Below are 57,671 nucleotides of genomic sequence, written 5' to 3'. Positions count from 1 at the left end.
ACTACATGAACAATTGCAAATTATTCAGGGATCACAACTTGATAATCAAGCAGGTGTAGATAAAGCAGTGGGGGATTTACGGCGCATCGGCATGAAATTACCAGCCTATGCCAAAATAGTTAATTATTTCGGACAAGGAATCGGTTCGACAGGGATATTTTTAACGATCAACTCTGTTTACCAGTTGATTGATGAATTAGATAATCCTGCTCTATCAGAGCAAGAAAAAAGGGAGATACAGAAATACCTTGATTTGGCCTGTGCAAATGCATTTTTTAATTATGGGGATATGGTCTTGCAGCCCATTTTACTTAAGCTGGCTTACAAGCAATACGGGTCATTTAATGTATCATCAAAAATTACAGCTCGTATTACAATTATATTTAATTTAATTGGAATGGGATTAGATATTTATCAAGCTTGTGAAGCATTTGAACAACTAGACAGGGTTACAAATGATAAAGAGCGCCAAGACTTAATTGTGAATGGTTCTTTGTCAATTGCTAACATTATTGTGGGTGGTGTAACTATAATTGGTATAATCATTGGCTCATCGGTAATACCTGTCGTTGGTTTAATTGTTGCGGGTTCCTTATTAATTGGAGGGATGGTATATACAGGTATTCGCGCAGTAGAAAAAATTGAAGATGAGCTCGGTGAATCTCTATGCTGGGATGAAAAAGCCAGAGAAGGTATTCGTGCTGCACTTGGTTTCCCTCCTTCAGACAACATATTAAATCGATTTAGTTATAAACAGCATTTAGCACACTTCAAAAATATAAATTGGCAACAAGATTTAGATATGTTCAAGTCGTCATTTTTATATCAGGGTTTCGATGAACACTTGCAATTGGTTGGTAAACCGATCCTTGTTGAACATATCAAACATTATATTTATTATAGAAATAACTCAAAAATAATTAGTAGTGTAGAGTTTGTGGATGTGGATAGCCGTGGACCTCTTAGTCATATTGATAGTGATGAAATAGGGCCTTACTATACCATCGAACAAATTAATTTTATTCGGGAAAATTATCATTATGATTCTCAAGATAATCGTTGGATAAAAAGCTTTCAAACACAGAGAGTCAATGAACTGAATTTTAATTATCGTTTTAGACTGGTGAATAAAACGCCTCCTATCGCGTATAAGAATATTGGCGAGGAGGTTGCCAATGACATTCTTGTGCTTAATCCTGAATATGATAGTTTATTACTAAAACAATTTTTACATAAAAACGAGCTAACTACTTCTTATAACATAAAGAAAAAACAGTCAGTTGCTACACAACTAAGTTCCTTATCAGCATCAGAGCTACGGCTATTTCAGGCTAGAAATAATTATACCAATACGATCCATCCTGATATAAATAATGATATTAGAGTGAATAGACTAGGAGAAGAGTTTTTAAACCAGCCTATTGATATTGCAAGGGAATTATTAAGTGAAAATCCTAGGGTTATTTATGAAGGTATGCAAAATATTGGTTACCGATATGAAAATGAAGCCAAACAAAAAAACATTAGTTTTAACCCAGGGAATGGAATAGATGTTATCGTTGGGAAAAAAAATTCAAAAAATTTATTTAACATCAATGCAGGGAGTAAATTTCTAGTAGGCGGCGAAAAAGATGATATTACAAATTTATCATTATTATTTGATAATAACATTGAAGAAATTAACGAAATTTATTTTGATGGTAATGGAGGGAATAATAGTATAATCATTAAAGACTTTCCATCCAACAGTAAAATAGATATCGATTTGAACAAGGAAACGTCAGAGGTGGCCTTCATTAATCATAAAGTTAAGAAGATTCATTTGCACAATGTTAATGATGTGATGCTAATTGGAGATAGCTCTACGACAACAGAATTATTAGGTAATAAAGAATCCAACACATTAGATGCAGGGGCAATGATTGCATTTATTCAAGGTATGGAGGGGGATGACCATTTAATATTTGAATCAGGGATAGTCAATGGTGGAGAAGGCGATGATAACTATTTTCTACGTCGTGTTGACTGGCGCAATAATCAAGATGAATTAAATGATGATTTATTAGAATTATCAGCTGTAATTATTGAAAAAATACAAGGTCAAAGTCGAGTGAATTTAGGGTATATGTTAAGCGAAATAAAGGGGGCCAGTATTTCGGGTAATGATCTCATATTAACTATTGAAATGAAATTGGAAGAGCCAGAAACGAAAATTTTAACACTGAATGTTACTTTAAAAAACACGTATAGAATCGATAGTAATGGTAGGGGAATATTTCACAGGTATCAATTATATACAAGGGACGGATTTGTATTAAATACTAAGCTAAATAATTTGGATTTAAGTGCTTCACACATTATAAGTGAAAATATTTTCAATATTACTTATCAGGGTGGCGCTAGCTCTACAATGAGTATTGATGAGAGTGAAAAAACAATTTCAGTTGATAATGAAATATATGATCAACCTTTATGGGGGGATTTTAAATTTCATGGGTTAGCGAGTAAGTTAGAGTATAAAGGAGAGAATAACGATGGCCACCTTTTAATGGTCAGTAGAAACAGTTATATTACAGTTACTAAAGGAAGAGATGTTTATCAAGTTAACCCAGATCAGATTTTTCAAGGTAAAATCATTTTTGACTTTTCAAATATTAAACCAGAAATGGAAAATGAGTTTGATATGACCATTTTATTACCTTATGAGAATGGGTTTGATATCAAGGCATTGGGAAAATCAATATTTTTATATGATAAATTCAGTAATGAAAAAATTGAAATTAGCTTCATTAATTTATCATACCAAATAAGTAAAGAAATTCATATTAAAGACGGTCATGGAAATTTATTTAGGATAAAAATGGGGCAGGATTCTTATAACATTGAACCAATTGAATTTTTGGAATTACCAACAGTAAATAATGATTACATAAAAATCCCTAAGGGATATAATTTCCGTTATCCTATTTTAGATACAAACAATGGTGATGACCTAATTGATGACAACAGCATGATAGGGAATATCATAAATTCAGGAGATGGTAATGATATTATTATTTCAAATGGAGGAGGGAATGTTTTGTATGGAGGTAACGGTGATGATTATGTATATGGTGGTGAAAATAGTGATTTAATTCTATCTGACTTGGGTAATGACAAACTTGATGGACAAGGAGGAAATGACCACTATTTAATTGATGGAAGTAAAGGGGGCGGTAATACAGAAATATTAGATCAAGTGGGATTTAATAATATTCATTTATTTAATTTTAAAACACAGTATGAGGTCATAGACGAACGGGAAGAGACTTATCATATTTATACATCGCAATCTAATTTGCGTACAGTCAAAGTAAAAATGCCCAAAAATAATGAAAATAGCAATAATCAAGTCTGTCATCATCAGCGGTTACCCTCCCATATGCCCGCCCATATTCATAATGATGGAATGGCACATTTAGTTCGCTACCTTGCTGAACAGCGTCAATATAAAAAAGAATTAACGCCAGAACAGATTTGGCACCCTATGGATGAGTTTAAAAATTTTTCTAACGAGTTAAACTTTTCATCAATTATTGATACAAAGACAAAAAATATACATATTAGTGAAAATACGCCATTTAGGCGCTTGTTTATTCGAACAAAAGGACCAGAACAAAAAGTTTGGGATAGAAGTGGAGTCGGGCGGGTATTTAAAGCGCAAGCGGTAACTGGAGCCATTTCAATTCCAGATGGTATTTACGGAAATAATGTTCTTTATGCATCAATAAGTGATACCAATTTATATGGTGGTGAAGGGAATGATGTCTTCATTTCTAATGGTTCAAATGGGTTGTTAACAGATGCTAGCGGAAAAAATAGTTTTATTATCAATGGCGAAATTGTAGGCTGGAATTCGTTGTATAGCCTTGGCGGTGAAAACACGATTTACCTAATTAATTTTAATAAGGACGTTATTCGAGAGGAACCTGACCACCGAAGTAATGCAACTCGATATACTTATACTTCAGATCAGGGACGTAGTGTGAAAATATTTCAGTATCCGAATACGATAGCTCCCACTGTAGTTCATGTGCAGTCTTTAGAGGGGCAAAATGAGCATTCCACCCAACAAAAATTAAATCATTTAGTGGAGACGTTAGCGACACTACGCCTACAAGACGAAGAAAACTGTATTGGTATTCAGGATATTGAATATTTACAGAAGAATTGGGAGCCCACCAACCTTGTTGATAATTATATGAAAAAAGCAAGTTAGAAAGGAGACGTAAACCACAAGGCTCCAAAATACAGAGATTTTTGTGGTTTTTAAGTAATTATTTAGCCCAAATCATCTTTATCTACAGAGTGTTGTACTAAAATAGTGTGAAAATTAATGCTAGAATTTAACTATTAAATATAACAATTTTTAAATAAGTTATTTTTGTTGTAACGGGAGAGTGTAGAGCAATGAGACGTTTTATTAGTTTAGAGCTGCCTCCTGAACCCATAATTAACGGTCAGTGCGTAAGAAAACGCCTGAAAAATAGCATCTGTGATAATTGTGCCATCAGCTGCCCTGTTGGCGCTGTGTCATTTAGCCATATGGATGCAGAAATTAATAATGAATTGTGTTTTCAATGTGGTAATTGTTTATTTGCTTGCCCTGTCGATGCTATTGAAAATATCAAGCCTCACGAACGCAGCTATCAAGGGGAGTTTCTGATAGTAAAACATGACGAACCCATTGCGAATGCGGACGAACTGATTGTTTGGCACCGGCAATATGGCATTCGTGGTATGCAAATTGCTGAACCCTGGGTTGATAAATGGTTGCCAACGATTGCGGCATTAAATTTAAAACTCAAAATATTACAAGAACCTATTTGGCAATTACGTATTGTTCAGCCTGAACAAGTCGATAGCGGTCGTCGGATGATGCTATTTCGTCAAAAATTGGATTCAAAGCCGTTAGATAAGGGCCAGGTGAAAACAGGATTAAATGCAAGAAAACAATTTTACCCTGAAGATAGCTGGTTTAAGGTCGAATTAGACACAGAAAAATGCATTCTTTGTGGTGCTTGTGCCAAGATGTGTGATGAGCATGCGATAGAAATTGAAAATAACCAATTTTTGATAGATGAAAAACGTTGTACTGGTTGTATGAGTTGCCAAGTCGTTTGTTTTCCTAAATCTATCCATGTACAAGCATATACAGCCAAAAATAGCGTACCAAAAATTTTCCATTATTATGATGCGCAGTGTAATACCTGCCATTTACCTTTTTCTTCTTGGGAAGAAAATACCCATATTTGCCCAATTTGTGCGCAGCATAAGAAACAAGGGTGGTTATAATAGTAACTAAGGCTCATTTTCAGAGCCTTAGTACGCGAATTTATTAATTTAAATGATTAATTATCAGTTTAGCGATTTGTGGATTAATCATTGGTGGCGTTTCATGGCCCATACCTTCAATAACTTCCAATTTTGCATTCGGAATATTGTTAGCAATATCTTGCCCTGCGGCTAATGGGAAGAGCGGGTCGATTGAACCATGAATAACTAATGTGGGTACATTAATGTGCTGTATATAAGAACGCAAATCTCCGGTGACGGCAACAGCCACAATTTGGCGTTTAGTGCCTTCTGGTGAATGATTGCGTGCGAGTGATTGCAGTATATATTCACGATAATAATTTTCATCAAATGGGCCAAACGTTGAGCTGATCCGGCGATAAAACGCAAGCTGTCCTGACAAATATCCTTCTAAATCTTCTTTTGGGTTAGCACTTGGGCTCATCAGCATTTGCATAACATCGGGAGCACTTTGTGGCAAAGTCGGGTTCCCAGTCGATGACATGATTGCACAAAGAGATAATGTACGTTCAGGAAATTTCGCTGCCGCTATTTGGGCAATCATTCCGCCCATGGAACGACCAATAAAGTGGGCTTTATCAATAGATAACGTATTTAAGAGATGGATAATATCTTCAGCCATATCGAATAAGGTATAAGGAACAGCGAAAGGCTCACCTTGTTGCATTTTTTCAATCAATACCCCTAAATCAATAGGTGGGAACTCATTGATATGATGAGATAAACCCGCATCTCGGTTATCTATACGTAACAGGTAAAAACCAGCATCTGCAATTTCCTGACAAAAGTCTGACGTCCAACTAATGTTATGGCCACCTAAGCCAGGAATGAGGACTATAGTCGGGTTATCTGGTGTACCAAATGAATCATAAAAAAGTGGAACTGAATTGGTTTTGGTCATTTTTCTTCCGGTATCTTCATTAATAGTGCTATTTATATGCCGTAGTTTCGTTGCAATTACGAGCCATAAAAAATGGCAATGATTACCTATGATATAATCGAAGTTTATCATGGTAATCATTTTATTGATGAAGAATGTCAGATTAATGTGTTTTAAGGTGATAAATAGCGAGTGCCAGTAGCGCCGTTGTGAGTAATAGAACTGCGATGATGAGGTTAGCAGATAACCCATATAAGAAGACAACCATGCTGCCTAAAGCAGAACCCAAAGCAATGCCTGCATTAAAAAAAGCAATATAAAGTGAGCCCGTAATTTCAATATGTTGAAGACTGTGCGTAATCATCCATGTCATCAATGTGACGGAGACACCACCATAAGCCATTCCCCAAGCTATAATAGTTAGGCCGCCAATTAATGTTGTCAGGGGTAAAATAGCAAGCAAAAATAAGCAAGCAATAATGATTGTTATAATGATAAACAAGGATAAATTAAGCTTTTTCCCCGCCGTTAAGCCAAAGATAAAATTCCCCAAAATGCCCGCGATACCATAAAAAAATAGCATAATGCTAAGTTGTTCACCTGTTGCATGAATATTAGCGACTAATAGCGGTCTAATATAGGTAAACACCATGAAATGCCCTGATACCAAAAGTAAGGTAATGGCTAACCCAAGTAATATTGTTGGGCGTTTTAATTGTGCAATAAAAGCGTTAGCAGAAGGTGGTGTGACCGTCGGTAAAGAGGGTAAAAGAACTACCATTAACAATAATAAAATACATGATAAGGCACTCATTAAGAAAAATGCGCTGCGCCAATCCCACCATTCACCCATAAAAACGCCTAATGGAATCCCCACTACCGAGGCAGCAGCCACTCCACCAAAAATCATTGATGTTGCTAAATTAACATGTGCTGATGCCACTAAACGCGGTGCTATTCCACCTGCGATCGCCCATATAATGCCAATACATAAACCAATAAATAAGCGGCTAATTAATAGCAATGTAAAATGAGACGTGATTGCCGCAAACAAGTTACATACAACGAGCAGCAGTGCACCAAAAATCAGCAATTTTTTACGATCAATTTGTTCGGTAAATAAAATTACCAATGGTGAGCAAATTGCAGCCACGACAGCAGGTAAAGTCATAAGCAACCCGCTCAAACCGATAGAAATAGAAAACTGATTGGCAATAGGGGTTAATAGGCCGACGGGTAACATTTCAGTGGTCACAACAATAAAAGTGGCAAGGGTTAAGGTCAGTATTGCCCCCCATGAACGAAGTGTGCTGATGCTATTTGAATGTTTAATGCATTGTGAAAACATATTCTACCTAACTAAAAATAAACTTGTTGAAATAGCATATAGGGGACATGATAGGAGATAAATATATCAAATGTAGAAATATTGGGGATAAATCGTGTCTAATTCAGCTTCTCTAGTGATGGATAACCTACTTGATTTAAAAGTCTTTGTGGATGTTGTTGAAACACTGAGTTTCACGAAATCGGCCGAACGGCTAGCACTATCGCGTTCAGCGATTGGGAAATGTATTGGGCGACTAGAACATCGTCTACAAACTCGCTTGTTACATCGAACGACACGAAGTATTCATTTAAGTGATGAAGGTCAATTGGTGTATGAATCTGCCATTAACATATTACAAGAGATTGAAAGAGTTGAAAATATATTAAGCCAAGGCCAGCAACAACCAAAAGGATTATTAAGGATAACGGTACCTGTGGTATTTGGAAAACGTTTCATTTTACCTCTCGTTCAACGTTATCTAGCACAATGGGAACAGGTTGAGGTGGATGTAGATTTTAATGATGACTATTGTGATATTGTGCGCGATGGTTTTGATATTGCGATCCGTATTGGCGGAATGGATGATAACCGTTTAGTCCGTAAAGTCTTAGCCCCACATCGGTTAATCACGTGCGCATCCCCTGAATATCTCCAGCAGCGCGGTGAACCAGTAAACCCGCAAGCTTTACAGTATCACAGTATGCTGGTGTTTAGGCACCGAGGATATAATGTGTCGTGGAAGTATAAAATTAATGGGCATTTGCAAAATTATCCAGCTCAAGGGCGTTTAGTATTAAATGACACCGAGGCTATTCTCGCCGCAGCTATAGAAGGACAGGGAGTGTGCCAGTTAGGTGCATTTTTAGTGAGTGAGGAAATCAAAAAAGGCCGATTAGTGCCAGTGCTAACCGAGTTTTCCCTGCCTGAGTCACCTATTTGTGCGCTATACCCGACAAAACGTTATTTACCCCCTAAAGTTCGTGAGTTTTTAGCGCTAATTGATGAGTGTTGGGAAGGAAGGGCAATTTGGGAGTGATTATTACGCTAAATAAGTCTGTTTTCAGCTAATTCCGTAAAGCAATTAAAAATCATTGAGATATGATAAATAGTAAGCAAATGGTTTGCTTGAGTAGAATTATTATTAATATATTTTTAGGTTTTATATGATTTACTTTATTTCAGATACCCATTTTTGCCATTCAAATATTATTAACCTATGTGACCGACCGTTCAAGAGTATCAGTCACATGAATGATACGTTGATTCATAACTGGAATGCGTATGTTACTGAGCATGATGAGATTTACATACTCGGTGATTTTTTATACAAGGGGAATGGCGCGGATGCGAATAAAATATTACGTCGCTTAGCAGGGAAAAAATATTTGATTCGTGGCAATCATGATAAATTTTTAGACGACCCCGAATTCGACCAATCGTTGTTTGAATGGGTTAAAAGCTATTATGAGTTGGAATATCAAAAACAAAAATTAGTGTTATTCCATTACCCAATATTAGAATGGCAAGGCTTCTTTCGTGATGCGATTCATTTATATGGTCATGTTCATAATTCAGGGAAAGACCCAGAGCAGTTTAAGCGCTTAGCGGTGTTAGGGCCCCGAGCGATTAATGTCGGTGTGGATGTAAATGATTTTTTCCCCATCAGCATTAAACAGATATTAAAAAAGGCCAATCGTTAACTTTCTTTTTTTGCATACAAATAAACCGAGGCTCTTGATATCCCTAAGTGCTGAGCCACTGTTTCCATAGATTTTTTGATATCTAGCAGGCCTTCATTGCGTAGCACTTCAATTAAGTTTTTTCTTTCGTCTACTTTCAATGTGCGTGGTGTCGCAGCTAAGGTGGCAGCATATTGGTCAATACGCATGCGAATGGCTTCTGCACCATTAGGCTCAATATGCTCTTTTATTGGGCTATTACCCACGTCAATAAATTGCGATAACATACTTTGCATACTTCTAAATAATGTCATATCCAGATTTAAGCACAATGCGGCAATGTATTGTCCTGACTCATCTTTAATACCAATCGAAGTGCTTTTTACTGGGCGCCCATCAGAAAATTGGTTGGCATAATTAGCAATAATATTCGGAAAATCTGCAGATTCAATTCTTGCATGGCCGAGTTCGGTAGTAGGTTCACCAACTTCGCGACCAGATAAGTTATTATGAATAGAAAGGATGGAGTGTTCCGGATTTTTAAGGTCGTGTACCACCACTTCACAAAAAGGGGCAAATGTTTCACTAAGACCTTTCGCAATAATTTCAACTTGAGCCAGTATTGAATTATCTTTTTGATCTGACATGCTGTTTCCCTTCATCCATCAATTGCTAATCCCTAATTTTAACCTATTTTTAGTATTGCTAATAGATGAAGGGCGGTGTTCATTATGAAACTAATTACTTATAAAACTAATTGTGCAAAGTGCTGAATATCAACATTACCACCGCTGACAATGACCCCCACGCGCTTACCTTGGAATTGTTCTTTGTGGGCAAGGGCAGCAGCATAGGATAAGCAACCTGTCGGCTCAACGATAATTTTCATGCGTTCAGCATAAAATTTCATGCGATCAATAAGTTGCTCGTCGGTTACAGTGAAAATATCATCAACCTTGTTTTTGATAACAGCAAAGGTGTAGTTACCTAGATGTTGGGTTTGCGCACCGTCTGCGATGGTTTTTGGCGTATCAATGTGCACAATTTCCCCTCGATGAAATGATTGTTGCGCATCATTGCCGGCTAAAGGCTCAACCCCATAAATTTGGCAGTTAGGTGATAATTTTCTGGTGGCAATGGCACACCCTGAAAGTAGGCCTCCGCCACCTAAGCAAACAAATAGGGCATCCAATTCACCCACTTCTTCAATCAGTTCTTTGGCTGCGGTACCTTGGCCAGCGATGATATCAGGGTGGTCATAAGGAGGAATAATCGTTAACTCTTGTTGAGTAGCGAGTTGTTGGCAAAGCACTTCTCTGTCTTCTTTATAGCGATCAAAACGGATAACGGTGGCACCGTAACCTTGTGTAGCAGCCACTTTCACCGCAGGTGCGTCATTGGGCATAAGAATAGTGGCAGGAATATGCAAAAGTTGCGCTGCTAAAGCGATACCTTGTGCATGGTTACCGGAAGAAAATGCAATAACGCCCGCTTTTTTCTGCTCGGGGCTTAACAAACTCAACGCATTAAAGGCTCCTCGAAATTTAAACGCCCCCCATACGCTGAAAGTTTTCACATTTAAAAAACAGTTCGCCCCCAAATTCTTTATTTGCGGTGGTTGAGGTGAGAACAGGGGTTTTATGTGCAAAACCCGCAATACGTTGTGCTGCTGCTTCTACATCTTGATAAGTCGGTAATATTAATCCTGACATGATATAACCCCAATGAATAATAAGTAATTAAGCAGACATCGCAATCGCTTCAATTTCTAATGCTGCACCAAAATGAAGTTCAGCAACGCCTGCGACAGCACGGGCTGGGCGGTGATCGCCTATCCACTTAGCATAAATCTGGTTGAATAACGGCCAATTTTCCATATCTGTTATATAAACTCGAACTTGAACCAAATGCGCTTTGCTACAATTAACAGCATCTAAGCATGCTTGTAAATTAGCAAGCACAAGCGTGGCTTGCTCTTGGAATGCTACGTCAGTCATCGCATTGCCTAACTTATCAACGGGTAATTGCCCTGAGATAAAAACCAATCCATTAGCAGTAACACAGTGTGAATAATGCCCTTTTGGAGCAATGAGTGTCGGTGCATTCACACATTCAATAAGTTGACTCATATCTGCCTCACCATGCACAAAATACGTTGACTAGATTTTTAGTCTAATATTAGATTTAGTGTTTAGTCAACGTTTTCTTCGCGAATAAATTTGATGTAAATAGCAATAAACTGTTATCAGAATTATCGTCAACATAATAAAAAGAAAAATATAGGTATAAGGCAGTTAATTAAATAATTTATTGGGTAAAGTTTAATTATAAAGAGTAAACCTATAGCTATATCCCTATAGGCAGAATTTAAAATCGCAAGACGGGTTAAATGATATATCTTAATTAAAAACGATTAAGAATAATCAAATTGTGACGATATGATTAAAATGATAAGAAGTTGTTATATAAATACTTTTAGGGATGTCAGATGGCAAAGTTCACATTTAATCTTCTTTCAATTTTTGGGAAAAAAGAATCACCCGCTGCAGAACAATATTTACAAGAAGCGCTTTTACCTTTGTCTGTCTTAGATGAAGAACTACCTAAAACCGTTTTAGAGTATGTATTAGATGGAAAATCGCCAGAAGTATTGGTTCAATTAAGCCAATTGGATAACGAAAAAGCGGTTATTTTGCTCGATAAACCCGGTACCGTAGATTGGTGGTGGGGAGGAAATAGCTTTAATTCGAGCCAATATAATAAATTAATTCGCCAAGGGGCAAATGCAAGACATAAACTATATTCGAAAGTGGGCGATGGGATTACTTCATCGCAAATTGCCCGTTTTGCAAAAGTATTAGCGGCGGCGTGCCAAGATATTAACATCAAAGTATTAACACCTGAATTACCATCGTGGGTAAGTTATTTAATGGGCGATGCCTTTGCAAAAACCTATGATAATTCGCGGGATACTAAGTTAGAACACCGTAAACATTGGCATTTTGACCTACTAACTGAAATCATCGAACAAGAGACAGATAAACCGGCTAACACTATTTTATATATCATTTTCGATCGTCATCATTTATCTGATTACCATTATGATAACTTAAATCGGTTATTTGCCATTCCAGGATTCAAAGCGTATTTAATCGCAGAACAAGCATTTATTAAGCAGACGTTAGTGAATAATTTATCTGCTGCAGGGCAAATTCAGTTAATCAACACACTGAAGAAAGACGTTGAGCTTTATACGCTTTTTGCTGATGTATTAGTTTCTTTTGCTACTAGTTCGTTAAAAACAGTGCGTGCAGCCGCGGAACCCACAATGGCAATTTTACCTGCACAATCGGTTACGCAACACTTAACTCAAATTTTAACTGGAGGTACGCCAAAACAGCGTACCCAAGCAGCAGATTTGTTTGCCCGTATAGGCGAACACAGAGAGATATTAGCAGCGGCATTGACAACGGAAACCAATAAAACCGTACTGAAAAGTATTGAAAGTGCAATTTCGAGATTTTCAGTCATGGATACCGCCAGCCAAGTTGAAGAGACTGAGTTACCTGAGTTTATTGAATTAGAAGATACACCGCTGCCTGAAAGTGCAAAAGATATCTTAGTTAATAATTTCAATGAAATGCTGCAAAAAGCCAAGGAAAATGCAGAAAGTGAAATTGAAGAAAACAAAAAACAGAAGCACAGCTACAATTGGGCACAGCGACATTATAAAGAATTCCAAAAACTCAATGCGCAAGCCTGCTGTAAGGTGATTGATAAGCTGAATTCAGGTAAGGAAATTATTACTGACCATGAATATAGCGTGGTGAAATTTAAAGAACGTATTACTAACTTGCCCGAATATACCTTATTCCATGCATTACGTCTGATCAGCCATAACCGAACAAATGAGGAACATTTATCCCATTACCATCTTACACGGGAAGTTCCACCGCGAATTCTTGGGCAAATTGAATTGCGTCAGCTAGAAAAAACGTTAACACAATGTCATTTTAAAAACGCAACACGGTTGATTGCAGACCTTTGTTTACGCTCATATGCTAATGGGTTAGCAATTTTTAACCAGCCAGCACAAGTTTGGCCGTTTTTCATTCAATACCCAGATTTTATTGCAGAAGCATTAGGTTTAATTCCTCAACAAGAAACGCAGCGTTATTATCAAGAATATGATGCGGCGAGTGGAATTGATGTCCTTGCAATGTTACCGACCATTCCAGCACGTTTTATTCCACGTATTATGGAGTTGGCTCTTGGGGAAAATAAAACCCATCGTCTGAGCGCGCAAAAACTACTAGAGACATTACCGAATATTCACCTCAACGCGGCAGAAGGGTTAGATTCAGGCAAACAAGAAATTCGTGTCACCGCAATTGAATGGTTGGCACGTTTGAAAAATCCAGAGTCATTAAAACCACTCTATGCCTTATTAAAGAAAGAAAAACGGGAAGTTGTACGGGCTGCCTTATTAACTGCGCTGGAACAATTTGGCGAGGATATTTCAGGTTATCTTGCGCCTAAAGTGTTATTAGCTGAAGCGCAAAAAGGACTAAAAGCGAAAGCGCCTGCCAGTATGGCATGGTTTAATCTCGATTCTTTGCCGGCATTAACTTGGCAAAATAATAAACCCGTAGAAGCCGATATTATTCGCTGGTGGGTGGTTCTGGCCGTTAAATTAAAAATGCCAGCGGGTAATGGATTACTTCAACGTTATATTGGTTTACTTTCGATAGATAGCCAAAAGAAATTAGGTAGTTTTATTTTAAATAGTTTTATCGGGCAAGATATTGCTGGGCCGTCATTAGAAATGGCAATGGCAGAAGCAGAACGTGATGCCCCAAAACGCTTAGCTAATTATCAAGATTGGGTGAAACGCTGGCCTGAATATTATAGTCAGTATGAAAACTATACTTTCGAGCAGACGTTTAATGAGATAAAAAATGAAGTTCTGCGCCGCTATTTAGGCTCCGCTATTAGTGATAAAGGAATGTTAGCGCTGATTTGTGGTATTGAAGGGCACCTTGCCGTAACCACATTGCGCAACTATATGCGTGATCATTACCAACGTCGCGCACAAATTGAAGCCATGATTGATGCGGTGGCGACAAGCAATGACCCTCTGATTATTCAATTATTATTGTCACTTTCTCGCCGTTATCGTACCGCGTCAGTTCAAGAAAAAGCGCGCGGACTTGTTGCTCAAATTGCTGAACGTAATGGTTGGAGCGCGGATGAACTTGCAGATAGAACAATACCGACTGCCGGAATGGATGAAACAGGTATTTTGGCACTTGAATATGGTGACCGTACGTTTACTGCGAAGCTGGACGCACAGCAAAAATTAGTCTTATTTAATCCAGAAGGCAAAGAAATCAAAGCATTACCCGCTGCACGTAAAACCGATAACGAAGAATTGGCTAAAGAATCTAAAAAGCTATTCACTGCGAGTAAAAAAGAACTCAAGCAAGTCATTGAACTGCAAACGGCTCGTTTATATGAAGCGATGTGCGCAGAGCGCCTTTGGACAACCGCAGATTGGCAGGAATATATCCAAGCGCACCCGGTGATGCGTGGCCTTATCGAAAAATTAGTTTGGATAGAAACGAAAGAGAACAATATCCTGAATGTGTTTCGTCCATCGGATGATGGCAGTTTATTAAATTTAGATGATGACGAAGTGACGTTATCTGCTGACTCTTACATCAAATTAGCCCATGCTGCATTGGTCAGTGAAGATGAGCGAAAAGCGTGGATAACGCACTTTAAAGATTACAAAGTGAAATTTTTATTTTCACAAATGGAACATAAAATCCCTGCTCTGGATCTGAAATTAACTGAAATTGAAGATCGTAAAGGGTGGTTAACCGACACCTATACCTTGCGTGGCGTCTTGACAAAAATGGGTTACCAACGTGGGCAAGCAGAAGACGGTGGGAGTTTTACCCATTATGCAAAACACTTCGCCAGTTTAGGTTTTTATGTCTATATCGAATTTAGTGGCAGCTATGTGCCAGAGGAAAATATTCCAGCGGTCTTGTTTTCATTAAGCTTCGAAAAATCACAACAAAGCTCATGGAACCGCAGCTATATCGAGTTAAAAGATATCCCACCTATTTTATTAGCTGAAAGCTATGCGGATTATTTAAAAGTTGCGGATGCGTGTGCAGGTTTTGATCCTGAGTGGGAAAAGAAAACACCTTGGTAAGTGGGTTTAACGTAGGATTTTAGAATGACTAAAAGTAAAACAATAGAAGGGAATATTCTGCGTGAAAGCGCAGAAATTCGTTTTGCCGATGAATTGGCGCGTTTAACCGAAGCAGATAAACAGAACCCGAAACCACAAGGGTGGTTGCGCTCACCTCGTGCTGTTAGGCAATTTATCTTAGGTGATGAATCACTCAATATTTCTGCAAAATTTTTTGGTGATGATGCTTTAGTTGACCGTGCAATTGTGACGTTATTAGGTAAACAAGGGTTAATGTTAGTCGGGGAGCCTGGGACGGCAAAATCCATGTTATCGGAGTTATTAGCCGCTGCAATTAGTGGTGATTCAGGTTTAACCATTCAAGGAACCGCGGGCACAACTGAAGATCATATTAAATATTCATGGAATTATGCATTGCTATTAGCTGAAGGCCCAACAGAGAAAGCATTGGTTAGCTCGCCGTTATACCAAGGTATGCAAGAGGGGAAAATTGTTCGTTTTGAAGAGATCACGCGCTGTCCTCCTGAAATTCAAGATGTGCTGGTTAGCTTGATGTCAGAAAAGCAAATGATGATCCCTGAAATGAAAGACAATGCACGGATCAGCGCGAAGCAAGGGTTTAATTTAATTGGTACAGCAAACTTGCGTGATCGTGGCGTTCATGAAATGTCATCAGCGTTAAAACGTCGATTTAATTTTGAAACGGTACGGCCTATCCAAGATCCCGCATTTGAAATTAAGCTGATCAATAAGCAATTAACCGCAGAGTTAGCTGACCTCAATGGCCAAGTAACCATCCCAAGCAACGTGATCGAGCTGTTGGTCACCACGTTCCAAGAATTGCGTTCAGGAAATACCAAAGATGGGGGCAGCATTAAAACGCCAGACGCGGTGATGTCGACAGCTGAAGCCGTTAATATTGCTTATGCATGTGCACTTGAAGCCCATTACTTAGGTGATGGCATACTCAATGCAGGAGCAGTTGCACGCCAGCTTATTGGTGTGGTTTTAAAAGATAACGCAGATGATATCAAACGGATGCGTTATTACATTGACAATGTCGCGAGAGAAAGGGCGAAACATAGCCAAGAGTGGAAAGCTTTTTTTGATGCTTCGAGGGCATATTGGCAATAAAGTTTCATAACAAGGTAGAGCCACTATGGTTCTACTAACCCCTCGTCATGATGATTGAATTAGTACTAGGCCATTTAAGACGAATAACCCTTAGGGAAATCAGCGGTGAGCTTGCTATCTATACCTTTACCAAAACGCATTGAAAATGCATTACACAACAGGCAACAACTTGAATCAGCCGGTATCTACTTTGCACCTATTCGGCATCATAGCCCCGCATGTGCATACAGCACGTTGTCGTTGATTGAACAAATCGAACCTGACTATGTTTTAATCGAGGGACCCGATAGTTTTAATGGGCTACTGGCGAGCTTATTACATCATGATACCCAGCCACCTGTCGCTATTATGGCACAAACAGAAGTAAAACCCGCACAAGTAGGAGATAAAAGTGACGTTGTCACTCGATCTGCTTATTTTCCTTTCTGTGAATATTCCCCTGAATGGCAGGCTTTACAAATCGGCCAACAACACCAAGCCCAGTTGCGTTTCATTGACTTACCATGGACAGCGCAAGTTAATGAAGACGAAGCCAATGAGTTGCAATCTCAAAGTTTGCAGAAAGAACGCTACTTAGCCCATAGCCTATTTATTAGCCAGCTTGCGAAAAAAAGTGGTTGCCGTGACCATGATGAATTATGGGAGCAAATTTTTGAATTACGGGCGATTGAACAACTCGCGGATTGGCAGACATTTTTCATGGATAGCTTTATTTGGTGTGCATTGGCACGGCTTGATTATGAGCCCCAAGTCCTTGAAGCAGAAGGCTCTATACAGCGTGAGCGCTATATGCAAGCGCATATCCAGACCATTAAAGCCCAGCACCCACAAGCTAAAATTGTGGTGGTGACGGGAGGATTCCATACCCTTGCGCTTCTTGAAGGGTTAGAAGAGACTCGCAATCAACAATTTAAGCTTTCTGTAGCACAACAAAAAGCGTTTATTCAACAACAAAAATTGGGTGAACAAGACAAGGCTTGGTTTATTCGCTATAGCTATGACAAACTTGATGCATTAAATGGCTATGCATCCGGCATGCCTTCTCCTGCATTTTACCAACAATCATGGTTGTCATTATTGCAGCAACGCCAAGCACAGTTGACAGGCGATAACCAGCCTACGCAGGCTTATCGAAACCGTTTAGGTGTTGCCTATCTTTCTAAAGTTGCGAATATCTTACGTGAAAGGCAATTTGAAGCGGCTCCCGGGTTTTTATCGGTTAAACTGGCTGCAGAGCAAAGCATTCGCCTTGCCGTCTTTCGTGGGCATGCAGGCCCAGGGCGTTATGACCTGTTGGATGGGTTACAAAGCGTTTTTATCAAAGGTAGCTTAGATGAAAGCCAAGTTGAACTTTGGCAGGAAATAACAACCTGTTTTTCCGGCTTTTTACTCGGAAAAATTCCCAAAGGGACAGCAACACCTCCGTTAGTCACTGAAACTTATGAATTAGCAAAAAGCTTTCGTTTCAAACTTGATGATACCTTAAGTAAGGTGAGCCGCTTAGATGTTTATCGTAACCAACAACATCGTGCGCGCAGCCGATTTCTGCATTTACTAGCATTTCTTGATATCCATTTTGCTAAGCTGCTCTCTGGGCCAAACTTTTTGTCGGGTAACCAAATGGATTTATTATTTGAAGAATGGCAATACGCATGGACGCCTAATGTTGAGGGGGAATTGATTGCATTATCGGAAAAAGGAACGCAATTAAAAGCTATCGCGCTAGCCCGTTTGTTTGAAATGGAAAAAAACCTAGAACAACAAGGGGTTAGTCGCTCAAGCCAAAGTGCGGTTGCACTCCTTATGCAAGCCGCGTTAATTGGGTTACATCAACGGATGCCCGCATTATTTTCTTTGTTGGATGGTTATATTCAGCAGGATACAAAGTTTGAATCATTGATTGCTTGTGGTCATAAACTGGTTCATCTTTGGAGGGGGCGTCAATTCTTTGATATTGAAGATAATTTTGCTATCGAAGCGCGTTTAGATGCCTTATTACAACAAGCATTTTATTGTTTTGCTCAAATTACACAAGGGGATGAACAGCAGCAAGAGCCTCATTTTTCAGCATTACTTTCTTGCCGTGAATTAATCACTTTTATGCCTGAAATTAATAACAGCCATGACTACACCAATGATTTTTATCAGGCATTAGGCCGTTGTGAAGGTCAGTTAAATCAGACACCGCTTTTAAAAGGCGCAGTGGATGCTTTGCGTTACCTTGGGGCGAAAATTGATGAAACCGTCCTGACAGATGAAATTAGGCGCGCGTTCAGCACAGGCAGTGATCCTGAAATGGCAATTGGCTATTTTATCGGTGTGATGCGAACAGCACCAGAGTTAGTCTTACGCATACCATTATTAATTGATATGTTAAATCAGTTGCTTAGTGAATGGGATGAAGGGCGTTTTATTCAGGTGTTACCTGATTTACGGTTTGCGTTTAGCCAGTTAACGCCTAAACAAAATGCACAAATGGCACAATATGTGGCACAAGACTTGGCGATTGAGGCAAAAGAACTCACATTGCACCAGACAGAATTTAATGAACAACAGATGATGGAAGTGATTCAACTCGAACAACAATTACAGAGCCAGCTGATTGAACTAGGGTTACAGGATTGGTTTGCTCGTGCTCAGGATGACAAATAATGAGTCAGAAAAATACGACATTAACCCCTGAACAACTTCAATTGGCTAAGCGCTGGCGCTTAGTCCTCGGGCAATATGCCGATAACGCGCTGGGCCAAGCCACCTTTAGTGCTGAAGAGTTGAAAATAGAACGTTCTTTGGATTTTTTATATCGCCGAGAATACCAACGTCGAGGCTTAAAACAAGAAGCTGGACGCCACGGCTCCTTAGATGCTTCTCAATTAACGGCGGTTAACTGGTTAAATCAAGCACGTAAATTATTTCCTAATAGTACTTTTGAGCGGATGCAATCCCAAGCGTTAGAACGTTATGAGATCAGTAGCTTACTAAAGGATCCACAGGCGCTCAATGCCATGGAACCGACAAAATCCCTCGCTAAAGCCTTGTTAAGCTTACGCGGGAAAATGAATGAAGAAACCCGTGATGCCGTTAAAAATATTATACGTAAAGTAGTTGATGATATTTTAAGTCAAATGCGTAACCAATTTCGTCACGCATTAACAGGGCGGCGTAACCGTTTTCAACGTTCACTGATCCCAAACAGCCGTAATTTTGATTGGAGAGGGACTATCGCTGCCAATTTGAAGAATTACGATAAGCAAAATCAACGGTTAGTTATCAAAACACCCCATTTTAATTCTCGTCAGCAACAGCATTTACCATGGGATGTGATCTTGTGTGTGGACCAAAGCGGCTCGATGGCGAGCTCTATTATGTATGCCGCGGTGTGTGCGAGTATATTAGCGGCATTGCCGACAGTGCGTGTCTCTTTAGTGATTTTTGATACTCAAGTGGTAGATTTAAGCCATCTTGCGCATGATCCCGTTGAAGTGTTAATGACAGTGCAACTGGGCGGTGGAACAGATATCGCTAAAGCCATGCAATATTGCGAAAGCTTAATACGTAACCCAAAACGTACCGTGATTAGCTTAATTAGTGATTTTGAAGAGGGTGGCGCGCTGAATCATTTACTCAATTGCACACAGCGTTTACATAGCCAACAAGTGAAATTATTAGGTTTAGCTGCGTTGGATGACGAGGCACTCCCTGTTTATGACCCTGAAATTGCCCAAAAACTCGCAGATAGAGGGATGCATGTTGCAGCATTAACACCGGAGCATTTTGCGCAATGGTTAGCAGAGGTCATGCAATGAGTTGGAAAAACAGTTACCTACAGTATGACGACGACGCATTAGTCGTATTAGCGAATGTGGGGTTACTCAGGCGTGCACGCAAAGATGTTGAAAACCAAAAGGTTAATCCAACGGACTTAAACCTTGGGACATTCACGAGTGATGGGCAATGTGTCTCTTTAGATGCGCAAGGGATCCAAAAAGCCACTTGCGATTGCCCAGCAACGGGATGCTGTAAACACATTTTGGCAGCAGTTTTATGGATTCAATCGAATACAGCCGCAGAAATGACTTCAGCAGAGCCGGTAGCTAGTGAAACGGTGCTAAGTGAATTATTAGCATTATTACCAGAAAGCTTAATTAAACAAACACCGAAACCTGATATTCGTTTAGCGTTGAGATTTATGCAGGTATGGCAAGATAAAGAGCTGGTTTATGAAGCACATTCTAGCCAGTTAAAAATTATCCTACCAGAATATGATGAGCCAATTATTTATATGCGAGGTAGTGGTTTGCAGGGCATGATTTCATCAATACCTGAAAAACAAAAAAGTGCAGTTCATCTCGCTATTATTGCAAAACTAATGTTTCAGCATGGCCAACAGTGGCAATGGCCAGAGGAGATAACCGTAGGTCAAACTCATCAACAAGAGCTGACCCAAGACGATAAAATGGTGATGGGTTCAGTTGAGCAATTCATTCAGGATATGTTACGACAAGGACTATCACATATTAGCCAAAGCAGTGCTAGCCAGTTGCAATTACTAAATATGTCAGCACGTGCGGAAGGGTTGCCTCGCTTAGCCAATTATATGAAACGCCTTAGCCAGCAAGTTAAACGCTTAGCCGATAAACATTTTACGATGGATGAAGGGCAAGTTTTACGGTTAATTGCTGAAATATCTGCTTATGTGTATCAATTATCAACAGCCAATGAACATCAGCTTATGGCACTCAAAGGGTTACAAAGACGGCAGTATACCGACCAACCCATAGAGTTTGATTTGCTGCCTATCGATGCGAATTGGTGGAAAACAGATAGCGGTGCGATCGGTGCTACATTGAGTTTTTGGGATCAACAAAATAAAAAAATTATTCAATGCACACAGGGGCGTGGAAATAGCCTTGACCGGACGTTTAACCGACAAAATGTTTGGCAAACCTTGGCGTTATGGAAACATACCGCAGTAAGTTTGATGAAAAGCCCCTTTAAATTGCATTTACCAAGGTTATCAGAGGAAGGGAAATTATCAGCTAGCGGTGAAAGCTATGCAGTTAGCTGCAAAGAAAAAGGATTAACAACTGATGATTACCTTAATATCAAAGCTGAATTCGGTTATACCGACTGGCAATCAGCGGCTAACGAATTACCGACATTTATACAAGAGAATAGGTTTTCGCCCATTTTATTGCATATTACTGATTATGAGCCGCTCTATTGGGATGAAACCGAACAATGTGTATTGTGGACGGTGATTGATTCACAAAAAAACAGGGCGTTTTTACGGCTAAATTGGCAAGGAAGTGATGACCATAAAATTGAGGAATTGCGTTTTATTACAAAGCAGCAATGGCCAATTTGTGCTGTGACGGTGCAGGTGAGCCATTCACAAGAAGTGCTTCAATTAATCCCCAAAACATTATGGTTAAAAAAAGAACATGGTATTGAGCTGTTCTATTTAGATTTTGAAAGTACACCGCGTAAGAAACAACGTTCTGGTTTTTTTAATAAAATTATCGAATATATGGTGAAAAAACAGCAAAAAAACCAAGTTTTTGTACCTGAATTAACGTTGGCTAGTCAGCTTGTTCGGCCGCTACTTTCGGTATTAGAAACTCAAGCATGTACAGGAAGGCAGCGTTTATCTCAGACTCAACAAGATGAAATAGCGTATGTCGTTAGAACACTTGAAGATTTGGGGGCGCTTTGGTTGGCTAATCAGTTCAAACCTTTGGTGGCTTCCGGCGCTATACAACCCCAATTACTTTTACAATTAGTTTATTTATGTGACCATTTTGAACGGTTACAAATGCCATTACCTTTTCAATTTAGCCAATAACATGAGGGGAGGTATTCCCCCATGTTATGTTCAACACAACGTATTATTATTCATTAGATTCAAATGACGCTAAGAATGTCCGTAATAACTGGTTCAACGCATGTTGCTCTTGTTGAGACAAGTTAGCGACGAGGCGAGCCTGGTTTTGTGTGTGTGCTTCAATAAGTTGGTTGATTAACGTTAACCCTTCGGGAGTTAATGAAACCAAAAAGCCGCGGCCGTCATCAGGATTAGTATGGCGGCTGACTAACCCCGCTTTTTCCAATTGGTCTATTCGGTTGGTCATAGTCCCTGATGTGACCATCAACGTTGATAACATTTCTCCTGGGCTCAGTGTATAGGGGGCACCTGCACGCCGTAAAGTCGCAAGTACATCAAAGCTTGAACGGTTAAGGCCAAACTGAGCGAAGACCTTTTCCATTTCCCGAGTTAAGTGGAACGCGACATTACCTAGCCGGCCAATTAGCCCCATTGGGCTAATATCGAGGTCAGGGCGCTCTCTTTCCCACTGTTGAGTGATTTTATCTATTCTATCCATAGGCAAATAATGGCGGTTATTTATCTTGACGTCAAGGTAAAATGCACATATCTTGACTTCAAGATAAATTAAGAGAATAGAAATATGAATCGTATAACGGTTTTAGGGTTGACAGCATTAGCACCAATTGTGTGGGGAAGCACATATCTAGTGACAACAGAGATGTTACCCGCAGGGATGCCATTAACATTGGCGGTATTACGCGCGTTACCTGCAGGATTACTATTGATACTTGTGTTACGAAAACTCCCCGAAGGCATTTGGTGGTTGCGGGTAGTGGTATTAGGTGTTTTAAACTTTTCTTTATTTTGGTGGCTATTGTTTATTGCTGCGTATCGCTTACCTGGTGGTGTCGCCGCAACGGTTGGCGCTGTACAGCCATTAATTGTGCTATTTTTAAGCCGCTGGCTGTTAAATAACCGTTTATCTGCGGTATCCATTATGGCATCAATAGCAGGGGTATTCGGGGTAGCTATATTGCTCTTAACACCGAATGCCGCCTTAGACCCTTTAGGTATTATTGCTGGGTTAGCAGGGGCATTTTCAATGGCTGCGGGGACGGTTTTGAGTCGCCGGTGGCAGCCACCAGTCAGTGCTTTAACCTTTACTTCATGGCAATTAACCGCGGGAGGATTAGTATTATTACCGTTTGCCATTATATTTGAGCCGGCTTTACCAACGTTAAGTTCACTAAATTTAATTGGTTTAGGGTATCTCACGCTTATTGGCGGTGCATTAACTTACGCCTTATGGTTCCGCGGACTGGCAATATTAGGTCCAAGTTCAGTGGCGTCACTGGGTTTTTTAAGCCCCGTGAGTGCGGTGGTTTTGGGATGGTTTTATCTCAATCAACAGCTTAGTACCTTGCAATTTATCGGCATGGTTGTCATTTTACTCAGTGTGTGGGCGAGTCAGCGAGCGGAAACAAGAAAAGTCACTCTAGCTTATCAACGTTAAAGTTAACCCTGTAGGTTGCTCATTGAATGTGATGAGCAACTTTTTTTCCTGTGTTAACATTCATTAGAGCATTCACTCAGACTATTAAACAGTGGCTAATATGTTATTTCCTGATGAAGATAATACCGTACAAATTGCACCAGAGGCTTTTTTACTCAAAGGGTTTCTACTGGGGCAAACTGATGCATTATTGCAGTCATTAAACAACATTATTGCAGCTAACCCCTTAAGACATATGACGACACCAAATGGCTACTCAATGTCTGCCGCAATGACTAACTGCGGTGACTGGGGTTGGGTAACTGATGAAAAGGGATATCGCTATAGTCAGCGTGACCCTGTCACTAATGAGCCTTGGCAACCCATACCAATTTCCTTTGTTCAATTGGCCACTTCTGCAGCGAGCACTGCTGGCTTTGATCATTTTATCCCTGATGCTTGCTTGATTAACCGCTATGCCGTTGGTGCTGCGATGGCATTGCACCAAGACAAAGACGAAACTGATTTTACTCAGCCGATTGTCTCTTTTTCTTTAGGGTTACCCACAACATTTGATTTTGGTGGAGTAACTCGAGATGCGCCCAAAGTTGCTATTTATATAGAGCATGGCGATGTTTTGGTATGGGGAGGCCAGTCACGATTAAATTACCATGGGGTGCGTCGAGTTAAATCAGGTGTGCACCCGCTGTTAGGCCCGTATCGATATAACTTGACGTTTAGGCATTCTCAACCCTGAATTCACCTTTTACAGTATGCCAATTTATCAATGAAATAGACTATGAATGACTTAATATTTAATTTCAGCAACTTAAATAATATTAATCGTTAACTTTGGTATTTATATAGCAAAAATATCATTGAATAATGAATTGGAACCCCCTATAAATAATGGCTATAAATTAATATAACTAGTTATTGATAGGTAAGTGAATGTATAGCTTTTTAAATGATTATAACGAAATAGCTCATCCGGCAGTTATGCAAGTCCTAAATGATTTATCAGGGAAACGTTTCAAAGGTTATGGCACTGATGAGATTTGTCGTCGTGTAGCAGATAAAATTAGATTAAGAATTGGCCAGCCTAATGCGGAAATTCATTTTTTTAATGGCGGTACAATCACTAATCTAACCACGATTTCCCATGTTTTACGACCACACCAAGCGGTTATCACTGTAGACAGCGGGCATATCGCAGTTCATGAAACAGGGGCGATTGAAGCAACCGGCCATAAAGTTATTACTGTTGATTCACTATCAGGCAAATTAGCGCCAGAACATATCATCAAAGTACTGTCTGAGCATAATGATGAACATACTGTCCAACCTAAGCTTGTTTATATTAGTAATTCAACTGAAATTGGCACCGTTTACCGTAAAGAAGAGTTAGTTGCATTACGCGAGGTTTGTGATGCTCATAACTTACTGCTATTTATGGATGGCGCTCGCTTATCTTCAGGTTTAATGTCGAAATATAGTGATTTAACTATTGAAGATGTTGCGCAGTTAACTGATATTTTTTATATCGGTGGAACGAAAATTGGTGCATTAACCGGGGAGATATTGGTGATTGTAAACCCAGCACTGCAATCTGATTTTCGTTTTAGTATTAAACAAAAAGGTGGGTTACAAGCCAAAGGTTGGCTGCTTGCTGCCCAGTTTGAGCCGCTGTTTAATAATGATTTGTATTTTAAATTGGGGCGTCATCTTAATGAGATGGCTTCACAATTAGCTTCATTTTTTGCCGAAAAGGGATTTCAGTTTCTTGCGCCCGTTGAATCAAACCAAGTTTTTGTTATTTTCCCAGATGCACTGGCGAATAAATTATTAGGGCATTATCAATTAAGTCAAATATGTAAACCGACACCAGAGACCACCTGTATTCGTTTTTGTACCTCGTGGTCAACAACTCAGCAAGATGTCGATAAATTAAAACAGACTTTCCAAGCTCTACTTTAGATAATTCATTAACCCAATAAATATTTCCTATTTTTTACCTATATTTATTGGGTTTTATTTATCATGGTGGCGGTATATTGAGGATTTTACTGAGCAATTATATTGTTGGTACTGATACAATATCCGTGCCAGCGAAAGGTAACACAGAGCTAATCTTTCGTGAGTAATAGCCCTGATAACAACATATCTATGGCATCGACACTTTTCTTTAGTCGCTGTTGACTATCACCTTGCGAGATCCAATAAGCTGCCTCAGCGAGCCCACCATTAATTAAAAAAGCCAATGCATGGGTATCAATACTTTTAATAACGCCATTTTGGACTAGCTGATGAAGCAGGTGTTCAATTTGTTCAGTACACTGTAAGTTTGATTTAGCCAAAAAATCGCCTAAAACGGCTTTTGCGTCACGCAAAATAATTTGTTGATACTCCGGTTCTAATGCCATTTCTAAGTAGGCGTGACAACGCTGACAAAAACTATTCCATAGGTCTTCAGTATGGAGAGTAATTGCTTGTAAACGGGCATTCATTTGTGAGTCAATTTGTTCAACAACGGCAGTAAATAAACCTTGTTTATCACCAAAGTGGTGGTAAAGGGCTCCGCGTGTGAGATTAACGCTTGCTGCTATTTCATCCATTGAGGTTTCTGCATAACCAAGCCGGCTAAAGTGCTCTCGTGCTGTAGTTAATAAATTTGCACGTGTTTCTGCCATTTGAGCTTGCGTTCTTCTTGCCATTAAAAGCCTCTTACATACATAGCGTATAATTATTTACATTCAATGTGTATGATTATATCATGATTATACATACGCAAGGTATGTATAATTAAATTTCATTTTGGAGCTCATATGATAGGTCGCTATCAGCAGTTATTTCAGGCAAAAGAAAACCAACGTTTTGTGATAGCAGGGTTACTGGCACGTTTATCGTTACCGATGATGGGGATCGGGATCATTACCTTGTTAGCGCAACTAAAAGGAAGCTATACCTTAGCAGGGCTTGTTTCTGCAACTTTTGTCTTAACTTATGCGTTACTATCTCCACAAGTTTCTCGCTTAGTGGATAAATATGGTCAATTTCGCGTCTTGCCAGTGGTGACCGTAATCAGTGTGCTTGGTGTGTTTATTATTATCTTAACTACGTGGTTATCATTACCCGATATCGGCTTATTTATCGGAGCTTTATTAACGGGGGCGATGCCCAGTATGTCTGCCATGGTAAGGGCTAGGTGGACTGCGCTGTATAAAGATCAACCCATACTACAAACAGCCTATTCATTAGAAACCGTATTTGATGATGCCACTTTTATTGTTGGCCCTCCGTTATCTGTCGGGATCACTGTCGCTTTATTTCCTCAAGCAGGTTTACTGGTTGCGGCAATTTTATTAGCCGTGGGAATGGCTTTATTTATTTCACAGCGAAGCACAGAACCCAAAGTTGTGGCGCATGACTCTCTTGTATTGGTGAATAAATCAATTATTTCAATGATTGGCTTGCAGTTGTTGATTGTATTAATGATTGCTTTAGGTGTGATTGTTGGCAGTGTGGATATTTTAAGTGTCACGTTGGCTCAATTACAACAGCAACCAGCGATGGCCAGTTTAGTGTTATCGGCCTATGCGATTGGTTCATGTGCGATGGGGCTTGTATTTGGCGGATTAACCTTTAACACACCGTTATCACGTTTATTATTCCTCAGTGGCTTAATGACGTTTCTTTCTATTGTACCAATGTGGTGGGTGGTAGGTGTTTATTCTTTGTCTGTGGTGGTGTTTATTTCAGGATTGTTCTTTGCACCGACGATGATTATTGCAATGACATTAGTTGAGAGAATTGTTCCACGGAATAAATTAACAGAAGGAATGACATGGTTACTCGCAGGGTTAAATATTGGCGTTGCGATTGGTGCGATGCTAACGGGCAAAATGGTGGATACCTATGGTCCTTATGCAGGTTATGCCGTCGCAATCTCTGGTGGAGTTTTAGTTTTCATTTCAACATGGCTGAGCTACTTACGGGATAAAACACAACAAAAAATGGCAGTTGAATGTGAGGAATACCATTAAAAACAACGAGAAAATAAACCATGTAGTGATAAAATCATAAAAAATAATTTAATGAGGTAATTTCATGCATTCTCCAGTCTTTCGCACTGCCACACTTGATGATGTTGACGCCTGTTATGCGATTGAAATCGAATCCTATGAAGGGGATGAAGCGGCAACAAAAGAAAAAATAGCAACACGAGTTCAGCAATATCCAGACGGTTTTTTATGTATGGAATTAGCCGGGGAAGTCGTTGGTTTTATTAATTCGGGTTGTGCATGGGATGTTGTGATGTCGGATGAAGAGTTTAAAGAACTCATTGGGCATGACCCACAAGCACCAAATGTCGTTATTATGTCAGTAGTAGTACATCCCAAGTATCAAGGTAAAGGCTATTCATCTTTACTGATGAAAAGGTTTATCAATGTCATGAAGGAGATGAATAAAAAAACGATTCATCTTATGTGCAAAGAACGCCATATTGACCTGTATAAGCATTTTGGCTACCAATATGTTAAACCGTCAGAATCTGACCATGGCGGAATGACGTGGCATGAAATGGTTATGAAACTGTAAACCTATTTTCTCAAGCCCACTATTTTGAGGCCGTCTGAGTGAGCTTGGGAGTTTTTCCATACGAAGTATCTAACGTGTAATTTTGTTGTCTGATATGATATCTCATCATAGATAATCACCATTTGGGAAGTAATAATGATAATTTGGGTTGATGCGGATGCCTGTCCAAAAGTAATTAAAGAAGTTTTATACCGAGCAGCAGATAGGGAAAAAGTGCAAATAACATTTGTTGCGAACCAACGCTTAACAGTACCTCCATCTCCTTTTTTAAAAACCTTGCAGGTGCCCGCAGGATTTGATGTAGCGGATAATGAAATTGTATTACGAGCTCAAAAAGATGATTTAGTGATCACTGCAGATATCCCATTAGCCGCAGAAGTTATGGAAAAGGGCGCCAATGCATTGAATCCTCGTGGTGAACGCTATAGCGAAGCGACTATTCGTGAACGTCTTAATATTCGTGACTTTATGGATACCATGAGAGCCAGTGGCATCCAAACGGGAGGGCCTGCAAGTCTAAACCAGAAAGACAGGCAACAATTTGCTAATGAGTTAGATAAATGGCTGTTGCAACGTAAGAAATCACTAGCGTCATCATAAGCCAGCACATTTTTTGATTTAAGCTCAGAAAATGTGCATAGTAAAACAGAATTACAATCTATACCGTGTCTATAATGGTTAACCTTAAATTTTTGAAGAAAAATAATGGACCCATTACACAGTATTATCATCACGCTATTCTTATTTATACTGACCTTTTTTAATCCTGGAGCAAATTTGTTTATTGTGGTGCAAACCACATTGAGCTCAGGTAAAAAAGCTGGATTAACTTGTGGTTATGGTGTGGTGCTAGGCAATGCCATTTATTCGGGGCTCGGTTTATTCGGTCTTGTCACATTAATGGCTGAATTTGGCTCATTATTTTCACTGATTAAAATTCTTGGTGGCTTATATTTGCTTTATTACGCGCTAAGTGTATTTAATAACAAAACGCAACTTAATCTGTCCACCGAAAATACTACGGAACATTTCCCATCTGGTATCTATTTTAGGCGGGGGCTAATTTCTGATTTATCAAACCCCCAAACCGTTTTATTTTTTATGAGTATTTTTTCAACGACCATTTCGCCATCAACACCATTATGGGCTAAATTAGTCATTTGGCTGGGAATTGTTATTGCATCATTAGTTTGGCGGGTTATTTTATGCCAAACATTCTCTTTAACTTCTGTTCGTAGAACCTATTCACGAGTTCATAAAGTGGTCGGTAAAGGTGTTGGGTTAATTCTAGGGGCGTTGGCAACAAGGTTGATTTACCAAGGGTTCAGCGAATTGGCTATGAAGAAATCACCGTTCTAGATTTACTGATGAAGAAGTCATTGCTATATAAAATAGCCTCAGACTTTGCGATGAGGCTATTTATAGTGGAATAAAATGAATTCATTGATGCGTTAACCAATGTTCAACTTCTTGATAATTACCGCGAAAAATGATGCGGTGTTGTTTTTTACTTAATTGATAGCGATACATTGGGTCATAATACTCATTCAACAATGGGATTAACCACGAAAAATGTGTCTGGGTATCTCCGGTTGTTTTTTGGTCTGCTAAAGCACGCTCAAGTAAATGCGTCAATTCGATTGTCTGCTGTGATCCTAACCGTTTACGGATGGCAAACAGACCATGATGTAAATAGTCGCTATATTCCTGCCAGCCACGCTCGAAACCAAAAGTCGCTATAAAATCTTGCGTCATACGGTCAAAATATTCATATTTTAAACGCTCAAGACGCAGTTCAAAAGGGTCATCAATAATAGCGATTGGCGCTTTTTCCATTTGTGCGCGTAGTTCAAGTGGCAGGCTATTTGCACCAATGGCACGTCCTTCATCTTCCAGTACCCAACGCTGACATTGTTGGGCTTTTTTCAATAGCGTAACTGCTAAATAATTTTCAAAAGTGGCTTGAGTGTGCTGTTGTTGTAATGTACGACCAAACGAAGAGCCACGATGATGTGCGAGACCTTCTAAATCAATTCCGTTCGCTAAATGATGTACGAGAGTGGTTTTACCATTCCCCGTACAGCCTCCCACTAAAATAATAGGACGTTGAACCAATTCATTAACGGCATCAATTGCTGTTTGTCGTAATGCTTTGTAACCACCATTGATGAGAGGGTATTCAATACCGGCCTCTTTTAACCAAGATTGCACGATATGTGACCGCATACCACCGCGTGCACAGCAAATATAGCCATTCATATTTTGTTTACAAGCTGCTATCCATGCAGTGATCCGAGCCATTTTAAGGTCACCACTGACAAGCTGGTGGCCTAATTCAACAGCTTTAGCCGAACCTTGTTGTTTATAGCATGTACCAACAGCTGCGCGTTCATCATCATTCATCAAAGGCAGGTTTATGGTATTCGGCATTGACCCTTGTTGAAATTCGATAGGCGCTCTGACATCGATAAGTGGTGTGCCAGTGGTTAAGATTTGACGAATATTTTGCGAAGAAGTGGTTAATTCCATAATAACAGAGAGATTCTTTAAAGTTGCAATGGGTTTACTATACTCTTAATCCTATTGCTTGGCATTAATGTTAGGTTTAAAACGAGGGTTAGTATTTTACTGCGTAATAATGATATATTGTCGTTAGGTATTTTTAATATGAGTAAGGGGTAATACTATGAAGATGCTAACGATTCAAGAAATGACCGAAACTCAAAAAATCCAAGTGCGCACGAGACTCGCGCAAGAAAGGAAGAAACTAGGCCGTGAATTAACCAATTCTGAGCAGAGCAAGGTAAGAAAACAAATTATTACAGAAATATCTCAAGAAGTCGAAAAACAAGCTAAAAAACGACGAGCAGAAAAGAAAAAAGATAAATTAGTACCCAGTGATACAACATACAGTTGGTCTTCACAAAATCACAAAAGAGGGTATCGTTAATTTTTAATCAGAGTGTTCCGCTAGTGATTTGCGTTAAGTGATTGTAATTTTATGCAATTCAAATCATTAAAAGATCTCTAAGATGAAAAAGATTACGTTATTATTCTTGTTATTTAGTCGTTTTGCTGTCGCAAAATCCCATTATCATGGGAAACCATCCCGTAATGATTCTGTTGTTGTGCATGTTTGCGCTTTATCTCCTTTTTCTAATTTTTATGCAGAAGCTGCAATGTCCGAGCAAACAGCACGAAACAAAACCTCTCGGCGTTGTGAATTAGGGCAAGGGCAAGGCAGTATTTTTTGTAAAGCTCAAGATGCTAAGTGCAGTACCAGTAAAATTGGTTGGGTCTAGTGGGGAACACAATATAATCGGATTATTCGCTGTTTGCTCTCTTTGCATTTTTTGGCGATATAGTATCCCCAAGTTAAAGCAGAAGCCGACTCCCGGCCTTCTTGGGCAAAATTGCCAACTACCTTGTATTTTTCTATTCAATAAATTTCCTTTTTCTAGCGCTTTGGCAACTTCACTAAAAGTAACTGGTAATCCATGAATGCTATGAGTTAATACAACGGCTTTCAGTATCCAGCGGTGGTTGTTTAACTTCCACGTGACAAAAGTAGCGGTGGCTGATAGATTATCTATTCATACAGTTATTCATTTACCTATTCATAAACCTATTCACCGAGTGATTAAATCATGACAAATAGACTTGAAATGATTCGTCAATTATTACGTCGAGAGCCAGCAACGGCAAGGCAACTCGCTGATATAATGAACATTAGTCAGCCAACCATTTCTCGAGCGTTAACATCACTTGGTGAAGACATTGTTCGAATTGGTTCGGGTCCATCTATTCAATATACTTTGCGTGATACTTTTCGCGGGTTTGACACGGCACCTATTTATCGCATCAGTGAAGAGGGAACCTTAAGGCCACTAGGGAAACTGATCCCAGTTTACCCCGGGGGATTTGTCATGGAGCAGGAAGATAATGTCTGCCTTTATAGTGATGGCCTGCCATGGTGGTTGTTTGATATGCGTCCACAGGGGTATCTTGGTCGGGCGTATGCATCAACTTATTCAGCAGAACTTGGTCTACCGGCTAACCCAGAACACTGGTCAGATAGCGATATAATAAGGGCTTTAATTACCCATGGTCATGATGCAGTAGGAAACTTATTAATTGGGGAGCAGGCAAAAAAGCAATTTTTGAATATGCCTTCACCGACACCTGTTGATCGAGCTATAACCTATCCCTCACTAGCATTGGCTGTCAGTTCTGGAGAAGCTCCAGGCTCATCAGCCGGTGGAGAGCAACCAAAATTTTGTACTTATACCGATCGTGGTCATGTACTCGTAAAATTTACGGCGCTGGACGATAACGCAATCAGCGAACGGTGGCGCGATTTATTGCAAGCTGAACATCTTGCGTTAAAAGTGCTTGGTGTAGAAACAGAAGTTTTTGATTTTGGTGGGCAGCGCTTTCTTGAAGTTCCTCGGTTTGACCGACTAGGTTCAATGGGGCGCATAGGTCTTTTCTCTTTACAAGCTCTAGAAGCTGAGTTTGTTGGCAAAGCGATGAAACCTTGGCCTGTATTGGTGAATGACCTTGTCAAACAAGGGTATGTAGATGCCGATGCCGCCATTAGTACTGCGCGACTTTGGGCATTTGGCATGTTGATAGGAAATACGGATATGCACCATGGTAATTTATCATTTATTAGTAGCCATGGTCGTCCATATCAGCTTGCGCCAGCCTACGATATTTTGCCTATGGGGTTTGCTCCTAAATCGGGCGGTGAAATCGTAAACTCACTTCGAGTGGCAACTCTACTTGATGGGATCAGTGGGGATATTTGGCGAGAGGCGTTAGCACTAGCGGAAGAGTTTTTCACCTTGGTAAATAATTGTGATCGGTTATCAAATAATTTTGGCCAATGTCTTACTGCGTTGCGTAATCATCTTGATGAGGCGAGGTCACGCATATCCCGTTTGGAGTGAGGCTCATTGGTATAGATGTCAGTATTTTTCATTATTCATGAAAAGTTAATTGCTTATGTAACCGATCGCCAAAATTGGGTTACGTAAGTTTTTAACCATGAAATTTCAACCCGATTTTGTGAAAGGGGTATTAACCAGCGGGGCGGCCGTAATGCCTAAACCTTAAACATCATTAAGGTAGATTTAAGGCTTAAGTAGATATTTGTTATGTATGATTGTGGTCATTAGTGAGGCGTTAATATTATCTTGGCTTTTAACGTCGTGAATTACACCATGGGTCATTAGGATATGCTCCCGTATTATCAATCGAATTGTTTTCTATCATATCCAAATAGAGTAACTCAACTTCAGTTCTTGCCCATGGCGTGCGACGAAGAAACTTTAAGCTAGATTTAATACTTGGATCTTTGTTAAAGCAGTTTATTTTTATAATGCGTCCAAGTTGGCTCCAACCGTATCTATCAACCAATGCATTAACTTGCATTTCTAGTGTAACTCCATGTAAAGGGTCTTTCGATTTATATTCACTCATTACGGCATATCCGAAGCATAGGCAGGTTATTATTAAGCGCATATAAATAAGCTGAATACCAATCTAAGTCAATAGGGTGTTAACAATGACTGAACGAGCAAGGCCTATTTTTGCCCTGAAATTACATTTAACATAATATGCATTATGCGAACCTAAGTATAAAATGAAGAAATCCAGCGTTTTGGCTGGTTAATCGTGTTGGTTCTTTTTTGGTTTTAAACCCAATTTGACTTCATAAATCTTCCGTTTTGCAATAACTTCTATGGGTTCTGCAATTGCTCTGATATCTGTTAGTCCCATGCTAACTAACCTAATTCATATTATGATTATTGTGAGAAATGAATTCTGGCAATATGTTACGGATATTCCCACAAAAGTTATTGACCGACGTTTGACGCCAAACAAGAATATGACGGTGTATTACTTCTATAATTACCCGCTAATTTACTCATATAGATGTGGTCACATGGCTTACAAACTGAATCTTAACTGGCCTGAATTTTTAGAAAAATACTGGCAGAAAAAACCCGTTGTATTGAAAAATGCATTTCCTGATTTTGTCGACCCTATCACACCGGATGAACTGGCGGGCTTAGCCATGGAGCCGGAAGTTGACAGTCGCCTAGTCAGCTTTATTGATAACAAATGGGAAGCGAGTCACGGCCCGTTTGAAGATTTCAGCGAATTAGGCGAAAAAGGATGGTCACTACTGGTGCAAGCGGTCAACCATTGGCATATGCCAGCGGCCGAACTGGTAAAACCGTTTCGTGTACTACCCGAGTGGCGTCTTGATGATTTGATGATCTCCTATTCGGTGCCTGAAGGTGGTGTTGGACCACATATTGATAACTATGATGTTTTCATCATCCAAGGTATGGGACGCCGCCGCTGGCGTGTGGGCGATGCCCTACCTATGCGTCAATTCTGCTCACATCCGGCATTATTACATGTCGACCCATTTGAACCGATTATTGACGTAGAAATGGCGCCTGGAGATATTCTGTATATTCCGCCGGGATTCCCTCATGATGGTTTCACTTTCGAAGATACCATGAACTATTCTGTCGGCTTTCGCGGGCCAACAGGACGTGATCTGCTGAGCAGTTTTGCAGACTATGCGCTGGAACAGGATTTAGGTGGCATAAATTATAGCGATCCTGACCTCACGGTGACTGAAAACACAGGCACCATGAAACTTCATGAGGTTGAACGTCTACGAGCCATGATGATTGAAATGATCAACAAACCGGGTGATTTTGAACAGTGGTTAGGCCGTTTTGCAACGACTCTACGTCATGAATTGGATATTGCGCCTGCGGAACCGCCATACCAACCGGAAGAAGTGCTGAGTGCACTGAATGATGGTGAAAAACTGATCCGACTGAGCGGTTTGCGTGTGATGCGTATTAATGAGCACTTTTTCGTGAATTCTGAAAGCTGGATTACCACAGAAACAAAGGGTGCGGATGCATTGTGCCAGTTTACGGAAGTCGACAGCAATGAACTTGGTAAGGCACTGAATAACCGAGATTTTGTTGCGCAATTAACCGAATTTATCAATCAAGGATATTGGTATTTCGAAGAATAAGTCGCCCCTGCCCAACAAGATAAAACACCTGCTGATGGGTGTTTTATCCCTTCTGTCCTTCTACTTTTGTCAGTTTTTAGGTTTTATCTGTTATCTAATAAAAGTCAAATAAGCTAGTTTTAGTCATTATCTTACTTAGCGGTACTTCTGATTGGAGTTAAAAATGACAGTTCCTACTCGGCTGGTCAGCGGCTTATTATTCGCAACACTTTTGGCTTCTCAACACGTACGTGCTGATGCTGAAACAAAACTAAATCAAGATGTTAAACTAAATCATGCAACCGTGTTTTTGCGCGGTGCTACCTTAGACAACAGTGTGACACTGTCACTTAATAAGGGGCAGACTGAGGTTGTTCTTACGAATATAGCAAGCAATATTGACGCTCGAACGCTTTCAATTGACTTTGATAATAGTGATGTGACTATTCGTTCCGTAAATGTACAAAATGTGGCAGTTACACCTACATACCCCGCCAATATTGTTGAATTACAAGAACAACAAAAGGACTTAGTTCAGCAAGTTGAAAACTTAAACATTGCAATTAAAGTCGGTGAAGAGCAATTAAGCTTATTGAAAGATCAGCGCTTTTTTGGGGAAAATAACGCGCAATCATTAGAACAGTCCTCTCAAAAGTTAGACTTTATACGTCAACAAATGACTTCAATATTGCATGAACAACAAAAATACCAATTAGAGATTGATAAGTTAGAAGAAAAACTTGCGATATTGCAAACGCAGATCGATGAAAAAATGCCCTCGTCTGTTGGCCAGCAAACTCAGATTGTCATGTTGGTCGATGCGGCTAAACCAACCATTGCACAGCTACAATTGTCCTATTTAACGCCTGATGCCGCGTGGTCACCAAGTTATGACATTCGTAGTCAGGACGTTGAGTCGCCAATCACCCTCACGTATAAAGCCAATTTAATTCAAAATACAGGCATTGATTGGGAAAAAGTCAATTTGACCTTATCGACGGTTAACCCATCAAAAAATATCACGCCTTCTGTTTTACAGCCTTGGCGCTTATCCGTTTATGATGATAATGCTCAAATAGCGCGTCAGGTTCGAATGAGGATGCCTGCAGCCCCTGCGGCAATGTATCAAGAAAATGGTGTTAGTGAGAAGAAAAAAACAATCAATTCAGGTATATCAGACTTTGTTACAACGTCTAATAATGGTATCAATTTAAATTATCAAATCGCCCTGCCTTATTCACTAAAAAGCGCGAACAAGCCGAATACTGTCACCATCAAACAACAAAATCTCGATGTAAAATACAAATATACCACCACGCCAAAACTGATTGAAGAGGTGTTCTTACAAGCAGATATCGACAATTGGCAATCACTTAACCTATTGAATGGAAATGCTAATATTTATTATGGTAATACATATATTGGCAACGTTATGATTAATGCAAATCAATTGGTTGATACATTACGAGTTCCTTTTGGTGTTGACAAGAGTATTCAAGTTTCCCGTGAACCAAATGAAAAAATAAAGAAAAAACCGAGTTTTATGGGATCAACAATCCAACAAACAGAAAGTTACTTGATCAAAGTAAAAAATATGCATGCGAAACCAGTTGAATTAACGGTTTATGACCAAATTCCGCTAAGTGAGGATAGTGAGATAAAAGTGTCTGAAATAGAGGATAAAAACGCAGTTACCAATAAAAGTACAGGTGAAATAGCCTGGGATATTACTTTAGAGCCTAATGAAGAAAAGCAAATTTCATTCAGTTATACATTGAGCTATCCAAAAGACAAACAAATATTAGGGTTATAACAATTTTTGTAGTTAATGTTAGATGGCGTTAGAATAACGCCATGCTGACACAACAATAACAAATTTGAGGTTTCCATGATTATATTAGTAACAGGCGCTTCTTCTGGCTTTGGTGAATCAATCGCTCGTAAATTTATTCAAAATAATCATACTGTTATTGGTACAGGGCGTAGAACTGAACGTTTAAAAGCCCTACATCAAGAATTAGGGGAAAAATTTTATCCATTAACATTGGATGTTCAAGACAGAAAAGCCATTCAATCTGCAATCGCTAATTTACCTACTCACCTCAAAAACATTGATGTCTTAGTCAATAATGCCGGTCTTGCATTGGGCCTAGAGCCTGCTTTTGATGCAAATCCTGATGACTGGGACGTTATGATTAATACGAATACTAAAGGCTTAGTGAATATGACCTATGAGGTGTTGCAAAACATGGTAGCCGAAAATCATGGTCACATTATTAATATTGGTTCTACTGCGGCAAGTTGGCCCTACAAAGGTGGTAATGTTTATGGTGCAACCAAAGCCTTTGTGAAACAATTTTCACTTGGTTTACGTGCTGATTTACAAGGGAAAAAAATTCGAGTTACCGATATTGAACCAGGCTTAGTTGGTGGCACAGAGTTTTCAAATATTCGCTTTAAAGGGGATGACGATAAAGCAGCTAGCACTTATCAAGGTGCAGATGCCCTGACCCCTGAAGATATTGCTGAAACAGTGTATTGGGTTGCCACGCTACCTGCTCACATGAACGTAAATACATTAGAATTAATGCCTGTTTGCCAAACGTTTGCAGGTTTAACCGTACATAAACAACTTTAGATTTTAGTACTATTCTATACAGACGCACTAGCACACTTTTAGCTATACTCAGATTATCAGTCCTGTTTAGTAAGGAATTACCATGAATTCACACAAAATGTTGAAAACTGGCTTAACTGCGTTATGTTTTTGTCTCCCTCTACTTTGGGCTACGTCGTCTCCTGCTGCACAATCGACAACATCATGTACTGCAGGTAGTACTTGTGTTTCAGTAGGTAAAGGCGATGACTCTCTTAATAAAGAGCAAGCGCGTCAAGAAAAGGAACAATGGGATAGTACCCGTATGTTGCGTAATAAAGTTAATGCGCGTACTGAAAAAGAATTTGATAAAGTAGATGCCGCTTTTGATGCAAAAGATAAATGTGAAAAAAGTCTTAATCTAAATGCTTATTGGGAGCCAAGCACCAAACGTTGCCTTGATGTGAGTAATGGTCGTCCAATTAGTAATCCATAACCTGATAATAGGTTGCCTTATGGAGTTGTTGTTCAACAAGGAGATAAGATGAAAAAGAAATTATTGTTACCCTTATTTGTACTGATGTTAGCGCCCGCTTTTGCGCAAGCTTCATGTGAAAGTGTGATTGAGGAAATCAAACAAAAGATTATCAATAATGGCGTTCCTGCTGATAATTTTAGTTTGGTCGCAGTACCTAATGATGAAGTTGACTCATCTAAAGGTCAAGTTGTAGGTCACTGCCAAAATGATTCTTATAAAATCATTTATACCCGCCATTAGTCTATATTTTAGGTAAAATAAAGGGCGCTATTTGATGATAGCGCCCTTTTTCTTTGTTGGGTTATTAATGCAATTAATTAGGAATAGCGATAAGCTCTTGCAGTTTATCTGTATTGAGATAATGCCCTAGCTCTCTTTCTTCCGGCCGCAATAAATATGGGATTTCCCCAATTAATGGGGCCTTAATATGATGTTGTAACCGATCAATTATTTGAGCATAGTGCGCTAACCCTGGGTTGATACGGTTTGCCATCCAACCGATTAATGGTAATCCATCTGCTCGGATTGCATCCGCAGTTAATAGTGCATGATTAACACAGCCATGTTGAATACCTACGACTAAGATAACACCGACCGGCTGGCCTTTTAACCAGTCTGCATAAAAAGTATTGTCATCAAGCAAATAGCGCCATCCCCCATTACCTTCGATAACAACCATGTCACATTGATGATGTAAATGGTCTAGACCATGCTTTATTTTATTGAAATCAATGCTGTTCTCATGGCTGTAATTGTCCGTGATACGCACAGGATTAACTTCATCGTAGGAAACTAGGTCTTTAGAAACACTGTGAATTAGCAATGCATCTTTATTTCTGATTCCTTCAGGGGTATCAATGCATTGGTCAGCAATAGGTTTGTAGCCCACGGCTTTAATTCCTTGGCTATTTAGTGCTTGCAGGATGGCAAGCGTCGATACTGTCTTCCCGACATCTGTATCTGTCCCGGTAACAAATAGATTGATCATGGTCTTTTTCTATCCTGAAGTGACAGACTTATACAGCAATAAGCTGCAAAAATGATATGGATTCAGTTTATTGGAATGGGTAAGTGAGAAGTTTGCGTTAGCTCAATTTTGTGTACGATAGTGTAAATATTATCGAATTGTTTTAGCCTTGTAATAGTTGTAGTAGAAGTGAACCATCGTATAACGCTCGCTGTATTAATGAAGTTTCACTATCTTTGATGCTAAATGTAGATTTTTCTATCACTAATGTAGACGAATACAGAGGAATAGAAAGTTTATTTATATGTTTATGTAAACATTTTAAAAACAGATCAGAATCTTGATTCAAAGGAGAATTAACCAAAATGAGCTGACTACCCAATAAATTTACCATCAGTGCTAACGGTTTTGCCAACTGTTGTGCAACTTTATTAATAAGATAAACACAAAGACTGTCGTTTAGAATTGCGCCAGCGCAAATTTTATCCATTGAGATATCTTGCTGATGCAAAAATGAATCTGGGTAGTTTATTAGCAAATTATTAGCTTGTTGTAATATTGCAGGAATGGACGTATGGGTTTCTAAGCAATCATAGCTACCACAGTAGCAAACGTTATTTTGTTCAGGCTCACATTGAGTATGGCCGAATAGAATAGGCCGATGGGTATTCGTATCCAATGTTGTCCCATGGTTTAATACCATGACATTAACAACATTTTGTAGCTGTAAGTAAATGATATTTTTTTCTTTTCTTTTTTCCTGATGGGAGAAGAGGTCCATTAAGGCTAAAGCATCCACTGGCGGATGTAAATAAACGGGTAAACCAGTTTGCTTGGTAAGATATTCTGCGATGGCAAGTTGGTGGATTTTAAAAGAAGAATGCTGATAAATAACGCCAGTATGAGGGTCTAAAATACCATCAATAAGGATACTTATCGCGGTGACTCTTTCTAATATTTTTTGCTGGCTGGCAAAGAATTGACTAATTAATTCAGAAAGAAAATCGATAAATTCGCTATTTCCTAGCGGTGTAAATGGATACTCTGTTTGAGCTAAGGTAACCGCGTTAATTTCTTTCAGGGAAATCGTGAGTTTTTGGCCTTCGATACGAATAGCTAAAAATTGCCACCCTTCACTTTCAATGACTAACCCGACTGCTGGGCGTCCGCGCAGACCGAGTACCGGAAACTCTAATTCTTTAATTAAGTGAGCATCCATAAGTTCACGTGTAATTTTGGTGATACTAGCGGGCGCAAGCTGTGCTTGTTTTGACAAAGCAATACGCGAAATTGGACCATGTTGATCAATGATACGGTAAACAATACCCGTATTTAATTGTTTGATTTGGTCTATATGGCCAGTTTGATTCACCATGGTAATAATTCAATTCCTTTATAAAGCAATGAGTTATTATGCCTTAATCTGTGTATGAATGATTTCATTTACATTAAAAGTGTGAACTTGCTCACTTTTGGTTACCAACAATGTTGGCCATCAAAAGATTCGTTAATTTTTTTGCGACGGAGGGCAATGTTCTACGTGTATTGTAGACTAACCAGACTTCAGATGAAGCATTAAGATTAGTGAGTTTTAAGTATTTTACACCATCAATTTTCATACGCGTGAATGATTCTGTAATCACTGATATTCCCATACCAGCGGAAACTAATCCCAAAATAGTCATGGCTTCCCCGGCTTCTTGAGAAATGGTTGGAACCACTCCCGCAGATGTTAGTAATTGATTTATTTCATCATATAATGCTGTACCAACATCGCGCTCAAAGAAAATAAAAGGATAATCAGCAAGTTGTTGAATATCTACGCCTACATCAATAAATTCTAATAATGGATGTCCCTCATAGACGGCTACCATAAAAGGCTCTTTAAATAATAGTTGATAATCCAATTGTTCTGGTAATACCGTATTTCTCATAATACCAATATCAATTCGCCCCGTAATTAATGGCGCTATCTGTTGTTTGGTATTCATCTGGTGCATATGAATAGAAACTTCAGGGTAAGCTTCTCGATATTGCCGTAAGCTCATCGTAACTTTGTGCATAAATGGCGTAGTTGAAGTAAAACCAATGGATAACTCTCCAAGTTCACCCTTTTCCATGCGAGCTGCTTTTGTTGCTGCTGCATCGACTTGAGCTAAAATTTGATATGCTTCTTTTAAGAACATAGTCCCCGCTGCCGTTAAGGCCACATTTCGGTTATTTCTTTCCAATAGTTTTGCATTAATTTTCTCTTCAAGTATTTGTATTTGCTGACTTAAAGGGGGCTGCGAAATATGCAATCGTTCAGCAGCTCTACCAAAATGAAGTTCTTCCGCGACAGCAATAAAGTATCGAAGATGTCTAAGTTCTATACTCATCGTTTGGTTAATACCCATTAATATGTTTAAAGTATTATTATGAATAATTAATATATTAGACAAAAAACTAAAAAGTTTCTATTCTTTGATCGAAATCAAGTGTGTTGGTATGACAAGGAATAAACATGGAACACTCACAAAATAGCCTTACATCTGAGCAACCTAATGAAGGAATAAGAACCCCCTTACAGGGACATACCACACCAAAAAAACATTACATACAAAGAGATGACGCGCTGTATTTACGTGTGACCTTATCCTTTTTTACCGTTGGTTTTGCCACATTTGCTTTGCTGTATTTCGTTCAGCCAATTTTGCCTATGCTGTCAGAAGATTTTAACATTTCCCCTGCAACAGCAAGTTTATCATTATCACTGAGTACAGGCTTAATGGCATTAGGGTTATTAATTACTGGGCCAATTTCAGACGCAATAGGCCGTAAGAATGTGATGGTTATTGCATTGACCTGCGCTGCATTATTTACTCTACTCAGCTCAATCATGCAGAGCTGGCAAGGGATCTTAATTGCCAGAGCATTAGTTGGTTTATCGCTAAGCGGTGTTGCTGCAGTAGCTATGACCTATTTAAGTGAAGAGATCCACCCTAGTTATGTTGCACTATCTATGGGGTTGTATATTAGTGGCAACTCGCTGGGAGGTATGAGCGGCCGGCTAATGACGGGGGTGATCGCAGATTTTTATTCATGGCGTGTTGCTGTCGTTATTTTAGGTTCGTTAGCCTTGATTGCCGCAATTGGCTTTTGGCGCTTACTGCCCCCTTCTCAACATTTCCGCGCGAGTTCTTTAAAACCTAAAAATCTATGGGTTAATTTACATCTACACTTTAGAGACAAAGGGTTACCTTTTCTATTTATCGAAGGCTTTGTCTTGATGGGTGGTTTTGTCACAATGTATAACTACATCGGATATCGTTTACTTGACGCACCTTATTCATTTTCTCAGTCTACGGTTGGCTTGCTATCTGTTATTTATTTAACAGGGACTTACAGTGCGACTAAAACAGGAAGCCTAACTCAAAAATATGGGCTTGGTCGTATATTGATAGCTTCTATTACCCTGATGTTAATTGGTATTTTAATCACATTGTGTTCGAATGTGTGGTTAGTTTTATTTGGGATGACGGTACTAACAACCGGTTTTTTTGCTGCGCACTCTGTTGCCAGTAGCTGGGTGGGACGTAGAGCGAAACGAGCACGAGGACAAGCTTCTTCTCTGTATTTATTCAGTTATTATGCAGGGTCAAGTATCGCAGGTACAGTCGGTGGTTTATTTTGGGAACACTTTGGTTGGACGGGTGTTGCGCTATTTATCGCTGGCATACTGTTTATCGGTCTTATCATCGCTTGTCGTTTAAAATCAATTTGTTATAACCAGTAGATTAGAGGCTGATAAAGGTTAAACTACCATTTTCTCCCGTTATTAGTAGATGATATGAGTGTCTATTAATAACGAGGAAACCCAATGAAATCATTCTCTATAAAATCATTTTTATTTGCACCATTGCTTTTTTGTTGCAGTTTTGTGGTCTGGTCGCATGGCTATGTTAAGTCCCCTGAAAGTCGTTCATACTATTGTAAGTTAGGGGGAAATAAGCAATGTGGCCCAGTGCAATATGAACCGCAATCCATTGAAGGCAAACAAGGCTTTCCCAAATACGGCCCAGCCGATGGTAAAATTGCCAGTGCAGCTAATGCTCTTTTTTCTCCCTTAGACATACAAACTACTGTTCGGTGGCAACGAGCTATTATAAATTCACCAAATGTTAGGTTTAAATGGCGCATTACTGCGAAACATAAAACAACAAAATGGGAATACTTCATCACTAAACCAGATTGGCAACCCAATTCGCCGTTATCGCGTAAACAGTTTATACTAACCCCATTTTGTAAATTTGAACGTGTAGAAATTCCAGGGGAGAGCGTGGAGCACAATTGCGTATTACCGAAGAATCAAAAAGGTTACCATGTGATTTTAGCAATTTGGACAATAAATGATACGGTAAATGCGTTTTACCAAGTCATTGATGCAGAAATAAATTAGCGTAAACGTAAGTCATAATAAGAGAAGGGCAAGTGTTAAAATACCCACTTGCCCTTTTAGGCTTTATTTTTTATTGATAAACACAATAATTAATGTTAATTATTGTTTACCACACATTGAATGTTGTAACTAAATGACAAATAAACAAGACCTGATTAATACGTTTAATGAATTGGAATCACAAATAAACCAATTTAGCCTTTTGCTATTGGATCAATCAAAGCAAGTACCATTTACAGCCCATGTATTTCAATTACCTTCGATAATCAAAGGTGAAGAAAATAATGAGATAGAACAAATCGCAGTGGAAACGGTGGTGAGCCATGATGCAGTAAAAGAAACAATAAAATTAATTAACTTGTTATTTTTACAGAATAAATCTGAAGAAATTAGCAATAAAGCCGCTATCCGCTTACCTGGGGCAATATGTATACAAACCAATTTACAGGCGTATCGTGACTTTAATTCATTGATTTCGAGGATCAATGAGTTAAAGATGCATATAAAAGCGATAGTCACTCAAGTTAACGAACCACATCGATTCGAATTTATACGCAGCAGTTTACATGGACTGCTAACATTAAATACTTACCGCACCCTCACCTCATTGGTTGATATCGATACGATTAATTTTGGTTGGGCAAATAAAAAAGTCATCAATAAAGTGACCAAAGAAACAATACTAGACCGCTTACAAACAAGTTTAGAAAGTGGTCGCTCCCCTCTTCATTTACCTAAAGAACATTGGCTTTTACAATTGGAAAATGAAATTCGCTTAATTGATTCCCTACCCCATAATGCGGTTTTGAAAACTCAACGTCCTGTCAAAGTTCAGCCAATAGCTCGAGTGTGGGATAAAGAACAACAGAAACAAACGCAGTTTGCCTGTGCAACCCCTTTGTTTGTTTTTGCGCTCGAAAAAACAGTGGCCGAAATTAAAGTCGGTGAACTCCCCGATTACTATGCAAATAGCATTGTTATTCGTAATCGCCCTAAAGCAAAAGCAGTTGAATTATTAATACCACGCTTAAATTTGTATATTGAGCGCTAAAAAAACACCCATCTGTAAAACAGTATGGGTGTTATATACTCGCTAGTTTAATTGGCTAGCTTAAGATTTCATGCTGCCCACCATATCTTCTGGACGAACCCAATCATTGAATTGTTCTTCAGTTAAATAGTTGAGTTTCAATGCAGACTCTTTCAAAGTCAGCCCTTCTTTGTGCGCTTTTTTAGCGATTTCTGCCGCTTTATCGTACCCAATGTGAGTATTTAAAGCTGTTACTAGCATTAATGATTCATGAAGTAATTTTTCAATACGCTCACGATTTGGTTCAATGCCAATCGCACAGTGCTCATTAAAGCTACGCATACCATCCGCTAACAAACGAACGGATTGTAAGAAGTTATCAATTAGCATTGGACGGAATACATTCAGCTCAAAATTACCGGATGCACCACCAATATTAACAGCAACGTCATTTCCCATCACTTGTGCGCATAACATGGTTAATGCTTCACACTGCGTCGGGTTAACTTTACCGGGCATGATTGAGCTGCCTGGCTCATTTTCTGGAATTGAAATTTCACCAATGCCGCAACGTGGGCCAGATGCTAACCACCTAACATCGTTCGCGATTTTCATTAAAGAGGCAGCCAAACCTTTTAAAGCACCGTGTGCGTGCACAAGGCTATCGCACGTTGCCAATGCTTCAAATTTATTAGGCGCTGTAACAAATGGCTGGCCAGTTAATTCTGCGATTTTTTTCGCAACACGCACTGCATATTCTGGATGCGTATTTAAACCAGTTCCTACTGCTGTACCACCTAACGCTAATTCGCACACATGCGGAACAGCGTTTTCAATGTGTTTTTCATTATGCGCCAACATTGCAGCCCAACCTGAAATTTCTTGACCTAATGTCAGTGGGGTTGCATCTTGTAAGTGAGTACGACCGATTTTTACGATATCTTTAAATTCTTTCGCTTTTGCATCTAATGTTTGATGCAAAACTTTCAGTTCTGGGAGAAGATGTTCGCGGATTGCGACAACCGCAGCAACGTGCATTGCCGTTGGGAAAACATCATTTGAACTTTGACTTTTATTCACATCATCATTAGGGTGAATAAGACGTTCATTGCCACGTTGGCCTCCGAGAATTTCGCTACCACGGTTAGCTAAAACCTCGTTCATGTTCATGTTACTTTGCGTACCAGAACCTGTTTGCCAAATAGCGAGAGGAAATTCCGTTGGATGTTTGCCAGCTAAGACTTCGTCAGCAGCAGCAATGATTGCATCACCGCGCTCTTTGGCTAATAATCCAAGGTCCATATTGACACTAGCAGCGGCTTTTTTTGTGATAGCGAGTGCGTGAATCAACGCAACAGGCATTTTTTCTACAGATATACGGAAATGTTCTAAAGAACGCTGCGTTTGCGCGCCCCACAATTGGTCAGCAGGTACTTCAATTGGTCCCATTGAGTCTTTTTCAATGCGAGTGGCTGCCATTACTATCTCCTTAGGTACATACACAGAATAATTGATTTTAGAATCATCTGCTTGCAGGTAAGCAAATAACCGAGCAGTATAATGCCACAAATTGAATTTCATTTATGAGACTTGGTCGAGCTTATTGTACTGTAGTGAAAAGGAAATCAGTTGATTTTTATGAAAAAGAGAATTTTGCTATGCTTAAAATGATAAACAAAGTCCAAAACTATGACTGGGGCAGTAAAACAGCCCTGACTAAGCTATATGGGATTTCAAACCCTGATAACTTACCTATGGCTGAACTTTGGATGGGAGCTCATCCAAAAGCAAGCTCTGAAGTTCTCGATGAGGAAAAAAATCAAAGCATTCCACTTAATGTCTTAATCGAAAGTGCTCCTGAAACCTATTTAGGCCAGCATGTCGCACAAACTTATCACCGCTTACCTTATTTATTTAAGGTGTTATGTGCAGCTCAACCGTTATCTGTTCAGGTACACCCAAATAAAACTTATGCTGAAGTTGGGTTTGCCAAAGAAAACTCAGCCGGGATCCCATTAGACTCCCCAATACGCAACTATAAAGACGATAACCATAAACCTGAATTAATCTTTGCATTAACGCCTTTTAAAGCCATGAATGCGTTTCGCCCACTCGACGAAATTGCACAATTGCTGGATTTTGTTTCAGCAGCACATCCGGATATTCAGCTATTTGTTCAGGACCCAACTGAAGAAAAATTATCACGTTTATTTGCACAAATTCTTAATCTGACAGGTGAACAAAAAGATTTAGCGCTTGGTGTATTGAAAGCCGCGTTAAATAGCCGACAAGGTGAACCATGGAACTCGATAAAACAAATGGTTAGCCTGTACCCTGAAGATAATGGGCTATTTACCCCACTTCTTCTTAATATCGTTGAATTAGAGCCTGGTGACGCGATGTTCTTATATGCAAGAACACCGCATGCCTATCTTGAAGGTGTTGGGTTAGAGGTGATGGCAAATTCCGATAATGTGCTGCGTGCCGGGTTAACAAACAAGCACATAGATATTCCAGAGCTGATTGCTAATATTGACTTTAAGCCTACGTTTGCAAAGGATTTATTAAGCATTCCCGAAAAATCTGGAAATATCTGGAAATATAATATTCCAGTAGAAGATTTTGCATTTAATATATATTCTATAGACCACTCGGAAGTTGCGCTATCTAACAATAGTGCCTCAATTTTGTTCTGTATTGAAGGCCAGTTAGTTTTGCATTCAGGTAATGATGAAATATGCATTAATTCAGGTGAATCTGTTTTTTTACCGGCTTATGAGAAAAGCATAACCATTAATGGCAGTGGTAAACTAGCCCGAGTATTTAACAAATAGAGTCATATTCTGTATTTAACCGTCTTCATTCAATGAATGGCGGTTATTTAAAACTTTTATAAATTTATAAGTACGGCAATAACGTACTGAAAGGATGGATGTTTATAATGAAAAAGTCATTAGTCGCGGTTGGTGTTATTGTTGCTCTGGGTGCAGTGTGGACCGGAGCTTCATGGTATACAGGTTCTAAAGTAAAAGATGAACTTGATAGAGTAATCCTCAAAACCAACGATTTTTTTGCTGTAAATGTGCCTGAGTCAGGTTTGAATTTTAAAGTAGAAAATTATGAAAAAGGTGTTTTTTCATCTAAAGCGGATATCGTAATCACCTCTGCTGATTCTGCATCACCAGACGACTCTATCGTATTTAAAACGAATATTGATCATGGTCCATTCCCATTATCACAAGTCGCTAAGTTTAATTTATTACCAAAATTAGCAGCGACGCAAATTGAATTAGCTAACAACGCAACAACAAAAGAATTGTTTGAAGCGACACAAGGTAAACCATTTATTCATGGTTCTGCGGTCATTGGCTATAGCAAAAGTATTGATACCAATTTAGAGCTGATCCCTGTCGAGTATAAGAAAGATGACGTTTCATTATCTTTCAGTGGTTCTAAGTTTGATGTATCAACGACTTCCGACCTTGCTGCTGTAGATGCAACTTTAGTCACTGATAATTTAGTTATCGGTAAGAAAGATAACTCTGAATCTATGACACTAAAAGGCTTAAAATTAGTCTCTAATGTGACAAAATCACAATATGGCTTCTACACCGGAACCCAGTCATTTGTTATTGCGGATACAGATTTCAACATTCCTGAAACCAAATTCTCTTTTAAAGATTTCAAAATTTCAAGTGACACCTCTATTACTGGCGAAGATGTGAAAGGGAATATTTCTTATAGCATCTCTGACTTAAAAGCATTAGAGCAAAACTTAGGTTCAGGCGAACTGACGGTTGCTATTGAAAAATTAGATGCAAAAGCATTAGGTAAATTCGTTGAGCAATATAATGAAGCTTTAGCACAAGGTTTAGCTAATGGCGACCCAACTGAAGCAACAGAGCGTTTAGCTATGGAAATGATGTCTACGACATTGCCAGAGCTAATGAAGAGCAAGCCGGTATTCACGGTTAGCCCTTTCTACTGGAAAAATGAAGCTGGCCAAAGCTCAATTGACCTAAACATCACATTCAATAAATGGAACCAAGACGAAATTACTGCGTTAGCAATGTCTAACAAAGTTGATGAAGCTATCAAGCAGCTCATTACTTCTTTTGATTTCAATTTAAAACTGAATAAACCAATGGTGATCGAATCAATGACTCAAGCAATGATTTTAGATCAAGGTGTTCCAGTTGATGCTAACACGAAAAAAGAAATGAAAGGCATGGTCACTTCTGAGTTTGAAGGTGTTCAGCAAATGCTGACTTCAGATATGTTCTCTTCTCCGTTTGAAGAAATGTTTATGACGGATGAAGAACGTGCTGAAAAAGCTAAACAGAAAAAATCACCTTGGATGATTGATAGCGAAAATGATTTAACTATGACTATCAAATTTGCAGGTAATGACCTGACATTCAATAATGACAAATATACCTTAGCTGAGTTCCTCACTAAGATGAAAGTGATGTCTAATCCAGAAGATGCATTAGAATATGAAGCAGTACCTGCTCCAGATGCAGAACCAGCACCAGGAATGGATGTTGAGCCTGAATTAGCACCACAAGATGCAGCGCCAGCTAACTAATCTAATTGATATAATTTAATCACAAAAGCCAGTTAATATTAGCTGGCTTTTTTATTTGCATTGCAAAATAAATGTGACTTCAATCACATTTGAAATGTAATTATTGATCACGTTTCACATTTTTCGTGATTTACAATTGCCTTTAGCGAAATAAAAGCCAAAATGAGGATAGAAAATAGATAAAGGATCATTCCGTGATTAAAACACATTTACCTTTAACCGATTTACACCGCCATCTTGATGGCAACATCCGTCCAGAAACAATTCTCTCCTTAGCAGAGCAACACCATATTCAATTACCTGCTTCAGAGCTTGAAGCATTACGCCCTCATGTTCAAATTATAGGACAAGAAGCTGACTTAGTCGGTTTCTTAGCAAAACTTGATTGGGGGGTCGCTGTTTTAGCAAACTTAGATGCCTGTCGCCGCGTGGCATTTGAAAATGTTGAAGATGCTTTTAATGCAGGTATTGATTACGCAGAGCTGCGCTTTTCCCCTTATTATATGGCGATGAAACACCAATTGCCTGTTGAAGGTGTCGTTGAAGCCATTGTTGATGGTGTACGTGCAGGGTGCCAACAATTTGATATTAAAATTAATTTAATTGGTATTTTAAGCCGTACTTTTGGCCAACAAGCCTGTACAACTGAGCTGCAAGGATTATTAGCGCATCGGGATCATTTATGCGCATTAGATTTAGCGGGAGATGAGCTCGGATTCCCTGGAGAGCTCTTTGAGTCACATTTTATTAAAGCTAGAGATACAGGGTTAAATATTACTGTTCATGCAGGTGAAGCGGCTGATGCAGACAGTATTTGGCATGCTATTAAGGTATTAGGCGCACAACGAATTGGTCATGGCGTTAAAGCAATAGAAGACCCTGCTCTAATTGAGTATTTAGTAAAACATCAAATTGGCATGGAAAGCTGTTTAACGTCGAATATTCAAACAAGTACAGTTCCATCCTTAGCTCAACACCCGTTAAAAAACTTTTTACAACAAGGTGTTCTGGCTTCAATTAATACAGATGACCCTGCAGTTCAAGGGATTGAGTTACGCCATGAATATGAAGTAGCTGCCCCACAAGCTGGTTTAACGGCAGCAGAAATAGAACAAGCACAACGAAATGGTCTGAGTATGGCATTTTTATCGGATAGTGAGAAAAATGCGCTGTCAAAAAAAGTCGCCAATCGCTAATTTATTTAGTTAAGATTTAGAGGGGATCTGCCCCTCTATCTCAATATCCTTAAAATTCCCCTTCCGAAAAATCTTTGGCCTGCATGCTGCTATATGAGATTGTTAATATCTGCCCTATTTTTTTAGTTAGCCGCTCTCTTACTATTTAAAAATCGTTTTACGCAAGCCTATATATTCATATTTTATATATTAATAAAAAACATCTTATATATTCATTTAGGAAAATCAGCATGACTATTATTAACTCAAGTACTTCAACACAACATATAGCTAGCCCAAATTTAAAACAGCAGCTCATATCGCAAAAAAATAGTTTAGTGAGCAATATTAATAAAATTAAGACTACAATAGAAACGAATAAAGCGGAAATGACAGAATTAAAAGAATTTATCAAACATAATATGTCATTCTTAAAAGAGTTGAAGAGTATCTCTGACCAACATGGAAAAGATAGCCAAGTCCGCCTCAAAAATGGGCATTTTAAATTAGGCCAAGGAAGTAATGTACTAAAAAATATTTTTTCCAGTGGCCGCTACCAAACTGAACGCACTGCCGCGGCAACCTTATTAAATGTAACAGCAAAAAGTGTTACTGTCGCCGATTCAACTAACTTGCTCACGAAGTTGAAAGCAAAAGATGAATCAACCTTATCATCACTGACCGATAACAATAAAAATGCTCAACAACAAATTGCTAGTCTCAGTAAAGAGCTTGCCCCAATAGAAACTCAATTAAACACGATTAAAACACAAGAAGCCGATAATGAGAAAGCAGCTGAACAGCTAAAAAATAAGCGTCAGCAATTTTCTTCTATCTACCAAAGTAATGAAGGTTGTAAAGCAATCAACAATGAGGCCCGCTATATTTTTGGTAATGGCAAACAAGGTGGCTCTTTAAGTGGTAGTAAAGTCATTGCTGAATATGAGCGAGTACATGGCTCAGATATTTTTTCAAAAGGAAATAGCCACATTAAATTTGAATTAAAATGTAACAGTGATAATTTAAATGAGTTAGTGAAAACCGCTGCTAAAAATTGGTATTCACCATCAAGTACAACAGCAACCACCCATCGTGGGCAAGGTATGACTAGTGATGGCTTAAATACTTTAATTAATAATTTTAATGCCGACAAAAAAAGCGATAATAAGACGGTTTATCAGTTAGGACAATTTTTTTCAACGTCGAGTAGAAATGATATTGCTAAGTCTTTTGCCAACCAGAGCCAAGATGATGTTAAAGTTATGTTTTTAGTGAAAGGCAATAGTGGCAACGGGATCACTCCGCAAGCTGGGCTAAGCTTTAATAATAATGAAAGTGAAGTACTCTACTCACCGCTGGCAAACTTTAGTGTCAACAATATTGTAAAAAACTCCAAAGAAAATATATATAAAATTGAGTTAACAGAAGTTAAATCTCAAAAAGACGCACAACTATTACCTTACTAGTTCGAGAGTTTGTTTTTGAGCCTATAACAATTATTTTTCTTTTTATAGGCTTTTTTGAACTTTAGCGTAAAATAATTAACCCTACCGCGCTTCTTAATATATTAAGCCTGTCTAAAAACAATGCGTTACTTAAAATAACATCATCGATTATTAGCATCCACCGCATAAGCAGCGGCTCTATTGTTAATTATATAATTATTTGTATGTTGTAACTAAAAGGCGTGTATGCTTAGGAGATCGGTTATAAATCTAATTGAGGGGTAATGGCCTATTTTGTCAGAACAAAACCCCATGATTGCCCTATTGTCAGTCCTTAGTTGATAGCCTTTTCGCATAACGCTGAGCAAGTACAGCGCTGACCATCAGTTGTATTTGGTGGAAGATCATCAATGGCAATAAAATAACCCCCACTGTCGCAGCAGGAAATAACACGTTCGCCATTGGTACTCCATTCGCTAAACTCTTTTTCGATCCACAGAAAACGATGGTAATTTCGTCTTCTTTGCTAAAACCTAACAACCGTGCAGCTAACGTATTAAATACAATGACAATAAATAAAATAACGCAAGTAACAACCACTATCATTAAGAGTGAAAATGCATCTATTTTCTGCCAAATCCCCTCTACAACGGCTTCACTAAATGCCACATAAACCACTAACAATATTGAAGACCGGTCAGTCATATTCACTAACTTACGATTACGGTTAATCCAATTGGCAATCAATGGTCGAGATAAATGCCCCACAACAAACGGGAGCATCAATTGCATTAAGATAGACCCTATCGCATTGAGCGTATCCATGGCTTGGCTACCATCAGCATCCATCAATAAGCCAACTAAGATTGGCGAAAGAAAAACCCCAAGAATACTCGATGCCGATGCACTACAAATAGCTGCGGCAATATTCCCACCGGCCACTGATGTGAACGCAATTGCTGATTGTACGGTTGCAGGTAAAGCACACAGGTATAAAAAACCCATATACACAGTCGGTGACATCCATTTAGGTACAATCACCGCAAGTCCTAATCCTACAATAGGAAATACAATAAATGTACTCGCAAAAACCAGGAGATGTAGACGCCAGTGCCCTATCCCCGCCATGATTGATTCACGAGATAACTTAGCTCCATGCATAAAGAACAACAATGCAATTGCAGCTGTAGTTAAATATTGAAACCCCGTTTTTATATCACCTTCACAAGGAAAAAGACTGGCTAGAATGACAACACCAATCATGATAAGTAAAAATGGGTCTATTCTCAGTTTAGCTAGCAAATTCATTCGATTATCCATAATAAAAGCCAGTTATGTTAACTGGCCTTATAGTGAGCGTTGATGACGTTAAAATATTTCTTCGATAGTCCGTTTTTCTTTTGCCGAACGTATACCTGCTTCAATAAGTTTCATAATATCTATCGCTTCGCTCGGGGTGACAGGATTTGGTTTACCATGGCGAATTGCATCATGTATCCCTTGATAATAACCACCATAATTACCACGTTGGTTTGGCCAAGATTGTGTTATCAGCTCATCATCTTGTGACAGCGTCAAATTACCCATGTTGGTATCAATTCCCCAATCAGCCCCTTCTGGACGTTGGCCGCTCTTTAAGCAGTCTTCTTGGGTGTCTAAACCATATTTAACATAACTACCATTCATGCCATGAATAACATATATCGGCGTTGGTGCAGCAGCTAATGTTGTTGCATGTAATACCACCTTTTTATCGGCATATTGCAAAACGGCATGGAAGTAATCCACTGCCTGTGCATTTGGGCGGATCATGGCAAGATCAACATTGATCCCTAACGGCCTGCCAAAATATTGTAAGACTTGGTCTAATAAATGCGGACCTAGGTCATACCAAATACCGGCTCCGGGAATATCCGCTTCACGCCAGCGTTGCCTAACTAAAGGGCGATAACGATCAAAATGTGATTCATAGTATTTAATATCCCCGAGCTTACCTTCTTCTAAGATTTTTTTAACGGTTAAAAAACCGGAGTCCCAACGGCGGTTATGATAAACCGACAGTAATTTTCCAGCTTGCTCCGCTTGTTGTTTCAATTGTTCAGCTTGTGAGACATCTAATGTAAATGGTTTATCAACAACAACGTGTTTTCCCGCTGCTAATGCCGCTTGTGCGAGAGGAAAATGAGTATCATTAGGCGTAGGAATAACGACGAGTTCGATATCTTTATCAGCAAAAATAGCTTCCGGAGAGGCGGCAACATGAACATTTGGCCAATCAGCCTTAACCTTACTCGGGTCACTGCTAGAAATCGTTGTTAAATCATACCCTTCTAAAATGCCAAGGAAGGGAGCATGAAATGTTTTGCTAGCATAGCCATATCCGACGATCGCAACTTTAATTGGTTTAGACATTTAGACCTCATACAACGATAAACACAGGTGGAGATAAAAAGTACCATCAGAAGGAATGAAATGGCAAATAAATCTATGATAGGATTGTAAATTGTCCAGCGACTTCGCCAAAATGGGTTTTATTGATTATGACTTCAGTTTATGACGCCAACCGCATCACTGGCTGGTTATTAGTTCCAGCAATCTATTTGTTATTAACCTTTTTAGCTGTTTGCAGTATGACTGTCATGTATTGCATTAAGTTTTATGAGATTGTCACGACTGTTGACCATTGGACAAGCTTTATTCCTGCCGCATGGTATCTGTCATTCGCGATTACTATTGGGATGACTATTTTCAGTATCCATGTGTTGCAGCTAATGTTTTCTCGTTCAAAACATTTTCCCCGCCGCTTTATTATTTGGTTAATGATTTTATTATTATTAGGTATAAAAACCTTCGCATTTTCACCTATTGATGATGAAACTGCTTTGCAAGTCTTAGCGTGGCCTTTAATTGGTGCAGGTTTCTTTGTCCCTTATTTAAAACGGTCCCAACGTGTAAAAATGACTTTCACACAAGATCGATAAGCATCACATAAATTGCTTGATATCATAATGATAGTTTAACTGGCTTCGGTCAGTTTTTGTTCTTTTTTCATTTCAGGCAATAGCATGACTGATTATCTATTACTCTTTGTTGGAACAGTACTGGTTAACAACTTCGTTCTCGTTAAATTCCTAGGCTTATGCCCTTTTATGGGCGTCTCAAAAAAACTCGAACCCGCCATTGGAATGGGCTTAGCAACGACGTTTGTTATGACATTAGCGTCAATCAGTTCTTGGTTGATTGACACTCTCATCCTCATTCCTCTCGACCTCATCTATTTGCGAACGCTAAGTTTTATTTTAGCGATTGCTGTCGTTGTACAGTTTACTGAAATGGTGGTGAGGAAAACGAGTCCAACGCTTTACCGTTTACTTGGTATTTTTCTGCCTTTAATTACCACCAACTGCGCGGTTCTTGGTGTTGCCTTATTAAATATTAATATGTCTCATACTTTTATGCAGTCTGCCGTGTATGGTTTTGGCGCTGCTGTGGGTTTTTCATTAGTGATGGTGTTATTTGCCGCTATTCGCGAACGTTTAGCTGTTGCCAATGTTCCTGCTCCTTTTAAGGGCTCGTCAATTGGGTTAATAACTGCTGGCTTGATGTCTCTCGCGTTTATGGGCTTTAGTGGTTTGGTGAAATTCTAATGATGTCTGTATGGATTGCTATCGGTATATTAGCCGTTTTTGGCCTTATTTTTGGGCTGATTTTAGGGTATGCCTCATTACGATTCAAAGTTGAGGCTGATCCTATTGTTGAACAAGTTGAAGCGATATTACCTCAGAGTCAGTGCGGTCAATGTAGTTACCCTGGCTGCCGTCCTTACGCTGAAGCGGTTGCAAATAATGGGGAAATGATCAACAAATGCGCCCCTGGTGGTGAGCAAGTCATGCTAAAAATCGCTGAGTTGCTTAATGTTGACCCCCAACCAATCGATGGTGGTGAAGCCGCGCAAAATCCAGTTCGTAAAGTTGCTATTATCGATGAAGAAAACTGCATCGGTTGTACTAAATGCATTCAAGCCTGCCCTGTTGATGCTATTGTGGGTGCAACCCGCGCCATGCATACCGTTATTGAAGATTTGTGCACAGGATGTGACCTGTGTGTAGCCCCTTGCCCTACCGATTGTATTGAGCTTGTTCCCGTGAAAACCACCACAGCCAATTGGAAATGGGATTTAAACACCATCCCAGTCAAAAATATCAATGTTGAACCCAATGAACCATTTGTAACTAAAGCAAGGGGTGAAACTCATGCTTAAGCTCTTTAATTGGTTGAAAAAAGATAATATTTGGGATTTCAAAGGCGGGATCCATCCGCCTGAAATGAAGCTACAATCAAGCCAAACACCAATGCGTATTGCATCAATACCTGATGAACTGGTTATCCCATTACAACAACATTTAGGCCCTGAAGGTGAACTGATTGTTCAAGTCGGTGACTTCGTTTTAAAAGGCCAGCCTTTAACTAAAGGCCTTGGACGTACTGTGCCTGTTCATGCTTCAACTTCAGGGGTTATCACTGCGATTGAACCCATGGTGACAGCGCATCCTTCTGGCTTAAAAGAGTTGTGTGTACGTATTGCATCCGATGGCCAAGATACATGGTGTACTTTATACCCAGAGCCTAACTACGTTCAATTAACCCGCGCTGAATTACTACAGAAAATTGAACAAGCGGGTATTGCGGGTCTCGGCGGTGCTGGTTTCCCAACCGCATCAAAATTGGCAGGTGGTCAAGATGCAATTAAAACATTAATTATTAATGCGGCTGAATGCGAACCTTATATCACAGCCGATGATAGATTAATGCAAGAACATGCACAGGAAGTTATTGAAGGCTGCCGTGTTTTACAGCATTTATTGAACCCAGACCAGGTACTAATTGGTATTGAAGACAATAAACCCGAAGCTATTCGTGCACTTAAAGATGCAATCACCTCGCAAGACAAACAAATATTCATTCGAGTTATACCAACCAAGTACCCATCAGGTGGTGCTAAACAGCTGACAAAAATTTTAACGGGAAAAGAAGTACCATCCGGTGCGCGTTCTTCTCAAATTGGCGTGTTAATGCAAAACGTCGGTACTGTGGTTGCTATCAAACGCGCAGTTATCGATGGCCAGCCATTAATCGAACGAGTAGTCACTGTCACAGGTGAAGCAATCAGCAAACCGGGTAATTTTTGGGCTCGTTTAGGGACTCCAGTTAAACATCTATTACAGCAATCAGGTTTTAACCCTGAACCAGAACAAATGGTGATTATGGGAGGGCCTTTAATGGGCTTTACCCTACCCGACTTAAATGTTCCTGTCGTGAAAATT

49 protein-coding genes and 1 pseudogene (2 of these 50 running past the window's edge) are annotated in these 57,671 nt (G+C 39.2%); 35 read left to right on the top strand and 15 right to left on the bottom strand.

The window, feature by feature from the left end; translation table 11 throughout:
* Together ACU696_RS13020 and ACU696_RS13015 are read left to right on the top strand one after the other, a co-directional pair.
* Window positions 1–4,258: the 3' portion of a C80 family cysteine peptidase gene (locus ACU696_RS13020; protein WP_209101511.1), read on the top strand. Its footprint begins 3,062 nt before the window's first position; only the last 4,258 of its 7,320 coding nucleotides appear in the window; its start codon lies off the left edge, out of view; the stop codon is at window positions 4,256–4,258.
* A 191-nt stretch (window positions 4,259–4,449) separates the two neighbouring features.
* Entirely contained in the window at window positions 4,450–5,334 is an 885-nt protein-coding gene (locus ACU696_RS13015) for a DUF362 domain-containing protein (protein ID WP_109912225.1), read from the top strand.
* A 43-nt stretch (window positions 5,335–5,377) separates the two neighbouring features.
* Here the strand turns inward: ACU696_RS13015 and ACU696_RS13010 are convergent, their stop codons facing one another.
* Complete coding sequence (locus ACU696_RS13010) at window positions 5,378–6,256, bottom strand: alpha/beta fold hydrolase (RefSeq protein WP_109912226.1); 879 nt, start codon at window positions 6,254–6,256, stop codon at window positions 5,378–5,380.
* 142 nt (window positions 6,257–6,398) lie between these two features.
* Complete coding sequence (locus ACU696_RS13005) at window positions 6,399–7,583, bottom strand: MFS transporter (RefSeq protein WP_209101531.1); 1,185 nt, start codon at window positions 7,581–7,583, stop codon at window positions 6,399–6,401.
* 94 nt (window positions 7,584–7,677) lie between these two features.
* On the opposite strand from ACU696_RS13005, the gene ACU696_RS13000 reads away from it, so the two are divergent.
* Window positions 7,678–8,601, top strand: a complete 924-nt coding sequence (locus ACU696_RS13000) for a LysR family transcriptional regulator (RefSeq protein ID WP_238564649.1) — start codon at window positions 7,678–7,680, stop codon at window positions 8,599–8,601.
* A gap of 127 nt (window positions 8,602–8,728) precedes the next feature.
* Window positions 8,729–9,265, top strand: a complete 537-nt coding sequence (locus ACU696_RS12995; protein ID WP_109912229.1) for a metallophosphoesterase family protein — start codon at window positions 8,729–8,731, stop codon at window positions 9,263–9,265.
* Here the strand turns inward: ACU696_RS12995 and ACU696_RS12990 are convergent.
* From ACU696_RS12990 to ACU696_RS12980, 3 genes and pseudogenes are all read right to left on the bottom strand, one after another.
* Complete coding sequence (locus ACU696_RS12990; protein WP_209101534.1) at window positions 9,262–9,891, bottom strand: helix-turn-helix transcriptional regulator; 630 nt, start codon at window positions 9,889–9,891, stop codon at window positions 9,262–9,264. The two genes, ACU696_RS12995 and ACU696_RS12990, sit on opposite strands and share 4 nt — an antisense overlap.
* A 98-nt stretch (window positions 9,892–9,989) precedes the next feature.
* Window positions 9,990–10,956: pseudogene (locus ACU696_RS12985) on the bottom strand (threo-3-hydroxy-L-aspartate ammonia-lyase).
* A gap of 27 nt (window positions 10,957–10,983) precedes the next feature.
* On the bottom strand, window positions 10,984–11,373 hold the full coding sequence (locus tag ACU696_RS12980) for a RidA family protein (RefSeq protein ID WP_196723410.1): 390 nt from the start codon (window positions 11,371–11,373) through the stop codon (window positions 10,984–10,986).
* Window positions 11,374–11,732: 359 nt separating this feature from the next.
* Between ACU696_RS12980 and ACU696_RS12975 the strand changes: the two genes are divergently transcribed.
* The 5 genes from ACU696_RS12975 (at window position 11,733) to ACU696_RS12955 (ending at window position 22,446) form a co-directional block, all read left to right on the top strand.
* Complete coding sequence (locus ACU696_RS12975; RefSeq protein WP_209101537.1) at window positions 11,733–15,467, top strand: DUF4132 domain-containing protein; 3,735 nt, start codon at window positions 11,733–11,735, stop codon at window positions 15,465–15,467.
* Between the two features lie 24 nt (window positions 15,468–15,491).
* Window positions 15,492–16,601, top strand: a complete 1,110-nt coding sequence (locus tag ACU696_RS12970) for an ATP-binding protein (protein ID WP_109912233.1) — start codon at window positions 15,492–15,494, stop codon at window positions 16,599–16,601.
* A gap of 105 nt (window positions 16,602–16,706) precedes the next feature.
* Window positions 16,707–19,253, top strand: a complete 2,547-nt coding sequence (locus tag ACU696_RS12965; protein WP_196723413.1) for a DUF5682 family protein — start codon at window positions 16,707–16,709, stop codon at window positions 19,251–19,253.
* Window positions 19,253–20,407, top strand: a complete 1,155-nt coding sequence (locus ACU696_RS12960; RefSeq protein WP_109912235.1) for a VWA domain-containing protein — start codon at window positions 19,253–19,255, stop codon at window positions 20,405–20,407. Before ACU696_RS12965 ends, ACU696_RS12960 begins: the two co-directional genes overlap by 1 nt.
* Entirely contained in the window at window positions 20,404–22,446 is a 2,043-nt protein-coding gene (locus ACU696_RS12955; protein WP_209101539.1) for an SWIM zinc finger family protein, read from the top strand. The genes ACU696_RS12960 and ACU696_RS12955 overlap by 4 nt, the downstream gene beginning before the upstream one ends.
* Before the next feature lie 46 nt (window positions 22,447–22,492).
* Here the strand turns inward: ACU696_RS12955 and ACU696_RS12950 are convergent, their stop codons facing one another.
* Window positions 22,493–22,984 carry a MarR family winged helix-turn-helix transcriptional regulator gene (locus tag ACU696_RS12950; protein WP_109912237.1) on the bottom strand — a complete coding sequence of 164 codons (492 nt, stop codon included), beginning with the start codon at window positions 22,982–22,984 and terminating at the stop codon, window positions 22,493–22,495.
* An 84-nt stretch (window positions 22,985–23,068) separates the two neighbouring features.
* Here ACU696_RS12950 and ACU696_RS12945 point away from each other — a divergent pair, with 84 nt between their 5' ends.
* The 3 genes from ACU696_RS12945 (at window position 23,069) to ACU696_RS12935 (ending at window position 25,897) form a co-directional block, all read left to right on the top strand.
* On the top strand, window positions 23,069–23,941 hold the full coding sequence (locus ACU696_RS12945; protein ID WP_209101540.1) for an EamA family transporter: 873 nt from the start codon (window positions 23,069–23,071) through the stop codon (window positions 23,939–23,941).
* 100 nt (window positions 23,942–24,041) lie between these two features.
* On the top strand, window positions 24,042–24,677 hold the full coding sequence (alkB, locus tag ACU696_RS12940) for a DNA oxidative demethylase AlkB (RefSeq protein WP_109912238.1): 636 nt from the start codon (window positions 24,042–24,044) through the stop codon (window positions 24,675–24,677).
* Between the two features lie 194 nt (window positions 24,678–24,871).
* On the top strand, window positions 24,872–25,897 hold the full coding sequence (locus tag ACU696_RS12935; protein ID WP_109912239.1) for a threonine aldolase family protein: 1,026 nt from the start codon (window positions 24,872–24,874) through the stop codon (window positions 25,895–25,897).
* Between the two features lie 149 nt (window positions 25,898–26,046).
* Here ACU696_RS12935 and ACU696_RS12930 read toward each other — a convergent pair whose 3' ends face one another.
* Window positions 26,047–26,634: a TetR/AcrR family transcriptional regulator gene (locus ACU696_RS12930; RefSeq protein WP_109912240.1), complete on the bottom strand. Its 588-nt coding sequence runs from the start codon at window positions 26,632–26,634 to the stop codon at window positions 26,047–26,049.
* Window positions 26,635–26,745: 111 nt separating this feature from the next.
* Between ACU696_RS12930 and ACU696_RS12925 the strand changes: the two genes are divergently transcribed.
* From ACU696_RS12925 to ACU696_RS12910, 4 genes are all read left to right on the top strand, one after another.
* Window positions 26,746–27,963, top strand: coding sequence for an MFS transporter (locus tag ACU696_RS12925; RefSeq protein ID WP_109912241.1), 1,218 nt, complete (start codon window positions 26,746–26,748; stop codon window positions 27,961–27,963).
* Between the two features lie 64 nt (window positions 27,964–28,027).
* Window positions 28,028–28,519 carry a GNAT family N-acetyltransferase gene (locus ACU696_RS12920; protein WP_164528825.1) on the top strand — a complete coding sequence of 164 codons (492 nt, stop codon included), beginning with the start codon at window positions 28,028–28,030 and terminating at the stop codon, window positions 28,517–28,519.
* A gap of 135 nt (window positions 28,520–28,654) precedes the next feature.
* A complete protein-coding gene (locus ACU696_RS12915) occupies window positions 28,655–29,119 on the top strand; it encodes a YaiI/YqxD family protein (protein WP_004910930.1) in 465 nt (154 codons plus the stop codon).
* A gap of 105 nt (window positions 29,120–29,224) precedes the next feature.
* Window positions 29,225–29,878 (top strand): LysE family transporter, encoded by a 654-nt coding sequence (locus ACU696_RS12910; protein WP_109912243.1) that lies wholly within the window; start codon window positions 29,225–29,227, stop codon window positions 29,876–29,878.
* A gap of 81 nt (window positions 29,879–29,959) precedes the next feature.
* Here the strand turns inward: ACU696_RS12910 and mnmH are convergent, their stop codons facing one another.
* On the bottom strand, window positions 29,960–31,048 hold the full coding sequence (gene mnmH, locus ACU696_RS12905; RefSeq protein ID WP_198634862.1) for a tRNA 2-selenouridine(34) synthase MnmH: 1,089 nt from the start codon (window positions 31,046–31,048) through the stop codon (window positions 29,960–29,962).
* 157 nt (window positions 31,049–31,205) lie between these two features.
* On the opposite strand from mnmH, the gene ACU696_RS12900 reads away from it, so the two are divergent.
* The 3 genes from ACU696_RS12900 to yjjJ all read left to right on the top strand — a co-directional run bounded on the left by ACU696_RS12900 (window position 31,206) and on the right by yjjJ (window position 33,471).
* Window positions 31,206–31,469, top strand: a complete 264-nt coding sequence (locus ACU696_RS12900; protein ID WP_004910935.1) for a DUF3811 domain-containing protein — start codon at window positions 31,206–31,208, stop codon at window positions 31,467–31,469.
* 82 nt (window positions 31,470–31,551) lie between these two features.
* Complete coding sequence (locus ACU696_RS12895; protein WP_196718378.1) at window positions 31,552–31,821, top strand: hypothetical protein; 270 nt, start codon at window positions 31,552–31,554, stop codon at window positions 31,819–31,821.
* 345 nt (window positions 31,822–32,166) lie between these two features.
* On the top strand, window positions 32,167–33,471 hold the full coding sequence (gene yjjJ, locus ACU696_RS12890) for a type II toxin-antitoxin system HipA family toxin YjjJ (protein ID WP_209101541.1): 1,305 nt from the start codon (window positions 32,167–32,169) through the stop codon (window positions 33,469–33,471).
* Between the two features lie 253 nt (window positions 33,472–33,724).
* Here the strand turns inward: yjjJ and ACU696_RS12885 are convergent, their stop codons facing one another.
* Window positions 33,725–34,003 carry a VF530 family protein gene (locus ACU696_RS12885; protein WP_004910941.1) on the bottom strand — a complete coding sequence of 93 codons (279 nt, stop codon included), beginning with the start codon at window positions 34,001–34,003 and terminating at the stop codon, window positions 33,725–33,727.
* A gap of 466 nt (window positions 34,004–34,469) precedes the next feature.
* Between ACU696_RS12885 and ACU696_RS12880 the strand changes: the two genes are divergently transcribed.
* The 5 genes from ACU696_RS12880 (at window position 34,470) to ACU696_RS12860 (ending at window position 38,944) form a co-directional block, all read left to right on the top strand.
* Window positions 34,470–35,591 (top strand): ribosomal protein uL16 3-hydroxylase, encoded by a 1,122-nt coding sequence (locus ACU696_RS12880; protein ID WP_209101542.1) that lies wholly within the window; start codon window positions 34,470–34,472, stop codon window positions 35,589–35,591.
* Between the two features lie 163 nt (window positions 35,592–35,754).
* Window positions 35,755–37,383, top strand: a complete 1,629-nt coding sequence (locus tag ACU696_RS12875) for a DUF4139 domain-containing protein (RefSeq protein ID WP_117161919.1) — start codon at window positions 35,755–35,757, stop codon at window positions 37,381–37,383.
* Window positions 37,384–37,458: 75 nt separating this feature from the next.
* The gene (ydfG, locus tag ACU696_RS12870) at window positions 37,459–38,208 is read left to right on the top strand and encodes a bifunctional NADP-dependent 3-hydroxy acid dehydrogenase/3-hydroxypropionate dehydrogenase YdfG (protein ID WP_117161918.1); all 750 of its coding nucleotides are present in this window, start codon (window positions 37,459–37,461) and stop codon (window positions 38,206–38,208) included.
* Between the two features lie 82 nt (window positions 38,209–38,290).
* A complete protein-coding gene (locus ACU696_RS12865; protein ID WP_117161917.1) occupies window positions 38,291–38,662 on the top strand; it encodes a DUF1283 family protein in 372 nt (123 codons plus the stop codon).
* 48 nt (window positions 38,663–38,710) lie between these two features.
* The gene (locus tag ACU696_RS12860) at window positions 38,711–38,944 is read left to right on the top strand and encodes a DUF1161 domain-containing protein (protein ID WP_115167223.1); all 234 of its coding nucleotides are present in this window, start codon (window positions 38,711–38,713) and stop codon (window positions 38,942–38,944) included.
* A 73-nt stretch (window positions 38,945–39,017) separates the two neighbouring features.
* Here the strand turns inward: ACU696_RS12860 and bioD are convergent, their stop codons facing one another.
* The 3 genes from bioD to ACU696_RS12845 all read right to left on the bottom strand — a co-directional run bounded on the left by bioD (window position 39,018) and on the right by ACU696_RS12845 (window position 42,049).
* Window positions 39,018–39,692, bottom strand: a complete 675-nt coding sequence (gene bioD / locus ACU696_RS12855) for a dethiobiotin synthase (RefSeq protein ID WP_004910953.1) — start codon at window positions 39,690–39,692, stop codon at window positions 39,018–39,020.
* Between the two features lie 142 nt (window positions 39,693–39,834).
* Window positions 39,835–41,046 (bottom strand): ROK family protein, encoded by a 1,212-nt coding sequence (locus tag ACU696_RS12850; RefSeq protein WP_110731941.1) that lies wholly within the window; start codon window positions 41,044–41,046, stop codon window positions 39,835–39,837.
* Between the two features lie 91 nt (window positions 41,047–41,137).
* The gene (locus ACU696_RS12845) at window positions 41,138–42,049 is read right to left on the bottom strand and encodes a LysR family transcriptional regulator (RefSeq protein ID WP_004910958.1); all 912 of its coding nucleotides are present in this window, start codon (window positions 42,047–42,049) and stop codon (window positions 41,138–41,140) included.
* A gap of 125 nt (window positions 42,050–42,174) precedes the next feature.
* On the opposite strand from ACU696_RS12845, the gene ACU696_RS12840 reads away from it, so the two are divergent.
* The 3 genes from ACU696_RS12840 (at window position 42,175) to tus (ending at window position 45,160) form a co-directional block, all read left to right on the top strand.
* On the top strand, window positions 42,175–43,446 hold the full coding sequence (locus ACU696_RS12840; protein ID WP_109912251.1) for an MFS transporter: 1,272 nt from the start codon (window positions 42,175–42,177) through the stop codon (window positions 43,444–43,446).
* Window positions 43,447–43,530: 84 nt separating this feature from the next.
* Window positions 43,531–44,109, top strand: a complete 579-nt coding sequence (locus ACU696_RS12835; RefSeq protein ID WP_209101543.1) for a lytic polysaccharide monooxygenase — start codon at window positions 43,531–43,533, stop codon at window positions 44,107–44,109.
* A 133-nt stretch (window positions 44,110–44,242) separates the two neighbouring features.
* Window positions 44,243–45,160 (top strand): DNA replication terminus site-binding protein, encoded by a 918-nt coding sequence (tus, locus tag ACU696_RS12830; RefSeq protein WP_209101545.1) that lies wholly within the window; start codon window positions 44,243–44,245, stop codon window positions 45,158–45,160.
* A gap of 60 nt (window positions 45,161–45,220) precedes the next feature.
* On the opposite strand, the gene fumC is transcribed toward tus, so the two are convergent.
* Window positions 45,221–46,618: a class II fumarate hydratase gene (gene fumC, locus ACU696_RS12825; protein ID WP_110731943.1), complete on the bottom strand. Its 1,398-nt coding sequence runs from the start codon at window positions 46,616–46,618 to the stop codon at window positions 45,221–45,223.
* Window positions 46,619–46,797: 179 nt separating this feature from the next.
* On the opposite strand from fumC, the gene manA reads away from it, so the two are divergent.
* The 4 genes from manA to ACU696_RS12805 all read left to right on the top strand — a co-directional run bounded on the left by manA (window position 46,798) and on the right by ACU696_RS12805 (window position 52,368).
* Window positions 46,798–47,973 (top strand): mannose-6-phosphate isomerase, encoded by a 1,176-nt coding sequence (gene manA / locus ACU696_RS12820; protein WP_109912254.1) that lies wholly within the window; start codon window positions 46,798–46,800, stop codon window positions 47,971–47,973.
* Between the two features lie 107 nt (window positions 47,974–48,080).
* Complete coding sequence (locus ACU696_RS12815; protein ID WP_228366964.1) at window positions 48,081–49,727, top strand: YdgA family protein; 1,647 nt, start codon at window positions 48,081–48,083, stop codon at window positions 49,725–49,727.
* 194 nt (window positions 49,728–49,921) lie between these two features.
* Window positions 49,922–50,923: an adenosine deaminase gene (gene add / locus ACU696_RS12810; protein WP_209101551.1), complete on the top strand. Its 1,002-nt coding sequence runs from the start codon at window positions 49,922–49,924 to the stop codon at window positions 50,921–50,923.
* Between the two features lie 230 nt (window positions 50,924–51,153).
* Window positions 51,154–52,368, top strand: a complete 1,215-nt coding sequence (locus ACU696_RS12805; RefSeq protein WP_004910973.1) for an ADP-ribosyltransferase domain-containing protein — start codon at window positions 51,154–51,156, stop codon at window positions 52,366–52,368.
* A gap of 306 nt (window positions 52,369–52,674) precedes the next feature.
* Here ACU696_RS12805 and ACU696_RS12800 read toward each other — a convergent pair whose 3' ends face one another.
* Both ACU696_RS12800 and ACU696_RS12795 read right to left on the bottom strand, forming a co-directional pair.
* Window positions 52,675–53,655: a bile acid:sodium symporter family protein gene (locus ACU696_RS12800; protein ID WP_109912257.1), complete on the bottom strand. Its 981-nt coding sequence runs from the start codon at window positions 53,653–53,655 to the stop codon at window positions 52,675–52,677.
* 60 nt (window positions 53,656–53,715) lie between these two features.
* Window positions 53,716–54,759: an oxidoreductase gene (locus ACU696_RS12795; RefSeq protein ID WP_196719491.1), complete on the bottom strand. Its 1,044-nt coding sequence runs from the start codon at window positions 54,757–54,759 to the stop codon at window positions 53,716–53,718.
* A gap of 128 nt (window positions 54,760–54,887) precedes the next feature.
* On the opposite strand from ACU696_RS12795, the gene ACU696_RS12790 reads away from it, so the two are divergent.
* From ACU696_RS12790 to rsxC, 4 genes are all read left to right on the top strand, one after another.
* Entirely contained in the window at window positions 54,888–55,328 is a 441-nt protein-coding gene (locus ACU696_RS12790) for a DUF2569 domain-containing protein (RefSeq protein WP_004910980.1), read from the top strand.
* A gap of 84 nt (window positions 55,329–55,412) precedes the next feature.
* Window positions 55,413–55,994 (top strand): electron transport complex subunit RsxA, encoded by a 582-nt coding sequence (gene rsxA / locus ACU696_RS12785; protein ID WP_004910983.1) that lies wholly within the window; start codon window positions 55,413–55,415, stop codon window positions 55,992–55,994.
* Entirely contained in the window at window positions 55,994–56,608 is a 615-nt protein-coding gene (rsxB, locus tag ACU696_RS12780) for an electron transport complex subunit RsxB (RefSeq protein ID WP_109912259.1), read from the top strand. The genes rsxA and rsxB overlap by 1 nt, the downstream gene beginning before the upstream one ends.
* Window positions 56,601–57,671 carry the beginning of an electron transport complex subunit RsxC gene (gene rsxC, locus ACU696_RS12775; RefSeq protein WP_209101553.1) on the top strand. Its footprint extends 1,161 nt past the window's final position, so only the first 1,071 of its 2,232 coding nucleotides appear in the window; it begins with the start codon at window positions 56,601–56,603; its stop codon lies beyond the right edge, outside the window. Before rsxB ends, rsxC begins: the two co-directional genes overlap by 8 nt.

Source organism: Providencia sp. PROV_01, from assembly GCF_053098325.1.
The sequence above is the reverse complement of the archived record's forward strand: the minus strand, read 5'-3'. Positions and strand labels throughout refer to the sequence as shown.

Coding starts and splice junctions, on each gene's coding strand:
- ACU696_RS13015 (WP_109912225.1), top strand. CDS start 4,450: ATGAGACGTTTTATTAGTTTAGAGCTGCCTCCTGAACCCATAATTAAC.
- ACU696_RS13010 (WP_109912226.1), bottom strand. CDS start 6,256: ATGACCAAAACCAATTCAGTTCCACTTTTTTATGATTCATTTGGTACA.
- ACU696_RS13005 (WP_209101531.1), bottom strand. CDS start 7,583: ATGTTTTCACAATGCATTAAACATTCAAATAGCATCAGCACACTTCGT.
- ACU696_RS12995 (WP_109912229.1), top strand. CDS start 8,729: ATGATTTACTTTATTTCAGATACCCATTTTTGCCATTCAAATATTATT.
- ACU696_RS12990 (WP_209101534.1), bottom strand. CDS start 9,891: ATGTCAGATCAAAAAGATAATTCAATACTGGCTCAAGTTGAAATTATT.
- ACU696_RS12980 (WP_196723410.1), bottom strand. CDS start 11,373: ATGAGTCAACTTATTGAATGTGTGAATGCACCGACACTCATTGCTCCA.
- ACU696_RS12975 (WP_209101537.1), top strand. CDS start 11,733: ATGGCAAAGTTCACATTTAATCTTCTTTCAATTTTTGGGAAAAAAGAA.
- ACU696_RS12970 (WP_109912233.1), top strand. CDS start 15,492: ATGACTAAAAGTAAAACAATAGAAGGGAATATTCTGCGTGAAAGCGCA.
- ACU696_RS12960 (WP_109912235.1), top strand. CDS start 19,253: ATGAGTCAGAAAAATACGACATTAACCCCTGAACAACTTCAATTGGCT.
- ACU696_RS12955 (WP_209101539.1), top strand. CDS start 20,404: ATGAGTTGGAAAAACAGTTACCTACAGTATGACGACGACGCATTAGTC.
- ACU696_RS12950 (WP_109912237.1), bottom strand. CDS start 22,984: ATGGATAGAATAGATAAAATCACTCAACAGTGGGAAAGAGAGCGCCCT.
- ACU696_RS12945 (WP_209101540.1), top strand. CDS start 23,069: ATGAATCGTATAACGGTTTTAGGGTTGACAGCATTAGCACCAATTGTG.
- alkB (WP_109912238.1), top strand. CDS start 24,042: ATGTTATTTCCTGATGAAGATAATACCGTACAAATTGCACCAGAGGCT.
- ACU696_RS12935 (WP_109912239.1), top strand. CDS start 24,872: ATGTATAGCTTTTTAAATGATTATAACGAAATAGCTCATCCGGCAGTT.
- ACU696_RS12930 (WP_109912240.1), bottom strand. CDS start 26,634: ATGGCAAGAAGAACGCAAGCTCAAATGGCAGAAACACGTGCAAATTTA.
- ACU696_RS12925 (WP_109912241.1), top strand. CDS start 26,746: ATGATAGGTCGCTATCAGCAGTTATTTCAGGCAAAAGAAAACCAACGT.
- ACU696_RS12920 (WP_164528825.1), top strand. CDS start 28,028: ATGCATTCTCCAGTCTTTCGCACTGCCACACTTGATGATGTTGACGCC.
- ACU696_RS12915 (WP_004910930.1), top strand. CDS start 28,655: ATGATAATTTGGGTTGATGCGGATGCCTGTCCAAAAGTAATTAAAGAA.
- ACU696_RS12910 (WP_109912243.1), top strand. CDS start 29,225: ATGGACCCATTACACAGTATTATCATCACGCTATTCTTATTTATACTG.
- mnmH (WP_198634862.1), bottom strand. CDS start 31,048: ATGGAATTAACCACTTCTTCGCAAAATATTCGTCAAATCTTAACCACT.
- ACU696_RS12900 (WP_004910935.1), top strand. CDS start 31,206: ATGAAGATGCTAACGATTCAAGAAATGACCGAAACTCAAAAAATCCAA.
- ACU696_RS12895 (WP_196718378.1), top strand. CDS start 31,552: ATGAAAAAGATTACGTTATTATTCTTGTTATTTAGTCGTTTTGCTGTC.
- yjjJ (WP_209101541.1), top strand. CDS start 32,167: ATGACAAATAGACTTGAAATGATTCGTCAATTATTACGTCGAGAGCCA.
- ACU696_RS12885 (WP_004910941.1), bottom strand. CDS start 34,003: ATGAGTGAATATAAATCGAAAGACCCTTTACATGGAGTTACACTAGAA.
- ACU696_RS12880 (WP_209101542.1), top strand. CDS start 34,470: ATGGCTTACAAACTGAATCTTAACTGGCCTGAATTTTTAGAAAAATAC.
- ACU696_RS12875 (WP_117161919.1), top strand. CDS start 35,755: ATGACAGTTCCTACTCGGCTGGTCAGCGGCTTATTATTCGCAACACTT.
- ydfG (WP_117161918.1), top strand. CDS start 37,459: ATGATTATATTAGTAACAGGCGCTTCTTCTGGCTTTGGTGAATCAATC.
- ACU696_RS12865 (WP_117161917.1), top strand. CDS start 38,291: ATGAATTCACACAAAATGTTGAAAACTGGCTTAACTGCGTTATGTTTT.
- ACU696_RS12860 (WP_115167223.1), top strand. CDS start 38,711: ATGAAAAAGAAATTATTGTTACCCTTATTTGTACTGATGTTAGCGCCC.
- bioD (WP_004910953.1), bottom strand. CDS start 39,692: ATGATCAATCTATTTGTTACCGGGACAGATACAGATGTCGGGAAGACA.
- ACU696_RS12850 (WP_110731941.1), bottom strand. CDS start 41,046: ATGGTGAATCAAACTGGCCATATAGACCAAATCAAACAATTAAATACG.
- ACU696_RS12845 (WP_004910958.1), bottom strand. CDS start 42,049: ATGAGTATAGAACTTAGACATCTTCGATACTTTATTGCTGTCGCGGAA.
- ACU696_RS12840 (WP_109912251.1), top strand. CDS start 42,175: ATGGAACACTCACAAAATAGCCTTACATCTGAGCAACCTAATGAAGGA.
- ACU696_RS12835 (WP_209101543.1), top strand. CDS start 43,531: ATGAAATCATTCTCTATAAAATCATTTTTATTTGCACCATTGCTTTTT.
- tus (WP_209101545.1), top strand. CDS start 44,243: ATGACAAATAAACAAGACCTGATTAATACGTTTAATGAATTGGAATCA.
- fumC (WP_110731943.1), bottom strand. CDS start 46,618: ATGGCAGCCACTCGCATTGAAAAAGACTCAATGGGACCAATTGAAGTA.
- manA (WP_109912254.1), top strand. CDS start 46,798: ATGCTTAAAATGATAAACAAAGTCCAAAACTATGACTGGGGCAGTAAA.
- ACU696_RS12815 (WP_228366964.1), top strand. CDS start 48,081: ATGAAAAAGTCATTAGTCGCGGTTGGTGTTATTGTTGCTCTGGGTGCA.
- ACU696_RS12805 (WP_004910973.1), top strand. CDS start 51,154: ATGACTATTATTAACTCAAGTACTTCAACACAACATATAGCTAGCCCA.
- ACU696_RS12800 (WP_109912257.1), bottom strand. CDS start 53,655: ATGAATTTGCTAGCTAAACTGAGAATAGACCCATTTTTACTTATCATG.
- ACU696_RS12795 (WP_196719491.1), bottom strand. CDS start 54,759: ATGTCTAAACCAATTAAAGTTGCGATCGTCGGATATGGCTATGCTAGC.
- ACU696_RS12790 (WP_004910980.1), top strand. CDS start 54,888: ATGACTTCAGTTTATGACGCCAACCGCATCACTGGCTGGTTATTAGTT.
- rsxA (WP_004910983.1), top strand. CDS start 55,413: ATGACTGATTATCTATTACTCTTTGTTGGAACAGTACTGGTTAACAAC.
- rsxB (WP_109912259.1), top strand. CDS start 55,994: ATGATGTCTGTATGGATTGCTATCGGTATATTAGCCGTTTTTGGCCTT.